Source organism: Gemella sp. GH3 (genome assembly GCF_013415425.1).
Classification (GTDB): domain Bacteria; phylum Bacillota; class Bacilli; order Staphylococcales; family Gemellaceae; genus Gemelliphila.
Window position 1 is genome coordinate 1 of sequence record NZ_JACBYC010000185.1, and the last position, 44,921, is coordinate 44,921.

At 25.8% G+C, this 44,921-nt stretch carries 41 protein-coding genes and 1 pseudogene; 6 read left to right on the forward strand and 36 right to left on the reverse strand.

Annotation, left to right across the window (positions count from 1 at the left end):
* The first annotated feature begins 208 nt into the window (after positions 1-208).
* A complete protein-coding gene (locus HZY83_RS06755) occupies positions 209-2,572 on the forward strand; it encodes a hypothetical protein (protein ID WP_179943285.1) in 2,364 nt (787 codons plus the stop codon).
* A gap of 86 nt (positions 2,573-2,658) precedes the next feature.
* Here the strand turns inward: HZY83_RS06755 and sufB are convergent, their stop codons facing one another.
* The 16 genes from sufB to HZY83_RS06835 form a co-directional block, all read right to left on the reverse strand.
* Complete coding sequence (gene sufB / locus HZY83_RS06760) at positions 2,659-4,038, reverse strand: Fe-S cluster assembly protein SufB (protein WP_179943323.1); 1,380 nt, start codon at positions 4,036-4,038, stop codon at positions 2,659-2,661.
* 10 nt (positions 4,039-4,048) lie between these two features.
* Positions 4,049-4,489: a Fe-S cluster assembly sulfur transfer protein SufU gene (gene sufU / locus HZY83_RS06765; RefSeq protein WP_179943286.1), complete on the reverse strand. Its 441-nt coding sequence runs from the start codon at positions 4,487-4,489 to the stop codon at positions 4,049-4,051.
* Complete coding sequence (locus HZY83_RS06770; protein WP_370520056.1) at positions 4,476-5,714, reverse strand: aminotransferase class V-fold PLP-dependent enzyme; 1,239 nt, start codon at positions 5,712-5,714, stop codon at positions 4,476-4,478. Before HZY83_RS06770 ends, sufU begins: the two co-directional genes overlap by 14 nt.
* Positions 5,714-7,009, reverse strand: coding sequence for a Fe-S cluster assembly protein SufD (sufD, locus tag HZY83_RS06775; RefSeq protein ID WP_179943288.1), 1,296 nt, complete (start codon positions 7,007-7,009; stop codon positions 5,714-5,716). The genes HZY83_RS06770 and sufD overlap by 1 nt, the downstream gene beginning before the upstream one ends.
* 1 nt (position 7,010) lies before the next feature.
* Positions 7,011-7,751, reverse strand: coding sequence for a Fe-S cluster assembly ATPase SufC (gene sufC / locus HZY83_RS06780; RefSeq protein ID WP_179943289.1), 741 nt, complete (start codon positions 7,749-7,751; stop codon positions 7,011-7,013).
* 310 nt (positions 7,752-8,061) lie between these two features.
* Positions 8,062-9,246 (reverse strand): acetate/propionate family kinase, encoded by a 1,185-nt coding sequence (locus HZY83_RS06785; RefSeq protein ID WP_179943290.1) that lies wholly within the window; start codon positions 9,244-9,246, stop codon positions 8,062-8,064.
* A 114-nt stretch (positions 9,247-9,360) separates the two neighbouring features.
* Entirely contained in the window at positions 9,361-11,106 is a 1,746-nt protein-coding gene (gene uvrC, locus HZY83_RS06790; RefSeq protein WP_179943291.1) for an excinuclease ABC subunit UvrC, read from the reverse strand.
* Positions 11,107-11,178: 72 nt separating this feature from the next.
* On the reverse strand, positions 11,179-13,104 hold the full coding sequence (gene pknB, locus HZY83_RS06795; protein WP_179943292.1) for a Stk1 family PASTA domain-containing Ser/Thr kinase: 1,926 nt from the start codon (positions 13,102-13,104) through the stop codon (positions 11,179-11,181).
* On the reverse strand, positions 13,094-13,843 hold the full coding sequence (locus tag HZY83_RS06800; protein ID WP_179943293.1) for a protein phosphatase 2C domain-containing protein: 750 nt from the start codon (positions 13,841-13,843) through the stop codon (positions 13,094-13,096). The genes pknB and HZY83_RS06800 overlap by 11 nt, the downstream gene beginning before the upstream one ends.
* Entirely contained in the window at positions 13,821-14,954 is a 1,134-nt protein-coding gene (gene rlmN, locus HZY83_RS06805; protein WP_179943294.1) for a dual-specificity RNA methyltransferase RlmN, read from the reverse strand. Before rlmN ends, HZY83_RS06800 begins: the two co-directional genes overlap by 23 nt.
* Positions 14,954-16,279, reverse strand: coding sequence for a 16S rRNA (cytosine(967)-C(5))-methyltransferase RsmB (rsmB, locus tag HZY83_RS06810; RefSeq protein WP_179943295.1), 1,326 nt, complete (start codon positions 16,277-16,279; stop codon positions 14,954-14,956). The genes rlmN and rsmB overlap by 1 nt, the downstream gene beginning before the upstream one ends.
* A complete protein-coding gene (gene fmt, locus HZY83_RS06815) occupies positions 16,272-17,228 on the reverse strand; it encodes a methionyl-tRNA formyltransferase (protein WP_179943296.1) in 957 nt (318 codons plus the stop codon). The genes rsmB and fmt overlap by 8 nt, the downstream gene beginning before the upstream one ends.
* Before the next feature lie 157 nt (positions 17,229-17,385).
* Positions 17,386-19,728 carry a replication restart helicase PriA gene (priA, locus tag HZY83_RS06820; RefSeq protein ID WP_179943297.1) on the reverse strand — a complete coding sequence of 781 codons (2,343 nt, stop codon included), beginning with the start codon at positions 19,726-19,728 and terminating at the stop codon, positions 17,386-17,388.
* A gap of 12 nt (positions 19,729-19,740) precedes the next feature.
* Complete coding sequence (gene coaBC / locus HZY83_RS06825; protein WP_179943298.1) at positions 19,741-20,907, reverse strand: bifunctional phosphopantothenoylcysteine decarboxylase/phosphopantothenate--cysteine ligase CoaBC; 1,167 nt, start codon at positions 20,905-20,907, stop codon at positions 19,741-19,743.
* 18 nt (positions 20,908-20,925) lie between these two features.
* Positions 20,926-21,231 carry a DivIVA domain-containing protein gene (locus HZY83_RS06830; RefSeq protein ID WP_228098470.1) on the reverse strand — a complete coding sequence of 102 codons (306 nt, stop codon included), beginning with the start codon at positions 21,229-21,231 and terminating at the stop codon, positions 20,926-20,928.
* A 16-nt stretch (positions 21,232-21,247) separates the two neighbouring features.
* On the reverse strand, positions 21,248-21,994 hold the full coding sequence (locus tag HZY83_RS06835) for an RsmE family RNA methyltransferase (protein WP_179943299.1): 747 nt from the start codon (positions 21,992-21,994) through the stop codon (positions 21,248-21,250).
* Between the two features lie 180 nt (positions 21,995-22,174).
* On the opposite strand from HZY83_RS06835, the gene HZY83_RS06840 reads away from it, so the two are divergent.
* Positions 22,175-23,422, forward strand: a complete 1,248-nt coding sequence (locus HZY83_RS06840) for an aminotransferase class I/II-fold pyridoxal phosphate-dependent enzyme (protein WP_179943300.1) — start codon at positions 22,175-22,177, stop codon at positions 23,420-23,422.
* A 36-nt stretch (positions 23,423-23,458) separates the two neighbouring features.
* On the opposite strand, the gene HZY83_RS06845 is transcribed toward HZY83_RS06840, so the two are convergent.
* The 10 genes from HZY83_RS06845 to HZY83_RS06890 form a co-directional block, all read right to left on the reverse strand.
* Complete coding sequence (locus HZY83_RS06845; protein WP_218925365.1) at positions 23,459-23,875, reverse strand: GNAT family N-acetyltransferase; 417 nt, start codon at positions 23,873-23,875, stop codon at positions 23,459-23,461.
* Positions 23,876-23,899: 24 nt separating this feature from the next.
* Positions 23,900-24,622, reverse strand: coding sequence for a type 1 glutamine amidotransferase (locus tag HZY83_RS06850; protein ID WP_179943301.1), 723 nt, complete (start codon positions 24,620-24,622; stop codon positions 23,900-23,902).
* A gap of 8 nt (positions 24,623-24,630) precedes the next feature.
* Positions 24,631-25,941 (reverse strand): Mur ligase family protein, encoded by a 1,311-nt coding sequence (locus HZY83_RS06855; RefSeq protein ID WP_179943302.1) that lies wholly within the window; start codon positions 25,939-25,941, stop codon positions 24,631-24,633.
* Between the two features lie 25 nt (positions 25,942-25,966).
* Positions 25,967-26,677 carry a response regulator transcription factor gene (locus HZY83_RS06860; RefSeq protein ID WP_179943303.1) on the reverse strand — a complete coding sequence of 237 codons (711 nt, stop codon included), beginning with the start codon at positions 26,675-26,677 and terminating at the stop codon, positions 25,967-25,969.
* 20 nt (positions 26,678-26,697) lie between these two features.
* Positions 26,698-27,426, reverse strand: a complete 729-nt coding sequence (locus tag HZY83_RS06865) for a pseudouridine synthase (protein WP_179943304.1) — start codon at positions 27,424-27,426, stop codon at positions 26,698-26,700.
* A 9-nt stretch (positions 27,427-27,435) separates the two neighbouring features.
* Complete coding sequence (gene scpB, locus HZY83_RS06870) at positions 27,436-27,984, reverse strand: SMC-Scp complex subunit ScpB (RefSeq protein ID WP_179943305.1); 549 nt, start codon at positions 27,982-27,984, stop codon at positions 27,436-27,438.
* A gap of 18 nt (positions 27,985-28,002) precedes the next feature.
* Positions 28,003-28,686: a segregation and condensation protein A gene (locus HZY83_RS06875; RefSeq protein WP_179943306.1), complete on the reverse strand. Its 684-nt coding sequence runs from the start codon at positions 28,684-28,686 to the stop codon at positions 28,003-28,005.
* A 12-nt stretch (positions 28,687-28,698) separates the two neighbouring features.
* On the reverse strand, positions 28,699-29,595 hold the full coding sequence (locus HZY83_RS06880; RefSeq protein ID WP_179943307.1) for a tyrosine-type recombinase/integrase: 897 nt from the start codon (positions 29,593-29,595) through the stop codon (positions 28,699-28,701).
* A 90-nt stretch (positions 29,596-29,685) separates the two neighbouring features.
* Positions 29,686-30,402 (reverse strand): YoaK family protein, encoded by a 717-nt coding sequence (locus tag HZY83_RS06885; RefSeq protein WP_228098471.1) that lies wholly within the window; start codon positions 30,400-30,402, stop codon positions 29,686-29,688.
* Positions 30,395-31,279: an NUDIX hydrolase gene (locus HZY83_RS06890; protein WP_179943308.1), complete on the reverse strand. Its 885-nt coding sequence runs from the start codon at positions 31,277-31,279 to the stop codon at positions 30,395-30,397. The genes HZY83_RS06885 and HZY83_RS06890 overlap by 8 nt, the downstream gene beginning before the upstream one ends.
* Before the next feature lie 139 nt (positions 31,280-31,418).
* On the opposite strand from HZY83_RS06890, the gene HZY83_RS06895 reads away from it, so the two are divergent.
* The 3 genes from HZY83_RS06895 (at position 31,419) to HZY83_RS06905 (ending at position 32,548) form a co-directional block, all read left to right on the forward strand.
* A complete protein-coding gene (locus HZY83_RS06895) occupies positions 31,419-31,604 on the forward strand; it encodes a DUF2929 family protein (RefSeq protein WP_179943309.1) in 186 nt (61 codons plus the stop codon).
* 80 nt (positions 31,605-31,684) lie between these two features.
* Positions 31,685-32,158 (forward strand): NUDIX hydrolase, encoded by a 474-nt coding sequence (locus HZY83_RS06900; RefSeq protein WP_179943310.1) that lies wholly within the window; start codon positions 31,685-31,687, stop codon positions 32,156-32,158.
* Positions 32,159-32,173: 15 nt separating this feature from the next.
* On the forward strand, positions 32,174-32,548 hold the full coding sequence (locus tag HZY83_RS06905) for a thioesterase family protein (RefSeq protein ID WP_179943311.1): 375 nt from the start codon (positions 32,174-32,176) through the stop codon (positions 32,546-32,548).
* A 52-nt stretch (positions 32,549-32,600) separates the two neighbouring features.
* Here the strand turns inward: HZY83_RS06905 and HZY83_RS06910 are convergent, their stop codons facing one another.
* The 9 genes from HZY83_RS06910 to truA form a co-directional block, all read right to left on the reverse strand.
* On the reverse strand, positions 32,601-33,680 hold the full coding sequence (locus HZY83_RS06910) for an ABC transporter substrate-binding protein (protein WP_179943312.1): 1,080 nt from the start codon (positions 33,678-33,680) through the stop codon (positions 32,601-32,603).
* A 1-nt stretch (position 33,681) separates the two neighbouring features.
* Positions 33,682-34,476 carry an ABC transporter permease gene (locus HZY83_RS06915; protein WP_179943313.1) on the reverse strand — a complete coding sequence of 265 codons (795 nt, stop codon included), beginning with the start codon at positions 34,474-34,476 and terminating at the stop codon, positions 33,682-33,684.
* Positions 34,477-34,478: 2 nt separating this feature from the next.
* Positions 34,479-35,291 (reverse strand): ABC transporter permease, encoded by an 813-nt coding sequence (locus HZY83_RS06920; RefSeq protein WP_179943314.1) that lies wholly within the window; start codon positions 35,289-35,291, stop codon positions 34,479-34,481.
* Between the two features lie 2 nt (positions 35,292-35,293).
* Positions 35,294-36,382, reverse strand: a complete 1,089-nt coding sequence (locus HZY83_RS06925) for an ABC transporter ATP-binding protein (protein ID WP_179943315.1) — start codon at positions 36,380-36,382, stop codon at positions 35,294-35,296.
* A 10-nt stretch (positions 36,383-36,392) separates the two neighbouring features.
* A complete protein-coding gene (locus HZY83_RS06930; RefSeq protein WP_179943316.1) occupies positions 36,393-36,938 on the reverse strand; it encodes a helix-turn-helix domain-containing protein in 546 nt (181 codons plus the stop codon).
* 271 nt (positions 36,939-37,209) lie between these two features.
* On the reverse strand, positions 37,210-38,001 hold the full coding sequence (locus HZY83_RS06935; protein ID WP_179943317.1) for an ABC transporter permease: 792 nt from the start codon (positions 37,999-38,001) through the stop codon (positions 37,210-37,212).
* A 672-nt stretch (positions 38,002-38,673) separates the two neighbouring features.
* The gene (locus tag HZY83_RS06940; protein WP_179943318.1) at positions 38,674-39,630 is read right to left on the reverse strand and encodes an ABC transporter ATP-binding protein; all 957 of its coding nucleotides are present in this window, start codon (positions 39,628-39,630) and stop codon (positions 38,674-38,676) included.
* A 124-nt stretch (positions 39,631-39,754) separates the two neighbouring features.
* A complete protein-coding gene (locus tag HZY83_RS06945) occupies positions 39,755-41,449 on the reverse strand; it encodes a septation ring formation regulator EzrA (protein WP_179943319.1) in 1,695 nt (564 codons plus the stop codon).
* A 123-nt stretch (positions 41,450-41,572) separates the two neighbouring features.
* On the reverse strand, positions 41,573-42,352 hold the full coding sequence (truA, locus tag HZY83_RS06950) for a tRNA pseudouridine(38-40) synthase TruA (RefSeq protein WP_179943320.1): 780 nt from the start codon (positions 42,350-42,352) through the stop codon (positions 41,573-41,575).
* 233 nt (positions 42,353-42,585) lie between these two features.
* Between truA and HZY83_RS06955 the strand changes: the two genes are divergently transcribed.
* A complete protein-coding gene (locus HZY83_RS06955) occupies positions 42,586-44,622 on the forward strand; it encodes a bifunctional metallophosphatase/5'-nucleotidase (RefSeq protein ID WP_179943321.1) in 2,037 nt (678 codons plus the stop codon).
* Between the two features lie 41 nt (positions 44,623-44,663).
* On the opposite strand, the pseudogene HZY83_RS06960 reads toward HZY83_RS06955, so the two are convergent.
* Positions 44,664-44,921 (reverse strand): annotated as a pseudogene (locus HZY83_RS06960) (hypothetical protein); the annotation flags it as partial.

Consider the following 44,921-nt stretch of genomic DNA (forward strand, 5'->3'; position numbering starts at 1 on the left):
AAATTATATGTAACAAAGATGATATAAAAAATACTTGATTTTAAATTAGGTAGATATATCAATAAAATAAAACTTACACAGGAGAATAAATTATGAAAAATAAATTTACATTACGGATTATAATTCATAACTAATAGGTTATTAGTACTCATACTTTTTAAATTAAAATTTAATTTTAAGAATAAAATAAGTACAGTGAGGTTAGATTATGATAAAAAAACATTCTAAATTATTTTTAATATTTATAATAACAACTTTATTAATGGTATTTTGTAACTTAAAATCTGAAAATACTGCTAATGCAGCTACTTTTTCTCCTATGTTATTAGATAGTAATGGAGAAAAAGTTACAGATAACTTAACATTTAATATTACAGATAGTATGGATAATTCGGTGATTACAGCTACCAGTACAAATGATGGTTATATTGATTTTTATAAAGTTAAAGAAAATCATATATATAATGTAAGTATGATTAACAATAATAAATATATAGTTGAGCCTATTTCTTTTATTATTAAAGATGGAACACCTTATATTACTAATACAAATAAACTTTTTCTTTCATTAAAGGTTTTAAAAAATGAAAATAAATTAGAAACTACTAAATTTTCTAATTTATATTTAAGTGTTTTAAGTAATGGTGCCGAAATAAAAGATGATTTAGAATTTATATTTACAGATGGAGTTACGAATATTAAATCTAAAAATATTGATGGCCAAATATTTGCTAAATTAAAAGAAAATACAAGCTACACATTAAAATTAGTAAACAATAATAAGTATTCTATGGAAGAATTTTCATTCACTATTAAACCTGATGCTAGCGGCCTTTCTTGGCCTTACATAGATAGTAACCAAAAATTATTATTAAATGTAGATTTAAAAGAAAAAATATCTTTAGAAAATAATGAAGATAATTCAAATAAATCCATAATTAATACATTAAAAATAATTAATCAAAATGGAGATAACGTTAATGATGAGCTAACATTTATATTTTATAATAAATCTAAAAATCAACTACTAGGAGAGTTTAAAACAGCTAATGGTAAACTTCCCAAAATTAAACTTACTACTGATGACATTTATGAAATAACTCTTAAAGAAAATGAAAGATATTCTATGAAAAAGAAAAACATTTATGCATTTATGGATGGATTGCCAGTAGATGTAGATGATGAATATGAAAGATTAACAGAAGAATTAGTAGTAGAAAACTGTGGATGTGAAATAGAAAATTTTAAGAAAGTAACTATTAACCAAATGAAAATAATTGATACAAATGGAAATAGTGTAAAAGATAATCTTACTTTTATATTTTTTAACATATCTAAACAACGTCCATTAGGAGAATTTATCTCTGTAGGTGGAATGCTTCCTAATATAGAGTTAATTGCAGATGATATTTATGAAGTTTATGTAAAAGAAAATCATAAATACGGTATGAAGAGAAAAAATATTTTTGCATTTATGAATCACTATCCTATTGATGAAAATGATGAATATCAAAGATGGTTTGATACATTTGAAGTAATAAAAAAAGATGAAAATTACGTAGAACCTAAAGAAGAAAAAGTACCTGTAGAAATAACTACATCATTTAATAATAAAATTATTAAAGAAAAAATAACTTTTGAATTAATTAGTGAAGATGAAACAATAGTTGTTGATAGTAACGATGGAGTAGTAAAAGCAAATTTACACCCTAATGTTGATTATATGGTAGGACTTGTAAATAATGATAAATATGATATTGAAACTTTCCCACTTGTAGTAAAAAATAAAATAGTTGGAAAATTTCCTTATGATCATAGAACTTGTGATTTAGTAAATACATTTAATCTAGTTGAAAAAGGAACTATTATAGAAAATAATCCTCGTCACACAATAGAAGACGAAAATAAAACTTCTAGAGTTACAGGTATGAATTTTTTAGATTTGAAATTAGTTGTTGAAAAAATTAATCCTGAAAATATTGATACATTAAAAGATAAAGATGTAGATCTTTATGATATTAGATTTATTAATGTATATAGAAATGAAGTAGTAAAAATTCCTACTGGAAATTACACAGTTACAATACCTAAAATTAGAGGAAAAGAAATAAAAGCAATATATTATGTAGGTGACAATGGAAAATTAGAAGAGCATGAGATAATTAATGGAACAAATAATAGTGTAGTTACATTTAAAACTAATCATTTTTCTATGTATGCAATAGAATATAAACAACCGAATACTAATTATAGTAATAATGGAGAAAATAAACCAAATAATTCTGAAAATAATAAAGATAGTAACTTAAATAATAATCAAATTAATAATTCTACTACATCATCAGATTATAAAGAAAATAACCTTAATAATGATTTTAATAATAATCCAATTGTTAAAATAGATAATAATGCATTGAACAAGAAGATAGAGAAAGAATATAACATCATCAATAAAACAGATGATAACAAAAAATTAACTAATACAGGATCTACTGTTTCTTCTAACGGTTATTTATTTGCAATATTATCAATTATTTGTATAATAATTGTAAAAAGAAAAATTAAAAAATAAAATAAAAGGCATATCTTGTTTGATATGCCTTTTATATAATTATAAAATTAACAGAACCTTTAATTGACACGTATAAACTATAATTATTATCCTATTGATCCTTCCATTTCAAAGGAAATTAACCTATTTAACTCTACTGCGTATTCCATTGGTAATTCTTTAGTAAATGGTTCAATGAATCCCATAACTATCATCTCTGTAGCTTGTGTTTCATCAAGTCCTCTACTCATCAAATAAAATAATTGTTCTTCAGAAACTTTAGAAACTTTAGCTTCATGTTCTAATGAAACATTTGAATTATTTATAATATTATAAGGTATTGTATCAGAAGTAGAATATTCATCTAAAATTAAAGTATCACACTCTATATTTGATCTAGATCCTTCTGAATTACGTCCAAAATTTATCCAACCTCTATAATTTACTTTTCCACCTTTTCTTGACATAGATTTAGAAACTACTGATGAAGATGTTCTAGGAGCTAAATGAATCATTTTACATCCAGCATCTAAAACTTGTCCTTCACTTGCAAGAGCTATCGAAAGTGTATTTCCACTTGCGCCTTCTCCTGCTAAAATACAAGCAGGATATTTCATAGTTAATTTTGATCCTAAATTTCCATCTACCCATTCCATAGATCCATTTTCTTCAACTATTGCACGCTTAGTCACTAAATTATACACGTTAGTAGACCAATTTTGAATAGTTGTATATCTAAATCTTGAATTTTTTCCAACAAATATTTCAACTACTGCTGCATGTAATGAACTAGCTGAATAAGTTGGAGCTGTACATCCCTCTACGTAATGTAGTGAAGAATTTTCATCAATAATAATTAGAGTTCTTTCAAATTGTCCCATTTTTTCGGTGTTAATGCGGAAATACGCTTGCAAAGGTGCTTCAACAGACACTCCTTTAGGACAATAAATAAATGATCCTCCTGACCAAACAGCTGAATTTAATGCTGAGAATTTATTATCGTTAGATTCTACACATTTTGAAAAGTATTTTTTAAATAATTCTTCATGATTTTTTAGTGCAGTATCAGTGTCCTCAAAAATTATACCTAACTCTTCAAATTGCTTATGCATATTATGATAGACTACTTCTGATTCATATTGAGCAGAAACCCCTGCTAAATACTTTTGTTCAGCTTCAGGAATACCTAGTTTTTCAAATGTATTTTTTATTTCTTGTGGGACTTCATCCCAATTTCTCTCTGTTTTTTCCGATGGTTTAACATAATACGTCATATCTTCAAAGTCTATTTCAGAAAGATCGCCTCCCCATGTAGGAATCGGTAAACGATAAAATTCTTTTAATGCATTTAGTCTATAATCTAACATCCATTTAGGTTCATTTTTCTTTTTCGATATAGTTTCTACTATTTCTTTAGTCAGACCTTTTTCTGTTTTAAAAATAGATACATCTATATCAGAAAATCCATATTGATATTCACTAAACATTTCTTCATTTTTATTCAACAGTATCACTCCTTTGTTTTAATATTTTCTCTGAAATTTTCCAACCTAAAGTAGCACACTTTACTCTAGCAGGTAATTGTGAAATATTTTCAAGAGAAATGCTATCCTCTAGTAAATTAACATCATAATCTAAGCCCATAATCATATTTAAAAAATTGTTAATCTTATTATCGGCTTCTTCTACAGTTAAATTTTTTAATTCATCTGTCATCATTGATGCAGACGACATAGATATAGAACATCCTGTTCCTATAAATTTTATATCTTTAATAATGTTATTTTCTATATTCATACTTATAGTTATCTTATCACCACAAGATGGATTTAACATTTCAAGTTTGTATCCTGATTCTATAACTCCATAATTATGAGGATATTTACTATGATCCAAAATAACTTGCTTATACATATCTTTTAAATTAGAAAAGCTCATTATTAAAAAACTCCTTAGTTTCTTTTAGTGTTTGAATGAAAATATCAATCTCATCCTTTGTATTATAAAAATAAAGACTTACTCTAGCTACTGAGAAAACTTCTAAGCGATTTAGTAAAGGTTGTGTACATTGATGACCTGCTCTTATACAAATACCTCTAGCATCTAAAAAACTTGCTAAATCATGAGGATGTACATTTTCTAAATTAAATGCTACCAAAGACACTCTCTTAGATACGTCATGACATCCATATATAGTTAAACCTTCAATTTCTTTTAATTTACTTAATAAATATCTAGTTAATTCTTTAGTATAAATTTCTATATTCTCTAGTCCAATATTATTTATATACTCTATAGCTGCCTTTAATCCTGCTGCTTGAGCTAAAAGTGGTGTTCCAGCTTCGAACTTATTAGGTAATTCAGCCCAAGAAGAGTCCTTATCATTAACAATACTAATCATTCCTCCGCCATATTTCACAGGATTTATGCGTTCTAACAATTTCTTTTTCCCATATAATACACCTATCCCAGTAGGACCACACATTTTATGTGCACTAAAGGCTAAAAAATCACAATCTATTTTTTGAACATCAATTTTAATATGTGGAGCTGCTTGTGCTGCATCTATAACATAATATAAATCTTTATTTTTTTTTCTTATAATTTGTCCTATTTTTTCAACATCATTTAGAATACCTAAAATATTTGAAGCGTAAGTTAACGATACAATTTTAGTTTTATCTGTTATTGAATTTTCTAACTCATTAAGACTAATAAAGCCATCTTTATTTACTTCTAAAATTTTTAATTTTAACTTTTTGCGCTTAGCTAATTGTTGCCAAGGAATGAAATTTGCATGATGTTCCAAAGAACTTAAAATAATTTCATCGTCCACTGTTAATTCTTGCTCTAGCATATTTGCAACTAAATTTAATAATTCAGTAGTCCCACTTCCGTATATAATTTCTTCATCAAATCTAGCGTTTATAAAATTTTTAACAGCTCTTTTTGAATCTATATAAATATTTTCTGCTTCATTTCCTAAAGTATATACAGAACGATGTATGTTAGCATTATAATTACTATAAAAATTTGTTATTGCATCTATTACATAATCAGGTTTTTGAGTAGTTGCACCATTGTCAAAATAAACTAGACTATTATCATTAATTTGACGCTTTAAAATAGGAAATTGTTTACGAATGTTTTCAATGTTCAAAATTATTCACTCACTTTATTTATTTTTTCATCTATAAGAGATATTGTCTCTAACTTAACTTTATCTACTTTTAACTTCTCGATTACTGGAGATAAGAATCCATGAACTAAAAGTCTACTTGCTTCTTTTCTACTAAGTCCCCTACTATTTAGATAATATATTTGTTCTTCATCAATTTTTCCTAGAGAAGCTCCGTGCCCAGCTGCAACATCATTTTCATCTATAAGTAACATTGGATTAGCATCTGCTTTAGCTTTATCTGATAATGTTAGTAATCTAGAGCTTTGATAAGCGTTAGAGCTAGTAGCACCTTTTACAATAAATCCTACTCCATTAAAAACTATATGTGATTCATCTAATAATACTCCGTGTTGTAAAATATCTCCATTAGTATTTAATCCTTGATTGACAAGTTCACTATTGAAATATATTTTCTGTTTACCTGTTCCTAAAGTAACAAGTTTTAAATTACTTTCAGAGCCATCACCAATTATATTAGTTGTATTATCGCAAAACACATCAGCGTTGTCCATAGTAGCAATGTTCCAATTTAATATAGCTGATCTTTGAGTTATACCATTTCTAACAATAGTACCTCTTTGTTTACTATTAAAATTAGTAACTGAACTATAATTTATGTTAGAATTTTCTTTTGCTAAAACTTCTGTAATCATATTAAATGCTCTATTAGATACAGGAGATATATAATTTTCTATAAAATTTAATTGAGAATTTTTTCCAACATTAATAGCTACATGATTATAGAAAGACTGTTTATCATTATCTACTATCGCAGTATATTGAACTGGAACATCAATATTAGCATTATCTAACAATTCAATATAGATACCAGAATTTAATAAAACATAGTGTTGTGATGTTAATTTATTTTTTTCTGGTGAAGCAATTTGTCCAAATACTTCTAATAAATTTTTGTTTTCTTTCATAGCAGAAAATATATCATTGACAATAATTTGATTTTTATATTTATCTGGTATATTAACATACTTCAAACTATTATTTTTTTGAACTATTGTAATACTGTTTTCATCAAAATTTATAACATCAGCATAATCTTCTTTATTAAAATCAGAATTGTCTATTTCTAGTAAATCATTTGTATCAAAATCTAATAAATTCCATTCTTCTAAATTCATAGAATGTAATTTAGGATAAGATAAGCTATAATTTTCATACATTGCTTTTCTTCGAAGTAGACTATATGATTCTACTTCAGAAAGTACATTAGACAATTTATTAAGTGTTTTTATACTAATTTTTAATTTGTTATTGTCCATATTACACCTCTTCTTTTAGCCAATCATAACCTTCTTTTTCTAATCTAAGTGCTAATTCTGGTCCTCCAGATTTTACTATCTTTCCATCCATTAATACATGAACATAGTCCGGTGTTATATAATCTAGTAGTCTTTGATAGTGTGTAATTATTAAGCAGCCGAATTTATCACTACGCATTTCATTTACACCTTTTGATACAACTTTTAATGCATCTATATCCAAACCAGAATCTATTTCATCTAATATCGCAAACTTAGGTTCAATCATCATCATTTGCAAAATTTCATTACGTTTTTTTTCTCCACCTGAAAAGCCATCATTAACATAACGTTGAGACATTTTTAAATCCATATCTAAAAATTCCATAGTCTTATCAAGTTTTTTTATAAACTGCATAATAGGAATATTGTCTTCTCTACGAGCATTAATAGCCGATTTAATAAATTCAGATGTAGGTACTCCTGGTATTTCTGATGGATATTGCATAGCTAAAAATAATCCTGCTTTAGCTCGCTCATCTACTTCCATTTCTAAGACTTCTTCATCATCTAATAAAATACTTCCACCATCTATCTCATATTTAGGGTGTCCCATTATTGCTGAAGCTAACGTAGACTTTCCTGCTCCGTTAGGTCCCATTACAGCGTGTATTTCTCCCGAATTTATAGTTAAATTTAAACCTTTTAATATCTTTTTGTAATTAATCGATACTTCTAAATCTTTAATATTTAATACAGACATAATAATCTCCTTTAAAATTTGATACCATATTACATTATAACAAACTGTATATATATTTGCTAATGTTATGTTTAATTAAATATAATTAATAACTTTATCAAAATATATATTTATTGCTTATTTAAAAGTTCTCTCTTCTCTATAAATATAAATTATTTATAATTTCTTTTATAAAAATTTTAATTATAAAATTTCAGTTTTTTTACAAACTATCAAAACTATCAATAGAAAAATAATTTATCAAAATAAAAAAGATAACATTAAGTTATCTTTTTTGTTTTATGTAGTCAAAATTAATATTAACTGTAAATTATTTTGTTAAATCAAAAGTATCACGAGCAATCATAAGCTCTTCATTAGTAGGTATAATGAACGCTTTTACTTTTGATTCTGGAGTTGTTATTTCTGTTAGTTTTCCACGAACATTATTTTTCTCTTTATCTACTTCTAAACCTAGGAAAGTTAATCCTTCTAAAACTTCTTCACGAACCCATGTAGCATTCTCTCCAACTCCAGCAGTAAATACTATTACATCAACTCCATTCATAGCAGCAGCGTAAGATCCTACATATTCTTTGATTCTATTGATATAAACATCAATAGCTTCTGCTGCATTTTTATCAGTGAAACGAACATCTTCTACATCACGTAAATCTGAAGAGATAGAAGATAGCCCTTTAAGTCCTGATTCGTGATTAAATACATGTATTATTTCTTTTAAATTTAATCCTGTTTTTAGAGATATGTAAGGGATAGTAGCTGGATCAATATCTCCAGTTCTCGTTCCCATAACTAAACCAGATAGTGGTGTGAATCCCATAGATGTATCTATAGATTCACCATTCTTAATAGCACATATAGAAGCCCCATTTCCTATATGACAAGATATTGTTTTTAAATCTTTTATATCTTTTCCAGTAACTTCTGCAGCCATTTGTGCTATGTATCTATGACTAGTACCATGTGCTCCATATTTTCTGACACCATATTTCTCATAATATTCTCTAGGAACTGCGTACATATAAGTAGATTTAGGCATAGTTTGGTGGAATGCTGTATCAAAAGTTAAAACATTCTCTACATTTGGTAATGCTTTTTGGAATGCTTTTACTCCCATTATATTCGCAGGATTATGAAGCGGAGCAAGATCTTGAATACTATCCAATTTTTCTAGTACTTCATCAGTAACTAAAACAGATTTATCGAAAAACTCTCCTCCATGAACAACTCGGTGTCCTACACCTTCAATATCTTCTACTTTTTCAACAATATTCATTTCAGTAAGTTTATTAAGAAGTCTTTCTATCGCAAAATTGTGATTAGGAATATCTAACTCTTCTCTTACTTTTTCTCCATTAAACTCTATAGTGAATATTCCATTATCAATCCCTATTCTCTCTACCAGTCCTTTGGCAATTACAGTTTCTTCTGGCATTTCAAAAAGTTGGAACTTTAATGATGAGCTACCTGAGTTTATTGCTAATATTTTTGTCATAAAATTAATATCTCCTTAATTTAATATTATATTCTTATTATCTCATTATTTATAAATAATTACAATACCTTCATCAAAAAAATGATAGCTTTTGCAATGTTATTATAAACCTTTTTATAGTTTATTTTTTATTTCTAAAATAACATCTTTAGGAATACCTAATTTTTTCAATTTTTCTTGACTAGATTTTTTCAATTCTTCTATGCTACTAAAGTTTTCCAACAAAATTTTTTTTCTCTTTGCTCCAATACCTTTTATATTGTCTAATGGAGAAGAAAACATATTTTTAGTTTTTAAGCTTCTATGATATGTTATGGCAAATCTATGTACTTCATCTTGAATTTTTTTCAAAAATAAATATTGTTCTGAATGTTTATCTAAAGTTATAATTTCATAATCATCTGTAACTATATATTCAGTTATATGATTACTATTTTTAGCTAAGCCTATAATTTTTATATTTAATTCTAACATATTATGTACAATATCTATCGCAGCTGTTACATGATTTTTTCCACCATCAACTATTATTAAATTAGTTTTAGTATCTTTATCTTTATATGTTCTAAACAGAACTTCTTTCATAGTTTCTATATCATTAATACCTTCTGTATATTTCACTTTAAATTTACGATAACCATATGTATTTTTTTTACCATTTAAAAAATTAACTTTTACAGAAACAGCATCTTGCCCCATAATATTTGAATTATCAAATGCATCTATATTACTTATAGTTGTAACACCTAACTGTTTCGCTAAATTATTTAACATTAATATTTGTTGTTTTTCTTTTTCCTCTTCAATTTTTATATTATTATCTAGATAATATTTGGCGTTATTTTTTAAAGTATCTATAATTTTTTTGTTATAACCTTTTTTAGGGTTAATAAATTTTACTCCTATTAGTTCAGTAAGTAACTCAACATCTAATCCTTCTATAAACACTTCCTTAGGAGCTATATTTAATGCGTAATATTGTATTATATACGAATATAAAACCTCTGTATAGTCACTATATAAGTTATAATATTCTACTTTCCTTTCTATAATATTACCCATTCTAGATAAAAATATTTGAATACATATATAGTTTTCATCATAATAATAACCTATATAATCTCTATCAATATTACTAGTCATAGATATATTTTGATTTTCTACTGAAATTTTAATTGCTTGAATATATTCATAAATTGTTGCAGCATTTTCAAATTCTAAATTTTCTACATAACTTTTTAACTTAGCATCTAATTTATTTAATATATTTTTTGTATTACCATTTAAAAAATTTTTAATATTTTTTATTTGATTTTTGTATTCTTCATTAGTAACTTTTTTGGCACAAGGACCGATACATTCACCTATTTGGTAATATGTACAAGCTCTTTTTTCAATAGGATTACATTTTCTTAAAGGATATATTTTATCAATTATTTTTTTTAATTGAGTAGCAGATTTTATATCCACATAAGGTCCAAAATAAATATTAGCACTATTTTTTTTATACTTTCTAGTCAAAATTATTCTAGGGTGTTCTTCTTTTGTAATCATTAAATAAGGATATGTTTTGTCATCTTTTAATCTAATATTATAATGTGGTTTATATTTTTTTATTAAATTATTTTCTAGTAATAATGCTTCTTTTTCAGAATTTACTATTATATATTCTAAGTCATAAATATTACTAACTAAAAGTTGTGTTTTTTTATTATGTGTCCCTGTAAAATAACTCTTTATTCTATTTTTTAAATTTTTTGCTTTACCTACATAAATTATATCTCCTAGTTCATCTTTATAAAGATAACATCCAGGTTCATCAGGTAGTAATTTTAATTTTTTTCTTAATATCTCATTCATAGTTTACCTTTCTATGATTTATAAGAAAAGCTTGCGACTATATATTAATCAACAAGCTTTTCCCTCTTTATTTTATCTATTTTCTTCGGCAGATCCTGAAACTGTTACTGCTAAGTTTGTATTATCTAGAACTATACTTTCTCCTGATTTTATTGATTGTGATAGTACTGTTCCTACACTTTTTGTACTACTAGAATTGTAGGAAATACTTAGATTTACATTGTTAGTATCTGCCCATGATTGCAAAGATCTTAGTGAACCCCCTACAAAATTGGGCATTGTTATTTTTACTAATGGCTCTTTACCTTTAGAAACTACTACAGAAATAGTGTCTCCTTTTTTAATTTCAGAATTTTCTTCAGTACGTTGTTCTGCAATTTGATTTTCTTCGAAATTTGAATTATATTCATATTTTTCTACTTTAATATTTATTCCTAAATTATCTGCAATTTTATACGCTTCTGTCAGAGTTTTTCCTTTTAGATTTGGAGCTGTTATTTTTTTTGCTCCTGTGGAAATAGTTATAGTAATAGATGTTTCTTTTGGTACTACAGTTTTTCCTGCTTCAATGCTTTGGGCCATAACTTTCCCTGCTTCATAAGTATCAGAATCACTTTTCTCAAAAGTTATATTTTTGAATCCAACTTTTTCTAAAGCATTTTTGGCTTGATTTTCAGTCATACCAATATAATTTGTTACTTCTATAGTAGCTTTACCAGAAGAAACATTTAAATTTACTTTGCTTCCTTTACTTACTTTTTTTCCAGCAGAAGGATCACTACTGATTACTTGATTACTACTTACACTATCACTAGGAACTTCTATAATTTCTCCAACAGTAAGCTCTGCTTTATTAAGTGCTGATTTAGCTTCTTGAACAGTTAAATTTTTCACATCTGGAACGGATACTTTATTACTACCAACAAAATAATTATATGCGAATATAGAAGTTCCTGTAATAAATATTAGCAATAAAATTATAGCTAATATTCTACCAAAAGTAGATGATTTTTTTTCATTTATTTTAGTTTGATCATTTTGTTCAATATTATTTTGAGATATATTATTTTCTCTAATATGTTCTACTTGATTAGGTTTACTAACTATTTGTTGTACTCTAGTTTGTTCAAGGTCGTTATTATTGATATTAGAAAAACCAGTATATACTGTTTCATTCAATCTACTAGTATCCAAAGAAGTTTCTAAATCTTCTCTTAATTCATTAGCACTTACGTATCTTTCGTTAGGATTTTTCATAGTAGCTTTTTTTATAATATTTTTTATACTTCTAGGTATTTCTTGTCTATAATTTTCAATATCAGGTAATTCTTCTTGCAAATGTTTTAGAGCGATAGCAACCGCCGATTCTCCTTTAAACGGAATTTTACCAGTTATAAGTTCAAACATTAATATACCTAATGAATAAATATCACTTTGGGCTGTAGCTATATTCCCTCGAGCTTGTTCAGGAGATAAGTAATATACTGTTCCCAACATCTGATTAGTTTGAGTGAGTGTAGTATCTCCGTAGGCTCTTGATATGCCAAAATCTGTAATTTTACAATTAAGATCTTTTGTCATCAGTATATTTTGTGGTTTAATATCTCTATGAATTATTCCATTTTTATGAGCATGAGATAATCCTTCTGAAATTTGTTTCATTATATGAATAACTGTCTCTAAAGGAATATTTTTATTTTGTAACATATATTCTTTCAAAGTCATTCCTTCTACATACTCTAATATTAAGTAATAAAAGTTGTCTTCATTTTCAACCCCGTATATAGATACTATATTAGGATGAGAAAGACTAGTAACAGCATTTGCTTCTCTATTAAATCTTTTTATAGCATCTTCATCATACGAATCTATTTTAAATGTTTTTATAGCTACTTGTCGATTTAAAATAGTGTCTTCTGCTAGCCAAACAGTTGCCATACCTCCTGTACCTAAATGATCTATAATTTTGTATCTGTCACATATAATTCTACCTATCATCTTGTACCCCTCTTAATATCTTAAATAATGATATAGATATATTATCAACGCCTCCACGTTCATTGGATTTTTCTATTAACATATTAACAGCATTTGATAAATCTTCACTGATTATAATATTAGAAATCTCTTCATCATCAAGCATTGTAGTTAATCCGTCTGAACAATTTAATATATAATCAAAATTCTCTATACTTTCTTCATTGATATGAATTTCAATATCTTCATCAACTCCTATCGCTTGAGTTAATGTGTGTCTTTTAGGATGAATTGTTGCTTCTTCTGCAGTAATTACACCTGCATCTAGAAGAACACCCACAAAAGAATCATCTTTAGCTAGTAACTTCATTTTATTATCTGTAGTTAAGCCATAACTTAAGCTATCACCTACATTAATTATTAATATTTTATCTTCATAAATTATTGTTACTAATAAAGTAGTAGCCATTTTTTGATTTTGTTTTTTTGATTTGTTAATTATCTCTTTATTTAATAGTAATATATTATCTAAAATCCAATCTTTCATATTATCGTAACTAATAAAAGATGATTTTTTCCATTTTTTAGTTAATTCTTTTACAATATAATTACTAGAAAAAGAGGAATTTTTATGACTGCTAACTCCATCACATATTATACTAATTAAATTATTATCGTTATTTTTAGCAATGTTAATAGCATCTTCATTTTTTGTTTTTTTAAGTCCTTTATTGTAGCTATACGAATATACTACTGGCATCTGGAATACCTCCTTTTACCTCATCTTTTCTTTCCTTAGCTCTTAATTGTCCACAAGCAGCATCAATATCATCACCTTGCGTTCTTCTAATAGTAACATTAACTTTATTCTTTTTCAGTATTCTTTCAAAGTTGAAAATATCTTTTTTACTTGTTCGAACATAGTTACGCTCAGGAACATAGTTTATAGGAATTAGATTAACATGGCAGTTTAAATCTTTTATTATTTCAGAAAGTTTTTCTGCATGCTCTGCTTGATCATTTACCATTCCCATTAATCCATATTCAAAAGTTATTCTACGACGAGTTATTTTTTGGTAATATTTCAGTGATTCCATTAATTTATCTATATTATAAGCTCTATTAACAGGCATAATTTTGCTACGTAGTTCATTAGTCGGTGCATGTAGCGATACCGCAAAATTAATTTGAATATTTTCGTTTGCAAAGTCATAAATTTTAGGAACAATACCTGATGTAGAAACTGTAATATGACGCGCACCTATATTAAATGATTCGTCTGAATTAACTATTCTTATAAAATCCATCATTTCATCATAATTTTCAAATGGCTCACCAATCCCCATTATTACTATACTAGAAACTCTTTCTCCTACTTTATCCAATTCTTTTTGAACTTTTAGTACTTGAGCTACTATCTCACCAGCTTCAAGATTTCTTTTTAATCCACCTAGAGTAGAAGCACAAAATGTGCACCCTATCCTACAACCTACCTGAGTAGTAACACACAAAGAATTCCCATATTTATTACGCATAAGTACACTTTCTATAGTATATTTATCCTGTAATTCAAAAAGAAATTTCATAGTTCCATCTTGTGATTCTTGTTGAATTAATGTTTCAAGGATTGTAATTTTAAACTCTGCATCCAATTTTTCTTGAAGTGCTTTTGGAATATTTTTCATTTCACTAAAACTTGCAACTCTTTTTTTGTACAACCAATCATAAATTTGTTTTGCACGAAATTTCTTTTCTCCAATAGATACTAAGTAATTTTCTAATTGATCTAATCTTAATGAATATATAGACATCTTATCAAAATCTTTTAACCATCTACTCTTTTTATATTTTTTTAATTCAGTTATTAACATTATGCCTCCAATTTTCTTAATTTAGCAATAAAAAAACCATCACAATTATATTCATTTGGAAGAATATTTAATATTCCTGTCTCTTTTTCACTAACAATACTATCTATATTTATTTTCTCTAATACAAAATTAGGATATTTTTCCAAAAATCTTTTAATATTATACTCATTTTCACGTTTATCTATCGTACAAGTAGAATATACTAACAAGCCATTAGGTTTTAAGTAATTAATGCTATTTTCTAAAATAGAATATTGTATTTTAGAAATATCTTGTATATAGTTATCTGTAATTTTATATTTTATTTCTGGTTTATTTTTTATTACTCCTATACCCGAACAAGGAACATCACAGATTACAATATCAAATTTATTTTTAAAATTATTATTTAATTTAGTTGCATCTTGATTAATTGTAATAATATTGTCTATATTTAACCGTTCAATATTTTTATTAATTAAATTTAATTTATGTATATATTTATCACAAGCAGTTAAATTAGAGTTTAAATATTTACTAGCTATATGAAGACTTTTCCCTCCGGGTGCAGCACAAGTGTCTAAAATATCCATAGATCTTTTATTATCTTCATTTAGTACACAGGCCACTAGAGAACTAGCTTCATCTTGAATTGTATACATACCCTCTTCAAAATATAAATCATTCAAATCTAATGAATTTAGTAATATACAATCTTCACATATAACACTTTCTTTAGCATTTATATTATTATCTTTAAAGTATTTTAATAATTTTTCTTTAGTTGTTTTAATAGGATTATAACGAATACTATTCTCTGATTTTTTATTAAAAGCTAGTATTATATCTTGTGCTATTTCTAAGCCATATTGATTTTCTAATATATTAAATAATTCTTCAGGACAACTATTCTCAATACAAATTTTCTGTTTTTCATTATCATATTGTAAATTTTTTTCATTAAAAGTTCTAATAATTGTTCTAAGAACTCCGTTAACAAACTTACTAGTATGATTTCCCATTATTTTTTTTGCAATATTTACTGCTTCATTAACTGTTGCAAAGTTAGGAGTTTTATCCATATTTAAAATTTGATAAATAGACATAATTAATAATACTTTTACTTTGGACTTTATACGGACTTTAGAATAATGCTTCAGTATATGTTCTAAGTAAATTTTATTTTTCAGAGTTCCATATACTAATTCAGTTATAAATTTCTTATCCTGTAAATTTATTTGTTTAGAATTAAATATTTTATTAATAGCAATATTACTATATGCATCATTTATTATAATGTCTTCTAATATGTTAAAGGCATATTCTCTTGCATTAGTTTTAGACATCTATATCACCTAACTTAATTCCAATATAATTTTTCTTATTAGATAAGAAATTCTTAGTAGTTATTCTATTTTTTCCAGCTAATTGTAATTCCAAAATTTTTAGTGTTGTTTCATTTCCACATTTTACATATATAGCTTCTTTATCTTGATAGACTATCTCACCAACATTGTAACTTTCATCTTTAATATTAGCTATTTCTGTTTTCCATATTTTTAAAACTTTATTGTCTAAGTAAGTAAATGCTCCTGGAGATGAATCTAGTGCTCTTACCTTATTGAATATTTGCTCTGCATTTTCTGCCCAAATAATTTTCTCATCTTCACGTGTTATATTTTTAGCAAAAGTTGCTTGAGTATCGTCTTGTTTTTCAGAGATAATTTCTTCATTAAATATTTTAGGTAAGGTCTCTTTTAATAAATCACGTCCTGCTATAGATAATTTATCATGTAACGAATCATAATTATCATCATAACAAATAGGAACTTCTATTTTGGAAATCATATCTCCAGCATCTAGGCGTTTTTCCATATACATAATAGTTATTCCTGTAACTTTGTGACCTTCCCACAGTGCATATTGAATAGGAGCTCCTCCTCGTAATTTAGGCAACAATGACCCATGTACATTTATTGATTTTAATTTTGGTAAAAATAATATTTTTTCTGGAACTAATTGACCGTAAGCTGCAGTAATAATAATATCCGGATTTAATTCTAATAATTCATTATATACTTCTTCATCTTTAGATATTTTTTCAGGTTGTAATACTCTAATATTATGTCCCAAAGCTAGTTTTTTTACTGGTGTTGGCGTTAATATTTTTTTTCTTCCTACTTTTTTATCTGGTTGAGTTATTACTAATTCAACATTATAATTTTCAATCAACATTTGTAATATAGGCACTGCAAAATTTGGCGTTCCCATAAACACAATTTTTTTATTTTTCATTTTAGACTCTCCTAACTTTTGTACAATCTATTTAATTATACTACAAATAAGCATAATTAATCAATATTTCCTGTTTATAGGAAGAGTTTATTAGCGAGATATACAAAAACAAATTATAAAAAAATTCCATATAGGATAATTACCTATATAGAATTTTCTAAATATAGTCTTGTGCTGAATTATCTATAGATATAGATATATTTTCTTTTTTGTAAAAATCTTTAAAATAACTATTAATATATTTCAATATTCTATGAAGACTTTTATAATCTTCTTTATTAAATCTAACCGCTATATTATATTTATATTCATTATTAATTTTATAAATAATACTTTTAGTTGGACCTAATATTTTTGTACTATCGTAATGTTTTGCTAAAAAATTATAAATTGATTTCGCTGACAATAATACTTTATCCTCATCTAACCCTTTTATTGTAAAAAAAGATATATTAAAATATGGTGGATATTGTATTAATTTTCTTCTGTTTATTTCATAATCATAAAAGCCACTATAATCATTTTTAATTGCATAGTCAATTATATTGCTATCTATATTAGTTTGAACAATAACAGTACCTTCTTTATCACTACGTCCAGAACGGCCAGCTGTTTGAACTAAAAGTTGAAACAATTTTTCATTTGATTTAAAACTTGGAAAAGATATCAAATTATCTACAGCTAAAATTCCTACTAAAGTTACATCAGGAAAATCTAATCCTTTTGAAATCATTTGTGTACCTAAAAGAATATTACTCTTTTTCTTTTGAAAATTAGTCAATAATCTTTCATAAGAACCTTTATTTCTAGTTGTATCAGAATCCATTCTCGTTATTATAGCATCAGGTATATGTTCTTGTAGATATTCTTCAACTTTTTGAATACCATAAGATCCAGATACTAGTTGTGGCTTATTGCAACATTTCTTTACAGATTTTACATTTTGCAAATAACCACAAAAATGGCACTGAAGATAATTATCTTTTTTATGATAGTTCAAACTAATATCACAATTTTTACACTTATAAATATGCCCACAGCTAAAGCAATTAATAAAATTAGTATATCCTCTCTTATTAATAAGTAACATTACCTGCTCATCCTTAGCAATTTTGTCTTTAATTGCTTCAATTAACTCATTACTTATTATATCTTCTTTTTTCTCTAAATGTGTCAATTTCATAGTAGGATACTTATTATTAAATCGTTTATCTAATACAAGAAGATTAGAAGAATTAAACTCTTTAAATTTGTAGTATAAAGAAACAGAAGGAGTAGCACTAGCATAAACTAACGTTGCTTTATTATAAAAAGCTCGTTTGTAAGCTACATCGTGAGTATCATACTTAGGTGTTTCTGTTTGCTTATAGCTAGATTCATGTTCTTCATCTATAATTATAAGTCCTAAATTTTCAAATGGTGCAAATATTGCTGAACGAGTACCTAAACAGATTTTTACTTTTCCATCTTTTATCTTCTTCCATTCATAGTATTTTTCTGTTTTATTTAATCTAGAGTGAATGATAGCAAGATTATCTCCAAAAACTTTTTTAAATTTTTTTTCTATTTGAGGAGTCAAAATAATTTCTGGTACTAATATTATAGCTTCTTTATTAAGATCTAGTATAGACTTAACTAGATGAATATATATTTCAGTCTTTCCAGAGCCTGTTATTCCATGCAATAGAAATTCATCAAAATTATCATTAGATAAGGCACTATTAATCTTATTAAATACGTTATACTGATATTTATTTAACATATTTTCATTTATGTAAATATCAGTGTTGTTATACTCATTTTCCACTTTATACTTTACTTCGATAACATTTTTTTGTAATAAATTTTTTACAACTGATATACCTATATTTAAAGCATCTTTAACATCTTTATCTTTTATTTCTTCATTTTCTTTTAAATAATCTACTAATATTTGTTGCTTAGCGGTTAATTTACCTAAATTTTCTTGTTTATTAAGTATATAATATTTTATGTTTTTTTCTTTTAGTTGATTCTTAGCTAAATTAACAAGTTTTATGTAACTTTTTGATAGTAATAGTTCTATCTTCTCTATACTTATAATGTTTTCTAAATCTTTTTTAAGAATTAAACCTTCTTTAGAAAAATATTTCTTATACACTATATCGTAGTTAACTAGCTTATAATATTCAACATATTTATTTTTTAATATTGTGGGCAACATAGCTTCTATAACTTGTATTTGCGTACAATATAATTCATCTGCTAATACTCTAGAAAGAAGTATTAATTCTTTAGTCAATATAGCTGAGCTATCCTTTATTTCTATTATTTCTTTGCATTTGTCAGAAGAAAAATTTATTTTATCTACAACATTAACAACGTATCCTTGTACTACTCTACTTCCAAATGGGACACCTACTCTATACCCTAAAATATTAGTATAACCATTAGGGATTTTATAATAAAATGTTTTATCTACATTACTGTTTTTTATATCGACTATTACTTCTGCATACAATTTTCTATCCTCTTACATTAGTTTTCCTACTAATATTTTCGCAATATTTTCCTTACTAGTTTTTTCTATTTTTTCTACATTATTTTCTTTATCTATTATATATACTTCATTATCATCTGATACAAATCCTATTCCTTCTTTAGAAACATCATTTGCAACAATTAAATCTAAGTTTTTCTTTTTAATCTTATCTTTTGCATATTCAATTACATTATTAGTTTCTGCTGCAAATCCAATTAAAATTTGGTGTTCTTTCTTATTTTGTCCTAAATAATATAAAATATCTTCTGTACGTCTAAATTCTATTTCTATATTTCCTTCTTGCTTTTTAACTTTTCTATCATAAGTAATTAAAGGGGTATAATCAGAAACAGCTGCTGATTTAACAATAATATCACAAATAGAAAATATCTTTCTTACCTCTTCAAACATATCATGTGCGGTAGTTATATTTATAATGTTTATATTTTTATATGTTGATTTATAAGATGCTGATGTTACTAAATAGACATTTGCCCCTTTTTTAGCAAATTCTTCTGCAATAGCAATGCCCATTTTTCCACTGGACGGGTTAGAAATATACCTAACAGGATCAATATACTCTTTAGTTGCCCCTGCAGTGACTAATACATTTTTCCCCGAAAAAACTTGAGGTTCTAAAATACTATCTAAAATAACTTCTTTTTCTGGAAATTTTCCTTTGCCTATATCTCCACATGCCAAAATACCCTGCGCAGGCTCAATAAAGTTAAAACCTAATTGACGCAATTTAAAAATATTACTTTGTGTTATAGGATTTTCATACATAAATGTATTCATAGCTGGCGCTAAATATATATTAGAAAATGTCCTAGCTGCTAATATCAAAGTACTAGCCAAATCATCTGCGATTCCATTAGCAATTTTCGCTATAATATTAGCTGTAGCTGGAGCTATAAGAACTTTATCAGCCCATTTCATTAAATCAATATGCTGTATTTCATTTACATCCAATTCATTAAAAGTATCTGTATATACTTTATTTTTTGTAATAGTTTGAAATGTTAACTCGGTAACAAATTTAGTAGCATTTTTAGTCATAACTACCTTTACATTATGTCCTTCTTTAATCATACTACTAGCTAAATCTACTGATTTATAAGCTGCAATACCACCTGTAACTATTTGTAAAATGTTCATTATTAATAGAACTCCTATCTAATCATTATATTTTCCAAAAACTGCTTGCTCTAATCTAGCAATTCTTTGTAATATATCTACATTACTTGATTGCGGCTGTGAATCTTGCTGTTTTGTTGTGTTTTTTAAAGCACTAATTTTTATTTTTAAATTTTGATTTTCTATTTCTAAATCTTTTAATTTTATTAAAAGTTTTTCTACTTTCATATAATCTTCTATTATTAAATCTAAATAATGATTTACTTCTTCAATATCGTATCCTTTTATTTTATTATTTTTAAATTCTTTTTCATATATTTCTCTTGCTGTTAAATTTAATTTCATCATAATCCTCTTATTATTAATTTAGTTCCACAAAATACGCTATACAACTCAAAAAAAACAATGGTGCTGTTTCTGCACGAAGTATTCTTTTTCCAAGTCCAACAGATTTATAACCATTATCATTAAGATAATTAACTTCCTTACTAGATAATCCTCCCTCACTTCCAAACACTGCAACAATTTTTCCATTTTCTAAGTTTTGGGTTAATAATTGTTTTAAATTATTATTTTTCATATTTTTAGCTTCTTCTTCGTAAGCTACAATCTTATAATCATAATAACCATAGTTATAAATCAATTCATTTATACTTGATTTATAACTTATAGTAGGAATAGCTCCTCTTTTAGATTGTTCTGCTGCCTCTTTTGCTATTTTGTTCCAACGAGTCAGTTTACTTTCAATTTTACTATCTTTAATTTTAGATATATTTCTCTCAGAATTAAATAAAACTATCTCTGAAACTCCTAATTCTGTAGATTTTTGAATTAAATATTCAATCTTATCATTTTTCAAAGGCGGTATTGCTATAGTTATTTGTACTGACAATTCAGTCGACAATTCTACTTTCTCTACTGGAAAAACTACAACTCCGTCCAATTTATTATCTTCAATGCTACATATATATCTTTCTTTATTTGAAAATGCAATAAATATCTTATCACCAACTTTTTTTCTCATTACTTTTATGATATGAAAACTATCATCTTTAGATAAAACAAAATTTTTATATTCAAATTTCTCATCAATAAAATATTGTTGCATAAATTACCTCTATTAAAAATTGTAATAGTAAATAGATGTATTACTATTTATTTAATATTTTACTTTATAACATTGTACAAATCAACTAATTCATAGAATAACAATATTGCTTTTTTAATATATAAACTTTATAATAAATATATAAATTACTTTATTATAAAATTATGGAAAGGAACAACTATGACTTTTTTTTCTAATTTAGGGGACGAAATGATCCTACCTCAAGATGTACTTATTCAATCAAAAGAAACTCAAAATGTCCAAAATGCTATTAATGCAACAATAGGTATGGCAATGCAAAATGGAAAAGTTATGAAAATTAATAGTTTAGAAAAAATTATTAAAAATCTTAATATAACAGACTATTTGCCTTATTCACCTACACCTGGAGAAATTACTCTTCGTGATTTATGGCATAAAAAAATACTATCTGAAAATCCTAATGTAAATCCTAATTATTTGTCAACACCTATCATTACAACTGGAATAACACAAGTATTAGATTTAACCGCAAATTTATTTACTCAAAAAAAAGATGCAATATTATTACCAGATTTATTTTGGCAAAATTATGAACAAATATTTACAGTTAAGTTAAATAATAAACTTTATAAATATCAACAATTCGATAATAATAACAATTATAATTTAAAATCATTTGAAGAAACACTTACTAATATTAAAGAAAATAAAATTACTATAATACTTAATTTTCCTAATAATCCAACTGGATATACACCTTCTACTTTAGAATTTAAAAAACTAACTGATATAATTAATGATTTTTTAAAAAATAATTTAAACAAAAAGATAGTAATTATTTGTGATGATGCTTACTTTGGTTTATTTTTTGAAGATAAGCATAAAAATTCTACATTAAATAGTATTGAAAAATTAGTAGATAATAAAAACTGTTTAATAATTAAAGCGGACGGGGCAACTAAAGAACTTTATGCTTGGGGATTTAGAATAGGCTTTATAACATATTACACTAAAGATAATAATTTAAGAGATATGTTACTAAAAAAAACACAAGGTTACTTAAGGAGTACAATTTCTTCAAGTTCAACTATAGCTCAACAAGCAATAAAACAATTAATGGTAAATGAAAATTATTTAAAAGAAAAATCATTAAATGATAAAACAATAGAGAGTCGTTATAAAATTTTAAAAGAAGAAATAATAAAAGAAGAGTTAGCTAAATATGTAACTATCTTACCTTTTAATTCAGGGTATTTCTTTACAATTAAATTACCAAAAGAAATTGATGCTGAAGAGTTTCGTCTAAAATTGCTTCACGAACATAAATTTGGCGTATATGCAATGGATAAAGAACATATTAGAATAGCATTTTCTTGTTTAGAGGAAAGTCATATAATTTTATTAATAAAAAAAATAAAAATTTGTATTGTAGAAATGAGTAGATAAGAAATAAAAAATCTAGGAAAAATATTCCTAGATTTTTTAATATTTAAATGAAGCAAATGCAACACAAGATAGGTCATTAACATTTTTAAAATTTAAGCTTTCATAGAATAATTTAGTTTTTTCTATATTTTCTGTTAGTAGTACTGTTTGATAAACATTGCTATATTTATCTTCTAATATATGTTTTAATAGTGTACTACCAATATTTTTTCTCTGAAATTCTTTTAAGACAATAATATCTTGAATGTAAACTATAGAATGACCATCACCCACTACTCTAATAATTCCTATTAATTTATTGTCATAATATGCTGCATATATGTATAAAGAATTTTTATAAGCATTCTCTAACATAGAAATATTATTGTAATAGTTAGACCACCCTGCATCTCTATATAAATAAATTACTTCGTCTATATCATGAAATTTAAATTCTTTGTATTCTATAATCATTATAGATAACACCTACTTACTTTATTATCTACTCCTTAGTATGTTAGCCATAAATTTATTAGCATCAATTTCTATACTATCATTCAAATTAGTAAGATTAATATTACCATATTTATTATCAAGAGCAGCTTGAATTAAATAATCGGCAACTTTAGGATTTTTAGGTAATATTGGACCATGTAAATACGTACCTATAAGATTTTTATAAACTAATCCCTCTTTTTTATCAGTATCATTATTGCCATAGCCTGATTCGACATTACCTAATACTTCATAATTATGATACGTTCTACCACTATGATTTTCAAAACCTACTAACGTTCCAAACTTATCTGAATTTACTAGGACATTCCCTATCAATCTAGATTTATCAGGTGCTGCTTCTGTATAAAAATCTAATATATTTAATCCTATTAATTTTTTACCTTCAGCTGTCTTGTAGTATTCTCCTAGAAACTGATATCCTCCACAAATGGTTAATCCTGGTATTCCATCTTCTATTGCTGATTTCAACTCCGATTTTATTTTGAAAAATTGTTCAGTTGCTATGCATTGCTCCCTATCTGAACCCCCACCTATAAAAAACATATCACAATCTGATAAATTTACACCATCAGTGTTTGTTATATTTTCAATATCTAAAGTTATTCCTCTCCATTCACATCGTTTTTTTAATGAAATAACATTTCCTATATCTCCGTACAGATTTAATTTATCTGGCATAAAATGATAAAGCTTTAAATTCATAAATTCACCTATTTCATTTCTAATTCTTTTTGTGTTTCTATTAGTGCTGTATAATTAGGAATAACTACATTGTAATTTCCTTTTAATACTTTTAATTTACTAACTGCTTTTTTTATATTTTCATTAACTATAATATTAGCCTTTATATCCGCATATTTTAAACGTAATGCTAATTCCTTGGCTCTTTTTCCTGAACATATTATAGTTTCTATATTTTGATTTTGCAATATTTCAAAATTACTATCCCATATCCAAGAGATATCAAGACCATCTGCCCCATTATCATTTAATATTATTAAATAATTAATATTTTCTTTTTTATCTATTGTACTAGCAATATCTAGTGAAACATTCATTCCCGCTGGATTTTTAGCTAAATTAAGAATTGTAGTAGAATTACCACCATCAGATATAGTTTGCATACGCCCATTTTGTGACGTATAACTAGATAATCCAGAGATAATTTTATTAGAATCTAAACCTAAAGTACTTAATGTAGCATAAGCAGATAAAATATTATAAATATTAAAACTTCCTAACTGTATTGTAGAAAACATACTTTCACCATTAACTGATAATGATATTAATGGATCTACAGTTGCTCTAGTTACACTATAATCAGAATTTTTTCGCTGAAAATCACAATTATCACATTTATAATGACCTAATTGGCTGTAATGAATGTGACTATAAATTAATTCTTCTCCACATTTAGGACAAAATTTAGATTCTGTTAAACCTATATTTTTAAATTCATAGGCCTCCACATCAATACCAAAGTAAATATTATTTTTTCCATACTCAGATAGACGTGCTACGAATGGATCATCAATATTTAAAATTAATTGTATATCTTTATTTTTTAATTGTTCCCCTATAGTTGCTATTAATGCATCTATTTCACCAAATCTATCTATTTGATCTCTAAAAAAATTATTAAATACAAATTTTGTAGGAGTAATGTATTTCATTACTTTTTTTATTGAACCTTCATCAATCTCAATAATAGCAATTTTAGTATTTTTATCTGTTTGAATAGCGAAGGTAGAAATAATACCGTCAAGCATATTAGCACCCTCATAGTTATTAATAATTTTCACTCCAGCTTTTTTCAAAGTGTATCCTATTAAATTAGATATAGTAGTTTTTCCATTTGTTCCAGTTACAAATACTATCTCATCAAAATTTTGTGCTAATTTATTCAAAATATTGTTATCAATTTTTCTTAATATTTTACCAGGAAGATCTGTTCCTTTTTTTCCAGCTAATCTGCTAACTATTCTAACTGTTTTAGCAATATTTCTATAAAAAATTGTCATTTATTGAGATCTCCTTTTAATTAAATTAATTTTTACTAGCATCAAACATATACCCTGTCCCCCAAACTGTTACTATCATTTTAGAAACAGCTTTTGAATGTTTTTCAATTTTTTTTCTGATTCTTTTTATATGTGTGTCTACTGTTCGTAAATCTACATAAGAATTATAATTCCAAACAGCTTTTAACAATTCTTCTCTACTATATACTTTATCTGGAGATTTAGCTAAAAATATTAATAAGTTAAATTCTTTAGGTGCGAAATCTACCTCTATACCATTAACTATTACTTTGTGAGAATTAGCATCTATAATTAAATCGTTAAAAACTAAAACATCCTTTGCACTAAATTCAGGAATATAAAAAACACTACTTTTAGTTCTTTGTAATATAGCTTTAACCCTAAGTACAACTTCTCTAGGACTAAAAGGTTTTATTACATAATCATCTGCGCCTAACTCAAAACCATCAACTCTACTTTGTTCATCACTTTCTCCTGATACTATAATAACCGGTGTTGCTTTAGTAGTTCTGATTTCTCTTAGTATTTTAGTTCCTGTCAACTTAGGAAGTTGTATGTCTAGGAGCACACATGAATATTCTATTTTCTTCAATTTTTCTAATCCTATTGCTCCGTCTCCAGCTTCATCTACTATATACCCTTCTCTTTCTAAATACATAGTTAGCAATTTCCTAATTCTATCATCATCATCAACTATTAATATTCTTTCTGTCATAATAATATTCTCCTAATTTATTATTGACCATTTTTAGCTTTATTAATTAATACTTTTACTTCATGAATTGTTAATGGTCTATATTCCCCTATTTTCAATCCTTCCAAAGTTAAATCCTCTATAGCTACTCTTTTTAGTTTAACAACTTCATACCCTAAAGCTTCAAACATTTTTCTAATTTGTCTATTTTTCCCTTCAAAAATAGTTAATTGCACTAAAGTATTATTACTTTTATTCTTATTTTTTAAAATCTTAACTTGTACAGGTGCTGTTTTTGAATTATCAATTATAACTCCTTTGCGTAAAATATGAATGTGGCGCTCTTCTATAGGTCCTTTTATTTTAGCAATATAAGTTTTATTGATTTTATGACGGGGATGAGTTATCAAATTAGTAAACTCTCCGTCATTAGTCATAATCAAAGCACCAGAAGTGTCATAATCTAATCTTCCTACTGGAAAAACTCGTTCTGCAATATCTTCAAAAAAATCACTGACTACTTGTCTATCTTTTTCATCAGACATTGAAGTTATAACTTTTTCAGGTTTATAGAACAAATAATAACGTTTATTTTCTTTTAATAATCTTACTCCATTTACTATTATTACATCATTAACTGAAGCTTTAGTTCCTAATTCAGTAATTATTTTTCCATTAACTGATACCTTTCCATCTAATATCAATTCTTCTGCTTTTCTTCTTGAAGTATAACCTGAAGCAGCAATAATCTTTTGTAATCTTTCTTGCATTATATTCTCCTATTTGTTTAAAAATTCGTTCAAACTTTCTACACTTTTATCTTCTACATTAGGAAGATGTTCTAAACTTTCCAAACCAAATACATCTAAAAAGTAATCGGTAGTTTCATAAAGTTTTGGTTTTCCTATTTTATCTAACACTTTATTTGAAACTATTAATTCTTTTTCTAATAAACTATTAACTATAGAGTCACTATTTACTCCTCTTATTTTATCAATTTCAATCTTTGATATTGGTTGATTGTAAGCAATTATAGCTAAGGTTTCCAACGAAGCTTTTGATAATTTTGACAATTTTTTAGAAGATAATACGGTTTTTATAGTGTTATAAATGTCTGCTTTTACTAACATTTTGTAGATATTACCAAATTTCTTTATAATTAATGAATTATCTAATTTATTATAATTTTCTTTAAAAGTATCAAGTAAATTCTCAGCTATATTATAATCAACTTCAAGAAATATAGATATATATTCTATAGATATACCTTCTTCTCCTTTTACAAAAAATAAAGCTTCTAATAATTTTTTATTTTCATCAAATAACATAGTATAATTTTGTGTATATTAAAAAGTTTTTTCTATATACAATTCTTCTCCTATTTCTTTACAAATTATTCTATTTTCTTTTATCATTTCTAAAATGCAAATAAATGTTGCTACTATTTCTTCTTTAGTATCATAATTCGAAATTAAATCACTAAACTGAATATTATCTTTTTTGGTTACATACTTCAATATAAAACTTCTTATATTCTCTATTGATATTTCTTTTCTATATTTTATATTAGTAGGTATTTCATTTGCTTTATTATTTTCTAAAACTCTTTTTAATGCTTTTTTTAATAAGTTAGCAGACATAAGCATTAAATTAGCATCTACTTCTATATCCTCAGGATATTTTTCTCCAAAATTTTGACGTTCTATTTGTAAATCATCAAAAACATCGCATATTTGTTTATAATTTCTATAATCTATTAATTTTTGGACCAATTCCTGTTCATCTTCTATAACCTCTTCTACATCTTGTGGCAATAAACTTTTGCTTTTTATATGTATCAAGGTAGAAGCCATAACAATGTATTCTTCTGCATTTTCTAATGATAATTCATCGCTATTATTTAAATATTCTAAATAACTATCAGTAAGGCTAGCAATAGGAATATTATGAATATCAATCTCCATTTTTTCTATAAGATGAAGCAACAAATCTAATGGACCTTGAAAACATTCTAAATTAACCTTATACATAAATATCCTTTCTTACTTTAGCATATTTCTTGGGTGTTTTGTTAACAATTTAACTTTTTTACTATTGTTTATGTTGTCAATATAGACTTTTAAACTATTAATAGTTTTTAATCCTAATATTTCTCTGACATCTTCTACTGAAATTCCATCTTCTAAAAGATGAATTGCCAAACTATTTCTATATGTGGTAGGATTTAATTCTTTGTTTAAATTAATATTTTTTTGTCTTCTTTTGAAGATTTTCCAAAATCCTTGACGTGTCAAACGTTCTCCACTAGTTGAGATAAATAAACTATCATCTTTTTTAGTTTCGAAAGTATTTAATGCTTTTAAATAATTATTAAGAGCATTAACAGTTTCTGAATTTAAAGGAACAGTATTATACGTTCCTTTTCCACTCTTATATTTTATATACCCTATTTCTAAATTTATATCTTTTGTTGTTAGCATAATACAATCAGAAGGTTTAATACCTATAGCGTAAACTAATTCAAAAATAGCTTTATCTCTCAAATCTAAGAATGAATCTCCAGTAAAATTTAAAATAGCATTAATTTCTTCACGTGTAAATATCACTAAATCTTTTGTGCTATTTACTTTTTTCGCTTTATTATCTAATCTTACTTTTTGATTTATTATTTTTTCATCATATAAAAAATTATTAAACATATTAAATGCTGAAAATACACGAGATATAGTTGATTCTGAGTAATTTTCTTGACGAAGAATAGTAATATAATTTTCGATATTTGTTTCATCTACAATAAATTCTACAATATCTTTATCTTCTAAATGCTTTAATAATTTAGTTATATCTAACATATATGATGAAATTGTATTTTTCGATAGCTCTTTTGAATGATTATCTAAATATTTATTAAATTTCTTAATTATAACTTCACGCTCCATAATATCCTCCTATACCTAAAATTAGGTAATTTCAACATTTTACACTTAAATTATAGCATTTTTTTATTAATTATGTCTAATTTTTGTCATTTATACCCTTCCCATATCATGAAAAATTGCAATGAAAAAGTCAACTATCAAAACGCCTATAACAAGAAGTAAAGCATGATGATTAAAATTATATGACACAACACTTCCAGTAACTACACCAAATAAGAACATAACAATTAAAGAAAAGTAAATATAAAATTTAACCTTACTTTCTCGTTCTTTTAAAAATATATATCTAAAGATATGCTCACTTGCTGAACGTAGGTTTCCTGTACAAAAAGTGTTAGCAAAAGGTATCTTATTAATAGTTCTAAAACTATCAAATTGCATAGCACAAACAAATGAAATAATTAGTGGTCTAGTATCCAAATAATAGACTTTGGGCACAAAATATGCAAAAAATAATAGGAATATTTGTATTAATAAAGAAATATTAATATACCTTCTTATAGGTAAATATATATTTTTCTTTATAATATATTCATTAAAAACAACACCTACTATAAAAGCGCTTATAGGAGGAACAAAATTTAAAACAGTTGAAAAATCACCATCTGCTAATGCTAATCCTATAAATATCAAATTTCCTGTTTGTGCATTTGCAAATATACCATTACAATTTATATATGTATAAGAGTCAAAAAAACCTCCTACGAATGTTAATAATAAACCAAAAACTATTTGTTCGTGACTAGGTAATTTTTTATCTAAAATTTTTATCTGTAATTTATCCATAATTATATGACTATTAGTCAAAAATCACCTCCCAATTATCCAAATTATTATAACAATCAAAACACATTTGAATTTGCTCAAATGTTGTTCTAGTTGTAGATAATTCTGGTAAATTGTGAAAATCAAAAAAGTTTGAATCTTCAGTTTCAATGTTATATTTGAAATCATGTGAAATATATTCGCATAAAACAATAATTTTAAGCATTCCTAACGGAAAATTATAATTATGATGTTTGTTATAATCTAATAGCGATACTATTTTGATAGGTTTAACTACAGCACCAGCTTCTTCTCCGCACTCTTTAATAACATTATCTTTTATAGATTTATTGACATCTTGATAACCTCCAGGTAATGCCCATCTGTTATCAGATTTTTCTTTAACTAATAATATTTTATTATCTTTTATTATTGCCGCTCTATTCTCTAGTTTCGGTGTTTGATAGCCTACTTCATTAGCAAATATATGCTTTATAGTTTCTGAATTAGTTTTATACTTATAACTTAACATTTCACAAGAAATTTCTCTAAGCCTCTCTGCTCTTTCCAAATCAAACTTATCTTTACTATATGCTAGCGTATTTTGTGCTAGAAATTGAATTTCAGCTGCCCATTCTACAATAATATCTTTATTATATATTTTTACAATATCTTCTATATTTTTTATATAATAACTTCCCTTACAATCTAATAAATCGTAATCTCTATCTAATAAAAATATAGTTCTACAATTTTCAGTAATTTTATTTTTATTAGAAGTTAAAAATAAAATATTTTTTAATACACTATCTATTTCAGCAACAAATTTAAATTTAATATTGTTTTCTAAAAATATTTTTTGTATATTATCCGTAATATTATCTTGTAAGTCAATATCTATATACAAATAATCGTACATATGCTCTCTCCTTAAATAATATTTCTTTTATATTATAACATAGTTTACATAAAGAAATAATAGTATTTTACAAAATTTCTTGTAAGTTATTTCGTTTAGATGTATAATAGTATTATCTTATATGAAAGGAGTGTTCACTTTGAGATTTGTAGTATCACTATTTTGGGGATTTATTTTCTCGTTTATAGCCATTTTTATCGTGAAATCTATTCTAGGTGAAAATGGAAGTAGTCTTACTCTTCTTAATTGTTCAATTTTCTCATTGGCACTTTCTTTTGGTTGTGTAGCATTTGATAAACTTGCTACTAACTCAAAAAGTAAATAATTTACAAATTATTTAGAGGTTGTAATAAACGATAATTATTTATCGATAATTACTACCTCTTTGATTTATAGGAGGCTATTATGATAACTTTAGGAAGTATGTGTTATATAGATAACGGAAATTCTTTTTTAATGTTAAAAAGAACGAAGAAAAAAAATGATATACATAAAAATCTTACTATAAGTGTTGGTGGAAAATTAGAAGAAGGAGAAACTCCAGAAGAATGTATAATTAGAGAAGTAAAAGAAGAAACTAATCTTGATATAATTAATCCTACATTAAGAGGTATTATAACTTTTCCTGATTTCGAAGAAAATACTAATTGGTATACTTATGTATTTACTGCAACAGATTTTTCTGGGACATTAACTGATAATTGCCCTGAAGGCGACTTAATATGGATAAATAAAGAAGATATAAGAAATAGAAATATTCATACATGGGAAGGTGATTATATATTTTTAGATTGGTTACTTGAAGATAAACCTTTCTTTTCGGCAAAATTTATATATGAGAATAAAGTTTTTAAAGAATATAGCGTTAATTTCTATTAATAAGGAGAAGAAATTATGAAAATTAATGACACTTTAATTAGAGAATACGTAGTTTTATCAGAGCATAGTGCTAAAAATATAGGAAGTGGAGATTTAGAAGTTTTATCTACACCTATGTTAGTTGCTTTTATGGAAGAAACTGCTAAAATTTTAATAAATCAATATTTAGATAAAAATTACGGAACTGTAGGTAGCAATATTAATATTAATCATCTAAGACCTACAAAGATAGGTAAAAAAATTAATATAGAAGTTCGTATAGTAGAAATTATAAAAAATAAAGTTATCAATTTTGAAATTTATGCTTATGAAAATAATGTAGAGATAGCTAATGCAAAACATACTCGTGTAGTAATTGAAAATGAGAAATTTTTATCACGTATAAACTAATTATAAAGTTAATTAAAAAAATCTCGTTATTTAACAAAATAACGAGATTTTTTTAATTTCTATTGCTATTTATTTTAAACTCTAAAAATAAATCGTTTTGTAGCTGAACTATTTTTTGAGTTTGTGTTTGATAGACTTCTAATCTTTTCATAATATCTTCTTTAGGATAAAATTGTTCGTCTGATACTATTTCTTCTGGTAATAATTCTAATGCAGTTTTTACTGGTGTTGAATATCCTATATATTCTGCATTTATAGCAGCATTTTCTGGTCGCAACATAAAATTAATAAATTTATAAGCTGCTTCTTCATTTTTAGAAACTTTAGGAATAACCATATTGTCAAACCAAATATTGCTTCCATCTTTAGGTACTCTGTATACTAAATCTTCGTTATTACTAATCATTTCATTAGCATCTCCAGAAAAAGCAACTGCTACTTTAGCTTCATTGTTAGACATCAACATAATTTTTTCATCACTATTAATAGCTTTTATATTAGATCCTAATAATTCTAGTTTTCTTTCTGCTAACCTTAAATCAACTTCATTAGTTTCATTAACTGATTTTCCTTCAGACTGTAGCGCTATACCTAACATTTCTCTTGCACCATCTATTAACAATATTTCATTTTTTAATCTAGAATCCCATAAATCATCCCATTTTTCAAAAGTCATATCTTCATCAACCAAGTTAGAATTATAAACTATACCTAACGTTCCCCAAAAATACGGAACAGAATAGACATTATTATAATCAAAACTTTGATTAACTAACCTCTCATCAAGATTCTCAAAACCTTCTATTTTACTTTTATCCAGTTTTTTCAGCATATCTGCATCAATCATTTTCTTTATCATATAATCGGAAGGAACAACTATATCATAAGATGTTGATTCTGATTTTAGTTTAGTTAGAAGTGCTTCGTTTGAATCAAATGTTTCATAAATAACTGATATACCAGTTTCATCTTCAAATTTTTTAATCAACTCCGGTGATATATACTCTCCCCAGTTAAAAATAGTAAGTGTATTATTATTTCCAGATTGAGAAGAATCTATGTATGATCTACTATGTAGTAGACCTACACTTACTAAAAAAATAACTAATGAATAAATAATTAATTTTTTCATTTTATGCCCTCCCTTGCTTTTTTAACTTACTTACGTTAATAACATAATAAACAGCTACTGCAATAACAACAAGTACTGTTATAACCGTTGAAAGAGCATTAATTTGTAGATTAATTCCTTGTCTTGCCATTGAGTAAACTTCAACAGATAAAGTTTGGAATCCATTTCCTGTAACAAAAAATGTAACAGCAAAGTCATCAAGTGAATAAGTAAGGCCCATAAAGAAACCAGCCAAAATTCCGGGAGTAATATAAGGAATTATTACCTTTGTAATTACTTGATAACTGTTTGCTCCTAAATCAATTGCTGCATCAATCATAGAAATAGGCATTTCATATAATTTAGGTAAAACCATTAAAACTACTATCGGTATACTAAACGCTATATGTGATATCAAAACAGACCAGAAACCCTGAATACTATCTTTGAATAAAAAGTTAAACATTAATAAAAATGAACAACCTATTATTACATCTGGACTTACTATTAGTATATTATTTCCAATCAAAATACCATTCCTAAATTTCTTTGTTTTTAGAGAATATATTGCTAAAGCTCCAATAGTTCCTAAAATTGCAGAAAATAATCCACATAACAAAGCAACTACTATAGTATTTATTACTATCACTATCATACGGCTATTTTCAAATAATTCCAAATAATGAATAAATGAAAATTCTTCAAATGAATTCATATTTCTACCTGAACTAAATGAAAACCAAGCTAAATAAATTATAGGAATATATAGAATAATAAAAACTATTGATAAATATAGTTTAGAAGATATATTTTTCATAATTATTTTCTCCTTCCTAATTTATTTTTACTATTAGTTATACTCATAATAATAGCCATTGTAAAGATTAAAAACACTGCGATTGTTGAACCTAAACCTACATTTTGGGTTACTAAGAAATGTTCTTCTATAGCTGTACCTAGATTTATAATTTTATTCCCTGCTATTAATCTAGTTATCATAAATATTGACAAGGCAGGAATAAATGTTACTTGAATACCCGTCTTAACACCCTCTATACTCAAAGGTAAAATAACTTTTAAGAATGTTGTTCTAGAATCAGCTCCTAAATCATAAGAAGCATTAACGATATTTGTATTTATACCAGATACAGAATTATATATTGGAAGTAACATAAACGGTAAGAAAATATACACAGATACAAATACAAAACTAAATGAATTAAATAATAAGTCTTGTGTTCCTATTCCTAAAAATTCCAAAACATTATTTACTGTACCATGTTTACCAAATAGACCTAAAAACGCATATGTCTTTAATAAAATATTTATCCAAGTTGGTAAAATAATTAAAAGTAATAATAACTCTTTGTATTTGCTACGACTAATTACAAATGCTAAAGGATAACTCAAGATTAAACAAATGGCAGTTATAATAAAGGCATACCAAAAACTATAAAAAGTCATCCACATATAACTTTTACCAAAAAACTCTTTATAATTACCTAAAGTAAAGTCTCCATCAGTATTATGGAATGAATAATACAATATTAGCAATATAGGAAAAACTACAAATAAAAACATCCATAGAGCGTAAGGAATGGCAAAAATCAATTTAGTTTTTCTGTTGAACATGACTATTCCTCCTCTTCATATGATTCTAATCTGGCATCAAATTCTTCTTCTGTTTCTCCTGGAACCATAATATGAATAGCTTCTGCTTCAAAATTTAATCCTGCTGCTTGTCCAGGTTTTGTAGGTTTAGTAGAATGTACAATCCATTCATTATATTGGTCATCTAAGCAACATATTTCATAATGGACTCCTCTAAATAACTGTGTATCTACCACTACATTTATCTTCCCTTTTTCTACTGACGTTATTTCCAAATCTTCTGGTCTAATAACTACTTCAACTCGTTTATTTTTATCTAATCCGGCATCAACACATTCATATTGTTTACCATAAATTTCTACTAGGTAATCTTCCACCATTATAGCATTTACTATATTAGATTCTCCTATAAAATCTGCAACAAATTTATTTACAGGTTCGTCATAAATATCTAAAGGCGTTCCACTTTGCTCTATTTTTCCATTATTCATAACAAATATATAATCACTCATTGCTAAAGCTTCTTCTTGATCGTGTGTTACATATATAAAAGTAATACCTGTTTGTTGCTGTAATTCACGAAGTTCATATTGCATTTCTTGACGTAATTTCAAATCTAGTGCTGACAAAGATTCATCTAATAGTATAATTTCAGGTTCATTTATTATTGCTCGTGCTATAGCTACACGTTGTTTTTGTCCACCACTCATCTCATCAATACTACGTTTTTCAAAACCAGATAAATTAACTAATTTTAGTGCTTTTTTTACTTTTTTCTTTATTATTTCTTTTTTTTCATTTTTTATTTTTAAACCAAATGCAACATTTTCAAATACATCCATATGTGGAAATAATGCATAATCTTGAAAAACTGTATTAACTTGACGTAAATTTGCCGGAACGTTATTAACTATTTTTCCAGATAATAATACATCACCTTCGCTAGGCTGCAAAAAACCACCAATTAATTTTAATATCGTACTTTTTCCGCAACCACTAGGTCCTAATAAAGTGTAAAACTTTCCTTTTTCTATTTCTAAGTCAATATTTTTTAAAACAGTTGTATTTCCAAAAGACATACTTACACCTTTGAATTCAACTATATTTACCATAATAAACCTCCTATAAATATGAATTAGTAACTACGATTAATACTTCACATTCTTCATCAAAAGGATTTGACAAAACATGCTCATCTGTAGCCGTAAAATAAAATGTTTCTGTAGTTTCTGCTACATAATTATTACTACCAAAAGTTAACATACACTTACCTTTCAACACATAACAAAGTGTATCGGACTCTGAAGGATCAAATTTTTTATATTTACTATTACTTTTAAGAGTTAATACTAAAGACTCCATTTCTTTTTCGTTAGATTCTGGAACTAGCCAATTTAATTTATAAAAATCATCGGTTTCTTCGTAACTAGTTTGATCTTCTTTTTTGTACAATATCTGTTGCTGAGAACTTTTTTGTTCAAAAAAATCTTTAGGCTCACAACCTAAAACCTGCAAAATATTAAAAAAAGTTTCCATTGATGGTGATGCTAAATCTCTTTCAACTTGAGATATATATCCTTTTGATAAGTCTGTTCTTTCCCCTAATTCTTCCTGGGTGAGCCCCTTTTGTATTCTTAGTTTCTTCAATTTATAGCCTATTAGATTCATATACCCTCCTAAGTTTTATATTAATAAACTTTATGTATGATAAGTTTAATATTAATAAACTATTTGTTTAATATTATCTAGACTTTAATTATTCTACACTATTTATTAAATAATTTCAATAGTTTTTATATACTATTTATTAACTATTTTTATTATTTTAATATAGTTAAAATTGGCACAAAAAAATAAAAACATCTTAAAGTAATTAAAATCTTTAAGACGTTTTACTAAATTTATTTTATCCAACATAATTAGTAGTAATTATCAAATACTATGATCCTGTACTTTGATAAAATTTTAAACCAAAAGTCCAAATAGTTTTATACACTACATATAATATCAGAGGACCTATAGCTACTAATATAAATGATTCAAAATTAAAAGTATTTGTAGTATTCAATAGATTAACAACTGGAAAATATCCTACAAAAGAGAAAGGTATAATTATTAAAATAACTTTAATAAAAAATGGATAAATATTTATAGGATAATTAGATAATTCATATATTTGCCACAAAATATTTTTCATTCCATCATTAGTTATAGAGAAAAAGCTAAAAGATACCAATGATAAATATATTGCTTCTCTTATTAAAACAGCAGATATAACGAATAGAATAAATTTAATAATAAACATATAATTTATTGATATATCCAAATTGTATAACGAAAAAGCAATAATTATTAATCCAGAAATTAATTCAAATATCGCCTCTTCATCTAATTGAAATATAACAAATTGATAAAGTGTATTTAATGGTCTTAATAAAAATAAATCCAATTCTCCTGTTTGAACAAGATAAGGAACTTCTAAAGTTGTAACGAAGAAAAACTCCCATAATGATGATGTTAAACTTATAAAGCCGTATAAAAATAATATTTGATACAGAGAAAATCCACCTATAATATCTGTATATTGTAATGTAATAAGCAGAATAAATAAAGTCGTAAATGTATCTACTAAATAGCCGAAATTTCCTACAAGAAAGTCCAACTTATAGCTCATTATTCTTTTAAAGTCTATTTTCAAAAACTCTTTGTATAAATATAAATGTTTTTTCATTTTAACCTCCCATTATATCTAATCTTTTGAATACATATTCAGATAAAATTCTTTTGATTATCCAAAATATAATTATCCAAAATATTTGCATAGCAATTATAAAAAGCAGTTGTTTATCAGAATTGTTGTACACTATAGTAGATATAGGTGAATAAATAATACTATAAAAAGGCGTAAACTCAGATATTTTTATTAATATTTGCGGATACAAATCTAATGGAAGTATACTTCCTCCAAAAATTACTAGTAATGCACTTATCAGTTCTGAAATTCCATTTATTCTTATAAATATTGTAGATAATAATGATATAATATAACCTAAAAGAAAAGCTATAATATAACTAAAAAAATATACAATATATAAACAATAATGGCAGAACTTGGAATTTAATTTTATAAATAAAATTTCCTAAAGTCGTAAAAAAAGTAATAATGATAAGACTATTAGGTCTATTCAAGTAATTTATTAAGTTCCCTTTTAAAATTTTTGAAGATATAAAATTTGTTGTTAACTTTATAGGTAACAACAATTGCAAAATGGTAACTAACAAAACATAAGTCCAAATACTATATTGTATTAATATTAAAGTTAGTGATGCTATTATTTGCATAATAGTATTAAATCTATATTGTAACAAATTTCTATATTGGTATATAGAATAAGTTAATAATTTATTCACACGTATCACCTACCTTACTTTTTACTAGCAAGATTTCCTGAAGATTTAAATCTAATAATTTTGTTTCTTTGACTACACATTGATTAGGTATCATTTTTATTATATCTAGTTGAGTAAACTTGGTAACATCAAAAACAAATTCTTTTGAATCAACATTTGTCCTAAGTAAAAATATACCATCTACACTAAAATCAACTATATTTTCTCCATACATTTTTATTTTTTTATAATTATTATAAATCTCTTTATATTTCTTGACCTTTCCATCATACTTCAAGCTACCTTCATCAATTAATATCATTCTCTTACATACTTTCTCTATATCTGATATTTCATGTGTTGTCAAAATTATAGTAGTATTATATTTCTCATTTATTTTCAAGATAAGTTCCATAATTTTATTTTTAGTTTCTATATCCAAGCCAATAGTAGGTTCATCTAAAAAAATTAATTTAGGTTTATGTATAATACTTGCTATAAACTCTCCACGCATTCTTTGTCCCAAAGAAAGTTGCCTTACAGGTTGAAGTAAATATTCTCTAACGTTCAATTCTTCTATCAAATATTCTAACCATTCCTTGTCTTCATTATCATAAATTTTTGCTAAATAATTAAATGAATCAATTAATGGCAAATCCCACCAAAGATGTGATTTTTGTCCAAACAAAACACCTATATTACTAGCGTTTTTTTGTCTATTATAAAAGGGTTCTTTCCCAAAAACATTTATACTGCCACTTGTCTTAGATAAAATTCCTAAAAGTAATTTTATCATTGTTGATTTCCCAGCTCCATTAGCTCCTATATATCCAACAATTTCTCCCTCTGAAATTGAAAAAGATATATCTTTAATTGCATGTTTAATTTCTTTACTTGTCCTAAAAAAGCTAATCCTATTTTTTATTATATAGTCTTTATTAAGATTTTTTACTTTTATTACTTCTTGCATAAGTACCTCCAATGTCTACATATTATATTATTTATAAATAAATTAATCACTTTGCTCCTGACATTGACATTTATTATATGTAAAAAAAATAATACAGTATTTCTACTGTATTATTCTAACATTATTAATATACTTTAATTTCTTTTTTTATTCTTTCATAAGCGCCTGGTTCTACTTTATCAAGTGCATTTTTTATAATATCTAAAGTTTTATTGTAACGATATTCTTTATAATACTGCTCTGCTATAGTTAATTGTTTATGCAATTCAATATTATCTTTTCTGTATCTATTAGTATATCTAATTAATTTTTCTACTAATTCAATATCTGTTAAAATATTATTAACTTCATTTTTATAGATATTTAATGATTCTGTAGCTTCATCTACTGATTGTTTTACTAAATCAATATTCATCGGCTCTTTATGTAATTCTTCTAAAGCATATTTATAACTGTCTGTCACTTCTTTATACAAAATTACGAATCTATCACTAAATCCAGGTACTCTAGAATTAGATAATTTTCTTCTAACAATTTCTTTTTCTTGATTAATTTCGTTTAACTTTTCGCGAGATCTCAATTCTTCTTCTCTTAATCCAGTTAAATATCTAGAATAATTAGTTTGTTCTTCTTCTATTTTTTCTAATTCCATACCTAGAGTTTGTACTTTTTCTTTTAAATCCTTATAATTCAATCTAGGTTGATTACTAATATAAACATCTATTCCTTTTTTTATATCTAATAACTCTCCGATACTATTATAATTTTTTCCAATCATTTCTTCATCTTGAGAATATATTTGATATCTGTTTTTTATTTCCTGAATGTTATTATACAGTGCTTCGTTTAATTTATCTTGAACGTTTAACTTATTACTAATATCTGAATAATTTTCTTCAACATATTTTTTGTATTCTAGTTCTTTTTTTAGGTTGTTAGAAACTTCATCAATTATGTCATATATTCCATCTAATATAGATTCAATTAAATCAATATCTCCAGATTTTACTTTTTCTCTAGCATCATTTAATTGCCAAACACAATTTTCAATTTTTGTAGATATATCCAAATGAGAAAGTTTAAATCCTTTTTTCTCCATTTCTTCTACTTTAAGTCTTAAAGTTTGTATTTGTGAAGGTGTAGTTTTCTCTATTTCTCGAAGTATTTCTGGTAAAATATCCATTCTTTCTTTTAAGTCAATAACTTTTAATTTGATATCATTAATAGTTTCTTGAGCTTCTATATATTTACCATTTGATGTTAAATTTCTAAATTCATCTAATATAGGCGCTATGTCTTTTAAACTTTGTTCAAAATTTTCTGAAGCACCTCCATATTGATGACGTTTAGCTAACAATTCTCTATTTAAATCTTTATACTCTTTTACTATTTCTTCATATTGAATTTTATTATTTGGTTCTATTTCTGTCAGTTCTTTAATTTCTTTTCTAATAATAGCTATTTTTTCCTTAATGTTAGCTATATTTTCCCCACAATCAAAAATAATTTCATCTGCCCTTTTGAAATTAAATTTATCAATATATGATTCTGCTTGATACAACTCTTTATCTAATTCATCAATATCTATACTTTGTATTTCATACCACGTACTTTCCCAATCGTCATACAAACTTTGAGCTTTACCTGCAATGTTCAATGTTTTTACTTGCTTTAAGTCTTCAGATAGAGTTTCTCGTTCTAACTCATCTTTGGCTTCAAGTAATGGTAGCAAATCTTGTTTTTTTCTATTTCTAAATATAAATAGAGCTAACGTTCCTAAAACAAACGCTACAAACAAAAATGCATAAAAATATAACATAGTTGTTCCTCCAATAACTTATTTTCTTTATTATCTATTTTTATAAATAAATGCAATATAGTAAAATTATATCATTTTTACTTTGAAAAACAAAGAGTTTTATACAATTTTATAACGTATAACTTAATTTTTATGTAAATTTTCTATAAATTTATTAATTTCTTTTTCATTGTATATAACATTTTTCAAATATAGACCGCTGGCTTCTGCTCTTTTACCTGCGAAGCTTCTATCTTTTTTATTTATAATTTCTGGTATTAAAGATTTATCATATTTCCCAATGGCAACATCTGTAATAGTACCTATTATTATTCTAACCATATTATACAAAAAGCCATCACCTGTAATTTCAAATATTACAATATTATTTTCTTGTTTTATGTTAAAATTTGTTATAGTTCTAACTTTGTCTTCTACACTACTGTTCTTTGAACAAAAAGAGCTAAAATCATATGTTCCTATGAAATATTGTAGACATTCTTCTGCTTTTTTGTAATCAAATTTAAAAGGCGTATGACCTACATAATTAACTAAGAAGGGATCTACATTTTTAGATATACATAACCTGTATTCATAAGTTTTTGCCATACTATTAAATCTAACATGAAAATCATCACCAACTATTTTACTACCTATTATTCTTATATCTTTTGGTAAATAGGCATTAACTGATTTTACCCAAGCATCTTCTGTAAGATTAAGATTTGTGTCAAAATGAATTGGTTGTAAATAAGCGTGTACTCCACTATCAGTACGACCACTCATATGAATTCTTACATTTTCTCCTTTATGAATTCGACATAAACTTTTTTCAATCATCTCTTGAATAGTTTTATTATTCGGTTGTATTTGAAACCCATGATATTTACTACCATCATATCTACACACTAATAATACTCTCAATTTATTTCTCCTAAAATTTTATATACAATAAATTATACAATAAATATTTATATTTCACAAAAAACTTTAATATATTAATATTGTTCGTTAATAAAACCCTTTTTCTACAGAATATAAATTTAAAATTGTATTTATATACCTTTTATAACGTATTTTTATATATCTATATTGATTTTCGTTCGTAAGATTGTTATAATGTAATCAAATATATTTTGAAAGGATTTTTTATTATTATGAAAAAGAAATTTAAAGTTTTACCTTTTGCTGTTTTAAGTACTGGTATCTTATCAGTTTATGCATATGGAGAAGCAAATGAAGCTTATTCTAAAGAAGGTGAAGTAGCTGTTCAAATGATGGGAATTAATGACTTCCATGGACAATTAGAAGGTACTGGATCTGTCTATGAGTATGGCGAAAGATTAAAATCTCGTGGAGGTTCTGCCCCATTACTTGCAGGATACTTGGATAAAACTGAAAAAGAATTTAAAGATGCTAAAGCAGAAGATGCTGTATCTACTAGAGTTCAAGCAGGAGATATGGTTGGAGCATCACCAGCAGCATCTGGAATATTACAAGATGAACCAACTATAAAAGCTTTAAATGAAATGAAATTTGAAGTTGGTACATTAGGAAATCATGAATTTGATGAAGGATTAGCAGAATACAATCGTATCCTTAAAGGAGAAGATCCTGAAAAAGGAAAATTCAACAAAGCTGTAGAATCTTATCCTAGAGAAGCATCTAAAATGGAAATAGTTGTTGCTAACGTTGTTGACAAAGAGACTAAGAAAACTCCATTTGATTGGAAACCTTACACTATAAAAACTTATACAGATGCTGAAAATGAAAGTGCAAAAATAGGATATATAGGTGTAGTTACTTCAGAAATACCTAACTTAATACTTAAAAAACATTGGGAACAATATGATATTTTAGATCCAGCTACTGTTATAAATAAATATGCCAAAGAGCTTCGTCAAAAAGGTGTTAATGCTATAGTTGTTCTTGCTCACGAAGCTGCAACTTCTCCAAGTGATAATGCAACTGAAGTTGGAGATGCAATTAAACGTATAATAGATAAATTAGATACTGATTCTAGTGTAGATGTCATATTTGCTGGTCATAATCATGTAATTGCTAATGGAACATACAAAGGTATTAGAGTTGTAGAAGGAGCTGCTCAAGGAAAAGCTATATCTAATGTAATAGGTATTTACGATACAAAAACAAATGATTTCAAAGAAATTACAGCTCAAATAGTAAAAGTTTTAGATAATAATACAGTAACTCCTAATCAAAAATTAGTAGAACTAGCTAAAGATGCTAATGACAGAATAAAAGACATACTATTAGAAGAATTAGCAAAATCAGAAAAAACTATAGAAAGAGTACCTGCAGAATCTTTAAATCTAAAAGCTAACATAGAGTCACCTGTAGGAAATATTATAACTGACGGACAACTTTGGGCTGCTCGTAATGCTGGATATCCACAAGCAAGTTTTGCAATTACTAATCAAGGTGGAATTAGAGCTGATTTAGAAGTTAAAGACGGAGTTGTAACTTGGGGAGCTGCTCAAAAAGTTCAGCCATTCGGAAATGTTATGCAAGTTATCAATATCAAAGGAAAAGATTTAATAGCTGCCTTAAATTCTCAATATAATTCAGAAGAAAAATACTTATTACAGATGTCTGGAATTATCTATACGTATAAAGAAGCTCCTACTGGAACTGTTGATGCTAAAGGAAATTCTATTAATTGGGTTGTAGATAGAGCATGGATTGTTAAAGAAAATGGAGAAAGAGAATTAATTCAAGACGATAAAGAATATACTGGTATTATTAATGACTTCTTATATGGAGGAGGAGATGATTTCCCTGAGTTAACTAAGTCAACATTAATAGGTGCATTAGATCCTGATACAGAACTTTTTGTAAACTATCTAAAACACTTAGGAACAGTTAAAGAACCTGAATTAGGTAGAAAAATATATTACAAAGATTATAAAGAACCCGAAGTATCTCCAGAAGTAGATAAAAATAACGATTCAAAAGACAATACTCAAAATAAATACATTCAAGATAATAATATAAGTAATAATAACAATGATAAAAATATGAATGATAACGTTGTAAATAATACTAATAATGTAGATAATAGCAGTAGTAAAAAATTGCCAAATACAGGAGTAGAAAACTCAAAATCATCATCACTATTATTAGGATCTATAGCATTATTGTTAGTATCTTTAAGAATTAGAAAATATAAATAACATAAAAAAGATAGTAGTAATTTTTCTACTATCTTTTTTATTTAATACTCTACATCTTTTAAGGTTATAATTTCGTCAAAAATTAAAGATAAGTACATTTTATATGCTAGTATTTCCATATTAGCATAACAGACATATCCTAATTTATTATTCTTCATAACATCTCTAAATAAATTAGAAAAATCATCATCTAATGAATATTTTTTAAATTTAATTTTAATTTTTTTATCTCTATTTGTGTAATATAATTCTTTATACTTATTACTATTACTGTCTCTTCTACACATCTCCGAGCCCAC

What these genes read in the sequence shown, in the direction of transcription:
- HZY83_RS06800 (WP_179943293.1), bottom strand. Translation starts at nt 13,843, where the DNA reads ATGCCAGTAGTATATTCGTATAGCTACAATAAAGGACTTAAAAAAACA.
- HZY83_RS06900 (WP_179943310.1), top strand. Translation starts at nt 31,685, where the DNA reads ATGATAACTTTAGGAAGTATGTGTTATATAGATAACGGAAATTCTTTT.
- HZY83_RS06785 (WP_179943290.1), bottom strand. Translation starts at nt 9,246, where the DNA reads ATGACAAAAATATTAGCAATAAACTCAGGTAGCTCATCATTAAAGTTC.
- HZY83_RS06865 (WP_179943304.1), bottom strand. Translation starts at nt 27,426, where the DNA reads ATGCAAGAAAGATTACAAAAGATTATTGCTGCTTCAGGTTATACTTCA.
- sufD (WP_179943288.1), bottom strand. Translation starts at nt 7,009, where the DNA reads ATGGACAATAACAAATTAAAAATTAGTATAAAAACACTTAATAAATTG.
- HZY83_RS06920 (WP_179943314.1), bottom strand. Translation starts at nt 35,291, where the DNA reads ATGTTCAACAGAAAAACTAAATTGATTTTTGCCATTCCTTACGCTCTA.
- HZY83_RS06890 (WP_179943308.1), bottom strand. Translation starts at nt 31,279, where the DNA reads ATGTACGATTATTTGTATATAGATATTGACTTACAAGATAATATTACG.
- HZY83_RS06840 (WP_179943300.1), top strand. Translation starts at nt 22,175, where the DNA reads ATGACTTTTTTTTCTAATTTAGGGGACGAAATGATCCTACCTCAAGAT.
- rlmN (WP_179943294.1), bottom strand. Translation starts at nt 14,954, where the DNA reads ATGTTAATAACTGAATTAAAAAAATATAAAAAGAGTAGATGGTTAAAA.
- HZY83_RS06755 (WP_179943285.1), top strand. Translation starts at nt 209, where the DNA reads ATGATAAAAAAACATTCTAAATTATTTTTAATATTTATAATAACAACT.
- uvrC (WP_179943291.1), bottom strand. Translation starts at nt 11,106, where the DNA reads ATGAATGAGATATTAAGAAAAAAATTAAAATTACTACCTGATGAACCT.
- HZY83_RS06845 (WP_218925365.1), bottom strand. Translation starts at nt 23,875, where the DNA reads ATGATTATAGAATACAAAGAATTTAAATTTCATGATATAGACGAAGTA.
- HZY83_RS06905 (WP_179943311.1), top strand. Translation starts at nt 32,174, where the DNA reads ATGAAAATTAATGACACTTTAATTAGAGAATACGTAGTTTTATCAGAG.
- sufU (WP_179943286.1), bottom strand. Translation starts at nt 4,489, where the DNA reads ATGAGCTTTTCTAATTTAAAAGATATGTATAAGCAAGTTATTTTGGAT.
- HZY83_RS06850 (WP_179943301.1), bottom strand. Translation starts at nt 24,622, where the DNA reads ATGAATTTAAAGCTTTATCATTTTATGCCAGATAAATTAAATCTGTAC.
- coaBC (WP_179943298.1), bottom strand. Translation starts at nt 20,907, where the DNA reads ATGAACATTTTACAAATAGTTACAGGTGGTATTGCAGCTTATAAATCA.
- HZY83_RS06930 (WP_179943316.1), bottom strand. Translation starts at nt 36,938, where the DNA reads ATGAATCTAATAGGCTATAAATTGAAGAAACTAAGAATACAAAAGGGG.
- HZY83_RS06915 (WP_179943313.1), bottom strand. Translation starts at nt 34,476, where the DNA reads ATGAAAAATATATCTTCTAAACTATATTTATCAATAGTTTTTATTATT.
- rsmB (WP_179943295.1), bottom strand. Translation starts at nt 16,279, where the DNA reads ATGTCTAAAACTAATGCAAGAGAATATGCCTTTAACATATTAGAAGAC.
- pknB (WP_179943292.1), bottom strand. Translation starts at nt 13,104, where the DNA reads ATGATAGGTAGAATTATATGTGACAGATACAAAATTATAGATCATTTA.
- HZY83_RS06830 (WP_228098470.1), bottom strand. Translation starts at nt 21,231, where the DNA reads ATGAAATTAAATTTAACAGCAAGAGAAATATATGAAAAAGAATTTAAA.
- scpB (WP_179943305.1), bottom strand. Translation starts at nt 27,984, where the DNA reads ATGTTATTTGATGAAAATAAAAAATTATTAGAAGCTTTATTTTTTGTA.
- HZY83_RS06855 (WP_179943302.1), bottom strand. Translation starts at nt 25,941, where the DNA reads ATGACAATTTTTTATAGAAATATTGCTAAAACAGTTAGAATAGTTAGC.
- sufB (WP_179943323.1), bottom strand. Translation starts at nt 4,038, where the DNA reads ATGTTTAGTGAATATCAATATGGATTTTCTGATATAGATGTATCTATT.
- HZY83_RS06940 (WP_179943318.1), bottom strand. Translation starts at nt 39,630, where the DNA reads ATGCAAGAAGTAATAAAAGTAAAAAATCTTAATAAAGACTATATAATA.
- HZY83_RS06945 (WP_179943319.1), bottom strand. Translation starts at nt 41,449, where the DNA reads ATGTTATATTTTTATGCATTTTTGTTTGTAGCGTTTGTTTTAGGAACG.
- HZY83_RS06910 (WP_179943312.1), bottom strand. Translation starts at nt 33,680, where the DNA reads ATGAAAAAATTAATTATTTATTCATTAGTTATTTTTTTAGTAAGTGTA.
- HZY83_RS06880 (WP_179943307.1), bottom strand. Translation starts at nt 29,595, where the DNA reads ATGGAGCGTGAAGTTATAATTAAGAAATTTAATAAATATTTAGATAAT.
- HZY83_RS06860 (WP_179943303.1), bottom strand. Translation starts at nt 26,677, where the DNA reads ATGACAGAAAGAATATTAATAGTTGATGATGATGATAGAATTAGGAAA.
- HZY83_RS06875 (WP_179943306.1), bottom strand. Translation starts at nt 28,686, where the DNA reads ATGTATAAGGTTAATTTAGAATGTTTTCAAGGTCCATTAGATTTGTTG.
- HZY83_RS06835 (WP_179943299.1), bottom strand. Translation starts at nt 21,994, where the DNA reads ATGCAACAATATTTTATTGATGAGAAATTTGAATATAAAAATTTTGTT.
- HZY83_RS06935 (WP_179943317.1), bottom strand. Translation starts at nt 38,001, where the DNA reads ATGAAAAAACATTTATATTTATACAAAGAGTTTTTGAAAATAGACTTT.
- HZY83_RS06955 (WP_179943321.1), top strand. Translation starts at nt 42,586, where the DNA reads ATGAAAAAGAAATTTAAAGTTTTACCTTTTGCTGTTTTAAGTACTGGT.
- sufC (WP_179943289.1), bottom strand. Translation starts at nt 7,751, where the DNA reads ATGTCTGTATTAAATATTAAAGATTTAGAAGTATCGATTAATTACAAA.
- HZY83_RS06925 (WP_179943315.1), bottom strand. Translation starts at nt 36,382, where the DNA reads ATGGTAAATATAGTTGAATTCAAAGGTGTAAGTATGTCTTTTGGAAAT.
- fmt (WP_179943296.1), bottom strand. Translation starts at nt 17,228, where the DNA reads ATGAAAAATAAAAAAATTGTGTTTATGGGAACGCCAAATTTTGCAGTG.